The organism is Providencia burhodogranariea DSM 19968 (assembly GCF_000314855.2).
GTDB classification, from domain to species: domain Bacteria; phylum Pseudomonadota; class Gammaproteobacteria; order Enterobacterales; family Enterobacteriaceae; genus Providencia; species Providencia burhodogranariea.
In genome coordinates this window covers 875,902-933,572 of record NZ_KB233222.1, presented here as the reverse complement: position 1 = coordinate 933,572, position 57,671 = coordinate 875,902, and the positions used below count along the sequence as shown (strand labels likewise).

52 protein-coding genes and 1 tRNA gene (1 of these 53 running past the window's edge) are annotated in these 57,671 nt (G+C 38.6%); 23 read left to right on the top strand and 30 right to left on the bottom strand.

From position 1 onward, the window contains the following. Nucleotides 1-10: 10 nt before the first annotated feature. The 12 genes from holB to yceD form a co-directional block, all read right to left on the bottom strand. On the bottom strand, nt 11-1,003 hold the full coding sequence (gene holB, locus OOA_RS03905; RefSeq protein WP_008910821.1) for a DNA polymerase III subunit delta': 993 nt from the start codon (nt 1,001-1,003) through the stop codon (nt 11-13). 9 nt (nt 1,004-1,012) lie between these two features. After that, nucleotides 1,013-1,639 (bottom strand): dTMP kinase, encoded by a 627-nt coding sequence (tmk, locus tag OOA_RS03900; protein ID WP_008910820.1) that lies wholly within the window; start codon nt 1,637-1,639, stop codon nt 1,013-1,015. A 1-nt stretch (nt 1,640) separates the two neighbouring features. Then, nucleotides 1,641-2,669, bottom strand: a complete 1,029-nt coding sequence (mltG, locus tag OOA_RS03895; protein WP_008910819.1) for an endolytic transglycosylase MltG — start codon at nt 2,667-2,669, stop codon at nt 1,641-1,643. A gap of 18 nt (nt 2,670-2,687) precedes the next feature. Further along, complete coding sequence (gene pabC, locus OOA_RS03890) at nt 2,688-3,518, bottom strand: aminodeoxychorismate lyase (RefSeq protein WP_008910818.1); 831 nt, start codon at nt 3,516-3,518, stop codon at nt 2,688-2,690. Nucleotides 3,519-3,748: 230 nt separating this feature from the next. Further along, entirely contained in the window at nt 3,749-4,999 is a 1,251-nt protein-coding gene (fabF, locus tag OOA_RS03885; protein WP_008910817.1) for a beta-ketoacyl-ACP synthase II, read from the bottom strand. Between the two features lie 78 nt (nt 5,000-5,077). Beyond that, entirely contained in the window at nt 5,078-5,314 is a 237-nt protein-coding gene (acpP, locus tag OOA_RS03880; RefSeq protein WP_008910816.1) for an acyl carrier protein, read from the bottom strand. Nucleotides 5,315-5,469: 155 nt separating this feature from the next. Further along, entirely contained in the window at nt 5,470-6,204 is a 735-nt protein-coding gene (fabG, locus tag OOA_RS03875; protein ID WP_008910815.1) for a 3-oxoacyl-ACP reductase FabG, read from the bottom strand. 7 nt (nt 6,205-6,211) lie between these two features. After that, the gene (fabD, locus tag OOA_RS03870) at nt 6,212-7,144 is read right to left on the bottom strand and encodes an ACP S-malonyltransferase (RefSeq protein WP_008910814.1); all 933 of its coding nucleotides are present in this window, start codon (nt 7,142-7,144) and stop codon (nt 6,212-6,214) included. An 18-nt stretch (nt 7,145-7,162) separates the two neighbouring features. Continuing rightward, complete coding sequence (locus OOA_RS03865; protein ID WP_008910813.1) at nt 7,163-8,113, bottom strand: beta-ketoacyl-ACP synthase III; 951 nt, start codon at nt 8,111-8,113, stop codon at nt 7,163-7,165. A 3-nt stretch (nt 8,114-8,116) separates the two neighbouring features. Next, the gene (gene plsX / locus OOA_RS03860) at nt 8,117-9,157 is read right to left on the bottom strand and encodes a phosphate acyltransferase PlsX (protein WP_008910812.1); all 1,041 of its coding nucleotides are present in this window, start codon (nt 9,155-9,157) and stop codon (nt 8,117-8,119) included. Between the two features lie 23 nt (nt 9,158-9,180). Further along, on the bottom strand, nt 9,181-9,351 hold the full coding sequence (rpmF, locus tag OOA_RS03855) for a 50S ribosomal protein L32 (protein ID WP_004253223.1): 171 nt from the start codon (nt 9,349-9,351) through the stop codon (nt 9,181-9,183). A 12-nt stretch (nt 9,352-9,363) separates the two neighbouring features. Then, nucleotides 9,364-9,888: a 23S rRNA accumulation protein YceD gene (gene yceD / locus OOA_RS03850; protein WP_008910811.1), complete on the bottom strand. Its 525-nt coding sequence runs from the start codon at nt 9,886-9,888 to the stop codon at nt 9,364-9,366. A 142-nt stretch (nt 9,889-10,030) separates the two neighbouring features. Here yceD and OOA_RS03845 point away from each other — a divergent pair, with 142 nt between their 5' ends. Then, nucleotides 10,031-10,615, top strand: a complete 585-nt coding sequence (locus tag OOA_RS03845) for a Maf family protein (protein ID WP_008910810.1) — start codon at nt 10,031-10,033, stop codon at nt 10,613-10,615. A 124-nt stretch (nt 10,616-10,739) separates the two neighbouring features. Here the strand turns inward: OOA_RS03845 and rluC are convergent, their stop codons facing one another. Continuing rightward, the gene (gene rluC, locus OOA_RS03840) at nt 10,740-11,699 is read right to left on the bottom strand and encodes a 23S rRNA pseudouridine(955/2504/2580) synthase RluC (RefSeq protein ID WP_008910809.1); all 960 of its coding nucleotides are present in this window, start codon (nt 11,697-11,699) and stop codon (nt 10,740-10,742) included. A gap of 543 nt (nt 11,700-12,242) precedes the next feature. Between rluC and rne the strand changes: the two genes are divergently transcribed. Then, complete coding sequence (gene rne, locus OOA_RS03835; RefSeq protein ID WP_040690777.1) at nt 12,243-15,521, top strand: ribonuclease E; 3,279 nt, start codon at nt 12,243-12,245, stop codon at nt 15,519-15,521. Between the two features lie 213 nt (nt 15,522-15,734). Continuing rightward, a complete protein-coding gene (locus OOA_RS03830) occupies nt 15,735-16,361 on the top strand; it encodes an NAD(P)H-binding protein (protein WP_008910807.1) in 627 nt (208 codons plus the stop codon). 39 nt (nt 16,362-16,400) lie between these two features. On the opposite strand, the gene tmaR is transcribed toward OOA_RS03830, so the two are convergent. The 3 genes from tmaR to OOA_RS03815 all read right to left on the bottom strand — a co-directional run bounded on the left by tmaR (nt 16,401) and on the right by OOA_RS03815 (nt 19,347). Then, nucleotides 16,401-16,733: a PTS system regulator TmaR gene (gene tmaR / locus OOA_RS03825; protein ID WP_008910806.1), complete on the bottom strand. Its 333-nt coding sequence runs from the start codon at nt 16,731-16,733 to the stop codon at nt 16,401-16,403. A 502-nt stretch (nt 16,734-17,235) separates the two neighbouring features. Beyond that, entirely contained in the window at nt 17,236-18,501 is a 1,266-nt protein-coding gene (locus OOA_RS03820; protein WP_008910805.1) for an MFS transporter, read from the bottom strand. Nucleotides 18,502-19,152: 651 nt separating this feature from the next. Beyond that, nucleotides 19,153-19,347, bottom strand: coding sequence for a hypothetical protein (locus tag OOA_RS03815; protein ID WP_008910804.1), 195 nt, complete (start codon nt 19,345-19,347; stop codon nt 19,153-19,155). Between the two features lie 352 nt (nt 19,348-19,699). Here OOA_RS03815 and OOA_RS20590 point away from each other — a divergent pair, with 352 nt between their 5' ends. Both OOA_RS20590 and sbcB read left to right on the top strand, forming a co-directional pair. Continuing rightward, the gene (locus OOA_RS20590; protein ID WP_158467570.1) at nt 19,700-19,870 is read left to right on the top strand and encodes a hypothetical protein; all 171 of its coding nucleotides are present in this window, start codon (nt 19,700-19,702) and stop codon (nt 19,868-19,870) included. Further along, nucleotides 19,857-21,284: an exodeoxyribonuclease I gene (gene sbcB, locus OOA_RS03810; protein WP_008910803.1), complete on the top strand. Its 1,428-nt coding sequence runs from the start codon at nt 19,857-19,859 to the stop codon at nt 21,282-21,284. Before OOA_RS20590 ends, sbcB begins: the two co-directional genes overlap by 14 nt. 141 nt (nt 21,285-21,425) lie before the next feature. Here the strand turns inward: sbcB and dld are convergent, their stop codons facing one another. The 8 genes from dld to yieE all read right to left on the bottom strand — a co-directional run bounded on the left by dld (nt 21,426) and on the right by yieE (nt 33,391). Continuing rightward, nucleotides 21,426-23,165: a D-lactate dehydrogenase gene (gene dld, locus OOA_RS03805; protein WP_008910802.1), complete on the bottom strand. Its 1,740-nt coding sequence runs from the start codon at nt 23,163-23,165 to the stop codon at nt 21,426-21,428. 612 nt (nt 23,166-23,777) lie between these two features. Then, nucleotides 23,778-25,160, bottom strand: a complete 1,383-nt coding sequence (locus tag OOA_RS03800; RefSeq protein WP_008910801.1) for an APC family permease — start codon at nt 25,158-25,160, stop codon at nt 23,778-23,780. Further along, a complete protein-coding gene (locus OOA_RS03795; RefSeq protein ID WP_008910800.1) occupies nt 25,150-25,365 on the bottom strand; it encodes a hypothetical protein in 216 nt (71 codons plus the stop codon). Before OOA_RS03795 ends, OOA_RS03800 begins: the two co-directional genes overlap by 11 nt. Nucleotides 25,366-25,751: 386 nt before the next feature. Continuing rightward, nucleotides 25,752-27,725 (bottom strand): ligand-gated channel protein, encoded by a 1,974-nt coding sequence (locus tag OOA_RS03790; RefSeq protein ID WP_008910799.1) that lies wholly within the window; start codon nt 27,723-27,725, stop codon nt 25,752-25,754. 518 nt (nt 27,726-28,243) lie between these two features. Beyond that, nucleotides 28,244-29,032: an ABC transporter ATP-binding protein gene (locus tag OOA_RS03785; RefSeq protein ID WP_008910798.1), complete on the bottom strand. Its 789-nt coding sequence runs from the start codon at nt 29,030-29,032 to the stop codon at nt 28,244-28,246. Then, entirely contained in the window at nt 29,029-30,123 is a 1,095-nt protein-coding gene (locus OOA_RS03780; RefSeq protein WP_008910797.1) for a FecCD family ABC transporter permease, read from the bottom strand. The genes OOA_RS03785 and OOA_RS03780 overlap by 4 nt, the downstream gene beginning before the upstream one ends. 677 nt (nt 30,124-30,800) lie before the next feature. Then, on the bottom strand, nt 30,801-32,291 hold the full coding sequence (locus OOA_RS03775; RefSeq protein WP_008910796.1) for an amino acid permease: 1,491 nt from the start codon (nt 32,289-32,291) through the stop codon (nt 30,801-30,803). A 236-nt stretch (nt 32,292-32,527) separates the two neighbouring features. Then, nucleotides 32,528-33,391: a DNA-binding transcriptional regulator YeiE gene (gene yieE, locus OOA_RS03770; RefSeq protein ID WP_008910795.1), complete on the bottom strand. Its 864-nt coding sequence runs from the start codon at nt 33,389-33,391 to the stop codon at nt 32,528-32,530. Nucleotides 33,392-33,584: 193 nt separating this feature from the next. Between yieE and OOA_RS03765 the strand changes: the two genes are divergently transcribed. Together OOA_RS03765 and nfo are read left to right on the top strand one after the other, a co-directional pair. Then, nucleotides 33,585-34,664: a YeiH family protein gene (locus OOA_RS03765; RefSeq protein ID WP_008910794.1), complete on the top strand. Its 1,080-nt coding sequence runs from the start codon at nt 33,585-33,587 to the stop codon at nt 34,662-34,664. A 122-nt stretch (nt 34,665-34,786) separates the two neighbouring features. Next, nucleotides 34,787-35,629: a deoxyribonuclease IV gene (nfo, locus tag OOA_RS03760; RefSeq protein WP_008910793.1), complete on the top strand. Its 843-nt coding sequence runs from the start codon at nt 34,787-34,789 to the stop codon at nt 35,627-35,629. A gap of 38 nt (nt 35,630-35,667) precedes the next feature. On the opposite strand, the gene fruK is transcribed toward nfo, so the two are convergent. Continuing rightward, nucleotides 35,668-36,603 (bottom strand): 1-phosphofructokinase, encoded by a 936-nt coding sequence (gene fruK, locus OOA_RS03755; protein ID WP_008910792.1) that lies wholly within the window; start codon nt 36,601-36,603, stop codon nt 35,668-35,670. A 300-nt stretch (nt 36,604-36,903) separates the two neighbouring features. Here fruK and OOA_RS03750 point away from each other — a divergent pair, with 300 nt between their 5' ends. From OOA_RS03750 to mepS, 5 genes are all read left to right on the top strand, one after another. Next, complete coding sequence (locus OOA_RS03750; protein WP_008910791.1) at nt 36,904-37,341, top strand: nucleotide triphosphate diphosphatase NUDT15; 438 nt, start codon at nt 36,904-36,906, stop codon at nt 37,339-37,341. A 166-nt stretch (nt 37,342-37,507) separates the two neighbouring features. Continuing rightward, the gene (gene mtr / locus OOA_RS03745) at nt 37,508-38,752 is read left to right on the top strand and encodes a tryptophan permease (protein WP_008910790.1); all 1,245 of its coding nucleotides are present in this window, start codon (nt 37,508-37,510) and stop codon (nt 38,750-38,752) included. Nucleotides 38,753-38,880: 128 nt separating this feature from the next. Then, the gene (gene yeiP, locus OOA_RS03740; RefSeq protein ID WP_008910789.1) at nt 38,881-39,453 is read left to right on the top strand and encodes an elongation factor P-like protein YeiP; all 573 of its coding nucleotides are present in this window, start codon (nt 38,881-38,883) and stop codon (nt 39,451-39,453) included. 797 nt (nt 39,454-40,250) lie between these two features. Continuing rightward, complete coding sequence (locus OOA_RS03735; protein ID WP_008910788.1) at nt 40,251-40,868, top strand: YrbL family protein; 618 nt, start codon at nt 40,251-40,253, stop codon at nt 40,866-40,868. Between the two features lie 585 nt (nt 40,869-41,453). Beyond that, nucleotides 41,454-42,038, top strand: coding sequence for a bifunctional murein DD-endopeptidase/murein LD-carboxypeptidase (gene mepS, locus OOA_RS03730; protein WP_008910787.1), 585 nt, complete (start codon nt 41,454-41,456; stop codon nt 42,036-42,038). Between the two features lie 103 nt (nt 42,039-42,141). Here the strand turns inward: mepS and OOA_RS03725 are convergent, their stop codons facing one another. From OOA_RS03725 to rsuA, 3 genes are all read right to left on the bottom strand, one after another. Further along, nucleotides 42,142-42,483, bottom strand: a complete 342-nt coding sequence (locus OOA_RS03725) for a YejG family protein (protein ID WP_008910786.1) — start codon at nt 42,481-42,483, stop codon at nt 42,142-42,144. Between the two features lie 683 nt (nt 42,484-43,166). Then, the gene (locus tag OOA_RS03720) at nt 43,167-44,354 is read right to left on the bottom strand and encodes a Bcr/CflA family multidrug efflux MFS transporter (RefSeq protein WP_008910785.1); all 1,188 of its coding nucleotides are present in this window, start codon (nt 44,352-44,354) and stop codon (nt 43,167-43,169) included. A 26-nt stretch (nt 44,355-44,380) separates the two neighbouring features. Then, entirely contained in the window at nt 44,381-45,085 is a 705-nt protein-coding gene (gene rsuA, locus OOA_RS03715; protein ID WP_008910784.1) for a 16S rRNA pseudouridine(516) synthase RsuA, read from the bottom strand. 227 nt (nt 45,086-45,312) lie between these two features. Between rsuA and radD the strand changes: the two genes are divergently transcribed. Beyond that, a complete protein-coding gene (radD, locus tag OOA_RS03710) occupies nt 45,313-47,073 on the top strand; it encodes a DNA repair helicase RadD (RefSeq protein ID WP_008910783.1) in 1,761 nt (586 codons plus the stop codon). 565 nt (nt 47,074-47,638) lie between these two features. Beyond that, on the top strand, nt 47,639-47,920 hold the full coding sequence (rplY, locus tag OOA_RS03705; protein ID WP_008910782.1) for a 50S ribosomal protein L25: 282 nt from the start codon (nt 47,639-47,641) through the stop codon (nt 47,918-47,920). Between the two features lie 87 nt (nt 47,921-48,007). Here rplY and yejK read toward each other — a convergent pair whose 3' ends face one another. Next, nucleotides 48,008-49,009, bottom strand: a complete 1,002-nt coding sequence (gene yejK, locus OOA_RS03700; protein WP_008910781.1) for a nucleoid-associated protein YejK — start codon at nt 49,007-49,009, stop codon at nt 48,008-48,010. 232 nt (nt 49,010-49,241) lie between these two features. Here yejK and OOA_RS03695 point away from each other — a divergent pair, with 232 nt between their 5' ends. The 5 genes from OOA_RS03695 to OOA_RS03675 all read left to right on the top strand — a co-directional run bounded on the left by OOA_RS03695 (nt 49,242) and on the right by OOA_RS03675 (nt 53,014). After that, nucleotides 49,242-49,469 (top strand): YejL family protein, encoded by a 228-nt coding sequence (locus tag OOA_RS03695; protein WP_008910780.1) that lies wholly within the window; start codon nt 49,242-49,244, stop codon nt 49,467-49,469. A 21-nt stretch (nt 49,470-49,490) separates the two neighbouring features. Then, nucleotides 49,491-51,209, top strand: coding sequence for an LPS biosynthesis-modulating metalloenzyme YejM (yejM, locus tag OOA_RS03690; RefSeq protein WP_008910779.1), 1,719 nt, complete (start codon nt 49,491-49,493; stop codon nt 51,207-51,209). 73 nt (nt 51,210-51,282) lie between these two features. Beyond that, a tRNA-Pro gene (locus OOA_RS03685) sits at nt 51,283-51,359 on the top strand. A gap of 392 nt (nt 51,360-51,751) precedes the next feature. Next, a complete protein-coding gene (locus OOA_RS03680; protein WP_008910778.1) occupies nt 51,752-52,429 on the top strand; it encodes a DUF1345 domain-containing protein in 678 nt (225 codons plus the stop codon). 24 nt (nt 52,430-52,453) lie between these two features. Next, entirely contained in the window at nt 52,454-53,014 is a 561-nt protein-coding gene (locus OOA_RS03675) for a DedA family protein (protein ID WP_008910777.1), read from the top strand. A gap of 127 nt (nt 53,015-53,141) precedes the next feature. On the opposite strand, the gene OOA_RS03670 is transcribed toward OOA_RS03675, so the two are convergent. Further along, nucleotides 53,142-53,675 (bottom strand): GNAT family N-acetyltransferase, encoded by a 534-nt coding sequence (locus OOA_RS03670; RefSeq protein WP_008910776.1) that lies wholly within the window; start codon nt 53,673-53,675, stop codon nt 53,142-53,144. Nucleotides 53,676-53,935: 260 nt separating this feature from the next. On the opposite strand from OOA_RS03670, the gene OOA_RS03665 reads away from it, so the two are divergent. The 4 genes from OOA_RS03665 to OOA_RS03645 form a co-directional block, all read left to right on the top strand. Then, nucleotides 53,936-54,196 carry a DinI-like family protein gene (locus OOA_RS03665; protein WP_008910775.1) on the top strand — a complete coding sequence of 87 codons (261 nt, stop codon included), beginning with the start codon at nt 53,936-53,938 and terminating at the stop codon, nt 54,194-54,196. A gap of 686 nt (nt 54,197-54,882) precedes the next feature. After that, nucleotides 54,883-55,560 (top strand): response regulator, encoded by a 678-nt coding sequence (locus OOA_RS03655; protein WP_008910773.1) that lies wholly within the window; start codon nt 54,883-54,885, stop codon nt 55,558-55,560. After that, entirely contained in the window at nt 55,550-56,911 is a 1,362-nt protein-coding gene (locus OOA_RS03650; RefSeq protein ID WP_040690773.1) for a sensor histidine kinase, read from the top strand. The genes OOA_RS03655 and OOA_RS03650 overlap by 11 nt, the downstream gene beginning before the upstream one ends. 218 nt (nt 56,912-57,129) lie before the next feature. Beyond that, nucleotides 57,130-57,671: the 5' portion of a cysteine hydrolase family protein gene (locus tag OOA_RS03645; protein WP_008910771.1), read on the top strand. 40 nt of this gene lie beyond the right edge of the window; only the first 542 of its 582 coding nucleotides appear in the window; its start codon is at nt 57,130-57,132; its stop codon lies beyond the right edge, outside the window.

Sequence of the window (57,671 nt, the reverse complement as noted above, 5' to 3'; positions counted from 1 at the left end):
TCACTCTTTTTCATAATGTTGGAATAGCAATTAATGCTTCCCATTGTAATAACTGATTTGTCAAAAGTAATTCTTGATTAAGCGCTGGCACTGTCATTAATTGATAGCGACAGTTTTTCCAAGCCTCATAGACATCAAACAGTTGAGAATTTGTCATTCGAGAAGCTAACACGCTCACGAGTGGCAACTGATCTTGATTTAAACAAAATTGCGACGCTTGCTGTTGTAATTTCATGCTATCAGCTAACAACCCGAGTAACCATCCAATATGTTCAATGGCTTTATCACTGTTAATTGCAGGTAATAAAGACAACATGTTGCCATGATGAATGGCTTGTGCGAGTCCTTGGCACAATACAGCCCGTTGTTGCCAATGCTCAGGTTGTAATAGTGACATAGCCGCAACCGGAGCACCTTGACACAATTTTAAGGCTGTTACTGCATCATTATAATTCACATTTGGAATCTGTTTTTGCAACCAATACAACGCCGTTTGTGATTCAGGTGGTGATAAATATGTATAAAGACAACGGCTACGAAGAGTCGCTAATAAGTTCTCTCTTTTTTCACACCCTAATAAAAAGTAAGTACCCTTTGTTGGTTCTTCCAGGGTTTTTAATAACGCATTCGCCGCTGCATCCGTTAAGGCTTCAGTTCGTGGAATATACACAACCTTAGCGCCGTTTTGTTGTGCATGACTACTCAGGGTGTCTGTCAGTTTCCTCACCGACTCAACACTAACTGATGTTTTTCCTTTTTCAGGCTCTAGTACATGGTAATCAGGATGAGTTCCCGCCAGCATTAAGCGACAGCTATGGCATTCACCACAACTTTTTAAGCCATCTGTTTTTTGACATATCAACCAGCGACTTATGCCATAACATAATGCCTCAGCACCATTACCCTGTAATGAATGTAACAACAAAGCGTGGTGCCCACGGCCTTGCTGATAAGACATTATCAATTGCCGATAAGTTTCATTCAACCAAGGGTACCAATTCATTGTTCCACCTTACTTAGTCAACCATTGTTGTAGGGTTTGACGAATATCTTGTTGCACCTTCTCAATATTTTGGCTGGCATCAATCGTTAAAATCGTTTCATCTGCGCTAGCTAATTCTAAATAGCGAGCCCGAGTCCGTTCAAAAAATACGAATGACTCCTTTTCAATGCGATCTAACTCACCACGTGCACGTGCACGTTGCAGCCCAAGTTCAGGAGTGATGTCTAGGTATAACGTTAATGCAGGTTTAAATTCACCGAGGACCAAATCACGTAATGATTGCATTAATTGACGGTCAATACCTCGACCACCACCTTGATATGCTTGTGATGAAAGGTCGTGCCTATCACCGACAACCCATTTACCTGCATCTAGTGCTGGCTTAATGATGGTTTCAACCAGTTGAACACGTGCAGCATACAGCATCAATAACTCAGCTTTATCTGTTACTTTTTCACCCGTAATGTCTTGCTTAATAAGCTCACGCAATTTTTCTGCCAATGGCGTACCGCCAGGCTCTCGCGTAAAGACAATGTCTTGTATTCCTGTTTGGTTCAAGGTTTCAACAACTGTATTAATTGCAGTCGTTTTGCCTGCCCCTTCTAATCCTTCAATGACGATATAGGCGTTTTTCATTTTACTTATCATTTTGTTTTTCAATTTGTCGATACACTTTAACTGCACGGTTATGGTCATTAAGGTTGCGACTGAATGTGTGCCCACCCGTTCCATCCGCGACAAAAAATATATAGTCTGTTTTGGCTGGATGTGCAGCAGCCTTGATTGAGGCGAGACTTGGCATAGCAATCGGGGTTGGTGGTAAACCATCGATACGATAAGTATTGTACGGCGTATAGTTATCTAAATCACTTCGATAAATTTTACCGCGATATTTATCACCCAAGCCATAAATAACAGTAGGATCAGTTTGTAACCGCATATTCTTTTTCAGTCGATTAACAAATACCGATGCTACTTGTGTTCTTTCATTGTCAATTGCGGTCTCTTTTTCAATAATTGAAGCCATAATCAACATTTCATAAGGATTTTTGTAAGGGAGTTCTTTATCACGTCCAATCCAAATTTCATCAACACTCTTTTTCATTTGCTGATGCGCACGTTTTAAAATATCAATATCTTGAGTACCTGCTGTATACAAATAAGTATCAGGATACAACCAGCCTTCAAGTTGCCCATTCCCCTCAAAACCAATCAGTGCGTATAATTCTGTCTGCGTTTTATCTTGCGCCTCATGCTTTAAATAAGGTGCATCACGTAAAATATTTGTCCAATCAGATAAGCGATTACCTTCAACAAACCGAATTGAAAATTGAGCTTCCTTACCACTTGAGATAAGTGCGAGCATTTGCTCAATATTCATATCTGGCTGTAAACGATAGGTTCCCGCCTTCATTTTCGCGAGCTCAGGACGAAACTTGAGCAACCATTGAAACTCATTACCTTGATTGATAATGTCGTCATCAACTAATAAGGTTTCAAGCGCAACACGACCCGTTCCTGCTGGGACAGTGAAAATTTTTTCTTGTGTTAAATTAAGCGGCGCTTTCGCATAATTTAGTACTTGTTGATACATAAAATAAGCAACAGAACCCAAAATGAGTGCAACAGCAATGACTGCGACGGAAATTTTTTTAACAAGTTTCATTCATCAACCATTCAATAACTAAATTTGGCAACGTAAGAAGAGATATTCAAATAATTCTCGTGATAGATAATGCCATAGTGGCTTGTTTTCATCTATTCGAATACTTGCTACAGGCAAGATTGGCATTAATGTATTACAAATAAGCACTTCATCACAGCACCCCAACACTTCAGGAAAACGTTCAACTTCTTGTAGGTCATACGGACTTGCCAATAAATGAGCCAAAATCTTTTGCCTCATTAACCCATTAACCCCCGAAAAAGCCAAACTCGGTGTAAATACTGTTTCACCTTTACGCCAGAAGATATTAGCACTACAGCATTCGATTAAAATACCATCTGTATCAACAACTAAAGCTTCATCGAAATCAGCTTCATCAATTTCTTGACGGATTAATATTTGCTCTAAGCGATTAAGATGTTTCATCCCCGCTAAATATGGATTTTTACTGATTGGAATTCTACTCAAAATGAGCTTCACACCTAATTGTTGCAAGGCTTGATAATGCTGCGGGAATGATGCTACAGAAATAATCACTGTCGGTTGATTAAATCCTACAGAGCTATAACCTCGCCCTCCTGTACCACGGCTGATGATCACTTTACAGACAAATTCGTCTTCTATCTGTTGCTGGCAAATTGCATGAACTTGCGCTTCAAGTGCCTGCCAATCAGGTTGTGGCAATTTAAGGCGAGCGCTATCCTGCACGAGACGTGCTATATGCGAATCCATCATTTTTGGCTGATGATTAAACACATGAATGGTGGTAAAGCAACCATCTCCAAATTGCACGGCGCGATCCGACACATCAATGCTGTTGCATACAACCCCATTAACCCAATATGACATTGAAATTTCTTAAAATAATAACTGATAAATCAGTCAGTAACAGGATGTTGTCTATCATAAACCAAAGTGGGTATGACTGCAAAAATGGCTATAAAAAATAAAAGCCCCAGTATTTAAAAAAACACTGAGGCTAAACCCTTCATACCGGAGATGATAACTATGCTAAACGTAGCGAACCGCTTAGCGACAATACTCATGCTCATAAATGTCAGGGGAAAAACTAAAACTTCTTATTCTTGATTATAACGACGGAAAATCAATGAGCCGTTAGTACCACCAAAACCAAATGAATTACATAAAGCGTACTCCATGTTCTCCACTTTTCTAGCTTCACCTGGTACAAAGTCAAGTTTGCACGCTTCATCTGGATTTTCCAGATTAATCGTTGGCGGAACGATTTGGTCGCACAAAGATAATACCGTAAAGATAGACTCAATCGCCCCTGCTGCCCCCAAGAGATGCCCAGTCATTGATTTTGTAGAGCTAACTAATACGTCAGTATCTTCGCCAAATACAGAAATAACCGCTTTCGCTTCAGCCAGGTCGCCTGTTGGTGTTGAAGTACCGTGAGCATTAATATAACCAATGTCACTCGCTTTGATACCTGCATCATTCAATGCATTAACCATCGCAAGTGCAGCACCTTCGCCATTTTCAGGCGGTGATGTCATATGGTAAGCATCACTACTCATACCAAAACCAACAATTTCCGCATAAATCTTCGCACCGCGCGCTTTTGCGTGCTCATACTCTTCAATAATGATAATACCTGCACCATCACCCAGAACAAAACCATCACGGTCTTTATCCCAAGGACGACTAGCAGCTTTAGGATCATCATTACGAGTAGAAAGCGCTCGTGCTGCACCGAAACCTGCAACCCCTAATGGCGTTGATGCTTTCTCTGTACCACCGGCTAGCATTACATCTGCGTCGCCATAAGCTATCATCCGAGCAGCATGACCAATATTATGAACACCCGATGTACAAGCAGTCGCAATAGAAATGCTAGGACCACGGAAACCGTACATGATGCTCAAATGACCTGCGGCCATGTTAATGATCGTTGAAGGAACGAAGAATGGGCTAACTTTTCGCGGGCCACCATGTTGTAATGCTTCACAGTTCTCTTGAATTAAGCCTAGACCACCAATACCAGAACCAATAGCCGCACCAATTCGAGTAGCATTGGCTTCTGTTACTTCCAATCCAGAATCTTTGAGGGCTTGAAAGCCTGCAGCAATGCCGTACTGGATAAATGGATCCATTTTTCGTGCTTCTTTGCGGGAAATACCATAATCTTCGTAATTGAAATCTTTTACTACGCCAGCAAATTTAGTTGCGTGGTTGGTAGTATCAAAATGTTCGATGAGGCTGATACCACTCTGTCCGTCACAAACAGCTTTCCATGATGATTCAACTGTGTTGCCGACAGGAGATAACATGCCCAGTCCGGTTACGACTACACGACGCTTAGACACGTAAATCCTCCAAGGAGGGAATAAGTTACAAAAAGAACATAGGCGGTCGAATGACCGCCTAGATAAGTTTTAAAGCAATTACTTAGATGCGTTCTCGACGTAGTCAATCGCAGCCTGAACTGTTGTGATCTTTTCAGCTTCTTCGTCAGGGATTTCGATATCGAACTCTTCTTCCAGAGCCATAACCAGCTCTACTGTGTCAAGAGAATCAGCGCCCAAGTCATCAACAAATGAAGCTGCTGTTACAACTTCTTCCTCTTTAACACCCAGTTGTTCAACGATGATTTTCTTAACGCGTTCTTCGATAGTGCTCATACTATTAAAATTCCTATCAAAACTCGCTTTCGCGATGGTTTTCGTAGTTTATAAAATACAGGAAAAGATACAACCCAATCCCGGCTGTTGAAACCATTATTTTGCATCATTTTGCGTTAATTAACACTAATAATGCAAATGGTTCCATCATTTCTTTAGATCATGTACATGCCGCCATTGACATGTAATGTTTCACCCGTGATGTAGCCAGCTTCATCAGAAGCTAGGAATGCTACAGCACTGGCAATTTCTTGCGCATCACCCAGCCTATCAGCAGGAACTTGAGATAAAATGCCTGCACGCTGTTCATCTGTCAATGCTTTGGTCATATCAGTTTCAATAAAACCAGGAGCAACGACATTGACGGTGATACCACGGGAAGCAACTTCACGTGCTAATGATTTACTAAAACCAATCAGCCCAGCTTTCGCCGCCGCATAGTTTGCCTGACCCGCATTTCCCATCACACCCACAACGGATCCGATGGAAATAATACGACCACAACGTTTTTTCATCATGGCACGCAATACGGCTTTAGATAAACGGTAAACGGATGAAAGGTTGGTGTCAATAATATCTTGCCACTCATCTTCTTTCATACGCATCAAAAGGTTATCACGAGTGATACCTGCATTGTTTACCAGTATATCAATTTCGCCAAATTGTTGACGAATATTATTCAAGGTTTCATCAATTGATGCTGGGTCTGTCACATTCAGTGCAAAACCTTTACCTTTTCCATCTAAGTAAGCAGAGATCGCTTCTGCACCTGTTTCGCTTGTTGCTGTACCAATAACGGTAGCACCGCGCGCAATTAATGTTAAAGCAATCGCTTTACCAATACCGCGACTTGCGCCTGTTACTAGTGCAATTTTTCCTTCAAAGCTCATATCGCCCTCAGAGGTTTTCTAACGCAGTGGCTAATGATACAGGATCATTGGCTGCGAAGGCAGTTAAATTAGAGACAATACGCTTGGTAAGACCAGTTAACACTTTACCCGGACCAACTTCAACAAGCTGTTCAACACCTTGACCTGCTATCAATTCGACTGTTTCAGTCCAACGTACTGGATTATACAATTGACGGACCAAAGCATCACGAATATTTTCAGCGGATTGTTCAATTTTAACATCAACGTTGTTAATAACCGGGAGTTTTGGTTCATTAAACTCAATTTCTTGCAGTGCAAGCGCTAATTTTTCTGCTGCTGGCTTCATTAATGCACAATGAGACGGCACACTTACCGATAAAGGTAATGCTCGTTTTGCACCAGCTTCTTTGCAAGCCGCGCCTGCACGTTCAACTGCATCTTTTTCACCTGCAATAACAACTTGACCCGGTGAGTTAAAGTTTACAGGAGAAACAACCTGCCCTTGTGCAGCATCCTGACATGCCTTTTCAATCGATTCATTATCTAAACCGATAATAGCATACATAGCACCAGTACCAGCCGGTACAGCTTCTTGCATTAACTTACCGCGTAACTCAACTAGTTTTATCGCAGCTTTAAAATCTATAACCCCTGCACAAACTAGCGCAGAGTACTCGCCAAGGCTATGTCCTGCCATTATTGTTGGCATTGGACCTTTTTGAGCATTCCAAACACGGAAAATTGCTACTGAAGCGGCTAATAAAGCCGGCTGAGTTTGCCATGTTTTGTTTAATTCTTCTTCTGGCCCATTTTGAACAAGTGCCCAAAGGTCATAACCTAATGCTTCAGATGCCTCAGCGAATGTTTGTTCTACTAGCTGGCTTTCAGCCGCTAAAGCAGACAACATACCAAGAGACTGAGATCCCTGACCGGGAAAAACCATAGCAAATTGTGTCATGTCTATTTTCTCAGTAAATTAAAAACGAACTAGTGCAGAGCCCCAAGTGAACCCGCCACCGAATGCTTCTAATAACACTAAATGACCACGTTGAATTCGCCCATCACGCACTGCTTCATCAAATGCTGTTGGAACTGATGCAGCAGAAGTATTGCCGTGTCTATCTAACGTGATCACAACTTTTTCCAGTGGCATGTCAAGTTTTTTCGCCGTTGCCGAAATAATTCTTAAGTTTGCTTGATGAGGAACTAACCAATCGAGCTCTTCTTTCTCAATACCACTTTCAGTAAGCGTTTCATCAACAAGATGCGCGAGTTCACGTACAGCAACTTTAAACACTTCATTGCCAGTCATGGTTAGATATGCTTCATCTTCTGAGTTACGAGCACGATTTGGTAGTGTTAGTAGTTCGCCATAACGACCATCAGCATGAAGACGGGTCGATAAAATACCTGGCTCTTCCGATGCACCTACAACTATCGCACCTGCTGCATCACCGAACAGAATAATCGTTCCACGGTCGTTCGGATCTAATGTTTTTGATAATGCATCCGCTCCAATTACTAATGCTTTTTTAGTCATACCCGTTTTAACAAACTGGTCTACGATACTAACAGCATAAGTAAAACCGGCACACGCCGCAGCAATATCAAATGCAGCACAATCATTGATGCCTAGCATTTGTTGAATTTGGCATGCTGCGCTTGGGAAAGCATGAGTCGACGATGTTGTTGCAACAACAATCAAACCAATCTCACTGCTATCAATTTGCGCCATTTCTAATGCTTTTTGTGCAGCACGAAAGCCCATTGTTGCTACGCTTTCATCTTCACCTGCAATTCTTCTTTCATGAATACCCGTGCGAGTCACTATCCACTCATCAGAAGTATCAACCATTTTTTCCAGATCAGCATTCGTTCGAGTTTTCGCTGGCAAATAGCTGCCTGTGCCTAATATTTTGCTATACATAGGTTATTGACCACTCCTGGGTAATACGATATTCAACCGAGCTGCTATTCTGTCAGGAACTTGTCTATCTACGGATTGGATTGCTCGCTCAATGGCTGCTTTAAAAGCACCTTCATTAGCTGCACCGTGACTTTTTATGACGATACCTTTTAATCCTAACAGAGTCGCACCGTTATACTGGTCGGGGTTCAACTCCCCAAAACGCTTCATTAGACGTTTTTTAAGCCATTTTTTAACCAATTGGATAATCCAGCTGGTTTTTTTACTTTTTTCTTCTGTTGACTTTAACAATGAAAGGATAACACGTATCACCCCTTCCATTGTTTTTAACGTGACGTTACCTGCGAAGCCGTCACACACTAAAACATCTGTTTTGCCTGTCAGCAATTCATTACCTTCAACATAACCGATATAGTTTATTGCCGCGGTTTCTTTGAGCACTGCGGCGGCTTCGCGGATATTATCAAGCCCTTTACTCTCTTCCTCACCAATATTAAGTAAGGCAACCTTCGGTGATTTAATATTAGCGACTTCTTCAGCAACAACTGAACCCATCACTGCAAACTGAACTAACATCTCACTACTACAATTGACATTAGCACCTAAATCTAGCACAACTGTTTGACCTTTTTGCAGGTTTGGCAAAATTGTCATTAATGCAGGACGCTCTATACCTTCTATAGATTTTAGCATCAATTTAGCTAATCCCATCAGAGCACCAGTATTGCCAGCACTTACGCACGCTTGTGCCTGCCCAGTCTTCACTAACTCTAACGCCGTTCGCATGGATGTTCCTTTACTTTGTCGGATGGCTGTTGATGGTTTAACATCATTCGCTATCACATTTTCAGCAGGAATAATTTCGACACGCGAAGTAAGCTCAGCACTTTGTTGTGCAAGCAGAGGTTGAATGGCGTCAGGTTGACCGACTAGCAGCAATTTGAGCGATGGATTAGATGCCAGAGCCTGCAATGCTGCAGGCACTGTGACGCGGGGACCAACATCCCCGCCCATAGCATCTAACGCGATGGTTAGATTAGCCAAGGTATCAACTTGTAAATCAAGAATTACTTGTTGATAACCTTACGGCCACGGTAATAACCGTCTGCAGTCACATGGTGACGCAGGTGGGTTTCACCTGAGGTTTTGTCTACAGAAACTAGGGTAGCAGTCAGTGCATCATGTGAGCGACGCATACCGCGTTTTGAACGAGTTGGTTTATTCTGTTGTACGGCCATTGACCTTACTCCTTAAGTACTTTTCTTTAAACTGGCTAATACGGCAAATGGATTTGGTTTTGCTGCCTCAGGAGGTAGTTCGCCAAAAACCATGTCCGCTTCGGACACTTCACAGTGTTCAGAATCATGAACCGGAACAACTGGTAAAGAAAGAATTATTTCATCTTCTATCAATCCCAGCAAATCTATTTCACCAAATTCATCAAATTGAACTGGTTCATAGCCTTCCGGTAATGCTTCGGCCTTTTCGTCATCGACGACAGGACTAAAACAATACGATACGTAGGTATGATGTTTGAAGTCTTTTCTGCAACGCTGACATTGTAGCGTGACATCCACTTGGGCATGCCCTTTTACAACGGTCAGACGTTGTTTATCGATTTCAAATGCTAATTCGCATTCAACATCACTGTCTACACTGACTACTGATTCAGCAATACGTGTTACTTGCTCAGGTGTATAACTCCCGACATAGTCGAGGTTTTTCTGAGCGGCACGCTGCGCATCGATAGTCAGGGGTAATTTTACCTTTTGCATAAGGCGCGCATATTAACTTTGTAATGAACTATAGTCAAAGAAAAAGGCGGGGTAAACTCGCCTTTTCACCAAAAAATCGCCTGTTAAGCGGTAGATAGTTTAAAATGAGTTCATCCTTTTGGCTACGAATTTCGAGAAAAAAATGAAATCGCTTATTTTGGCATCAACCTCATCATACCGACAGCAGCTATTAAAGAAACTCAGTTTACCTTTTTTAGCAGTTGCACCTGATGTTGACGAAACTCCCGTGTTAAATGAATCTGCAGAAGCATTAGTGACTCGCTTAGCCTATGCTAAAGCCCATGCTATCAGAGAACGCTATAATCAAAATTTAATTATTGGATCAGACCAAGTCTGTGTCATTGATGGGCAAATTGTTGGTAAACCTCTCACCTTTGATAATGCATTTAAACAACTTAAGTGTGCTTCGGGGCACAAAGTCACTTTCTATACTGGGTTGTGTTTACTTGACTCAACAACCGGTCAATACAACCTGCAATGTGAATTATTCAATGTTTATTTTCGTTCATTAAGTGATAAAGAGATAGAAACATATCTACGTAAGGAAGAACCTTATCAATGTGCAGGAAGTTTTAAATCGGAAGGATTGGGGATCGCCCTATTTGATAAACTAGAAGGCCGCGACCCAAATACATTAATTGGCTTACCACTTATTTTGCTGTTAGATATGCTACGCAACCACGACTATAACCCTTTGAGTAATTGAGTTTATTCGCATACATCAGGTTGCATAACACCTATTATAGACTTGATAACATCACTTAACGACTCAATAGTACAATTGAGAATTAAATGAATAGCCGGCAAGCGGGTATCTTGCCGGATTATCACTATGATTGTGCTTTACGCGAACGTAAAATTTTCAAACAGTGATTAAGATCTTCATGTAATGGGGCTTGTATACGCATCTCTTCACCACTCTTAGGATGGGTGAATTTTAATGAACTCGCATGCAAGAATAACCTTTTTAACCCCGTTCCTGCCAATTGGCTATCAAATTGCTTATCGCCATAACGATTGTCAAATGCAATTGGATGCCCAGCATGAAGAGTATGTACGCGAATTTGATGCGTACGCCCTGTTACCGGACTGGCTTTGACTAGTGTCGCATTATCAAAGCGCTCTTCAACTTTAAAGCGAGTTTCTGACGGTTTACCTTCACTATTCACCCGTACGATACGTTCGCCGCTTTGTAAAATATTTTTCAAAAGTGGAGCCTGAACCACTTTAGTATGAGATTGCCAATTGCCTCGCACCAAAGCCATATAATCTTTTTGCATTTGTTTAAGACGCAATTGCTCATGTAAGGCTCTGAGTGCTGAACGTTTTTTAGCGACCAGTAAAATGCCTGATGTATCCCTATCAAGGCGATGAACTAATTCTAAGAAACGCGCTTCTGGGCGCAATGCACGCAACCCTTCAATCACACCAAAACTTAACCCGCTTCCACCATGTACAGCGGTGCCCGATGGTTTATTAATCACTAAAATTGAATCATCTTCATAAAGGATACAATCAGCTAACGCTGCAACTTTATCCAATTTTGCTGAAACTGGGGCCTCTTCACGTTCCGCGACTCTCACAGGTGGTACTCGAACCTGATCGCCTGCTGCAAGCTTATATTCAGGCTTGATACGCCCTTTATTGACCCTGACCTCACCCTTACGGATAATGCGATAGATCATGCTTTTGGGAACACCCTTTAACTTTGCGAGCAGGAAGTTATCGATGCGTTGCCCGGCTTCGTCATCGCTAATATCGATAAACTGAACTTGATTTTGTATTTTCATTCGGGAATGTGCTAACTCTGATTGATTAAATTACGACCTTATTTGCGAGTTATATCATACCGACTCCACAAATTTTTTTATCTTTTTTTTTATTTGGTTAAAGAATAGCTTGTTAGTCATATTTATAAATAAAATTTTAATTTAACTCACGTATCAACTTGCTATAATGACGCTGGCAATGGGATAATGCACATTGCCATCATGTTTGATAAAACGATAATTGGCATAATATAGAAATTTGCTATTTGATTGAGTAACGATGCTGCAATGGCGTAAGACATCTAACAATATCAAATAATTAGCGAGCAACGAATATTAGCTTTTTGGGTTAGGAACTTCCGTTTATTATACTAATGACGGCTTTCTGATTAAGAACGCTGAATTTTTAATCTAAAAATCAGGTTCACCGAATATTGCGCGTCTCTATACGAACGACTGCCGGGAGGCAGGCGGTTTTGTAAAAATCACGAGGCCATCGGTTTACAATAGCTCCCTATTTCGCTGCTCTTTATTGAAAGTAAAAAATAATGAGTAAGTAACAATATGAAAAGAATGTTAATAAACGCAACTCAACAGGAAGAGTTGCGTGTTGCCCTAGTTGATGGGCAACGCCTCTATGATTTGGATATTGAAAGCCCAGGTCATGAGCAAAAAAAGGCGAATATTTACAAAGGTAAAATCACTCGCATTGAACCAAGTCTCGAAGCTGCTTTTGTTGATTATGGTGCTGAAAGACACGGTTTCCTTCCTATCAAAGAAATCGCTCGCGAATACTTCCCAAGTAATTATCACTCCCAAGGCCGCCCGAACATCAAAGATGTATTAAAGGAAGGTCAAGAAGTTATTGTTCAAGTTGATAAAGAAGAACGCGGCAATAAAGGTGCTGCATTAACTACTTTTATTAGCTTAGCGGGAAGTTATTTAGTTTTAATGCCAAATAATCCACGCGCAGGGGGAATTTCCCGTCGTATTGAAGGTGAAGATCGCACTGAGCTAAAAGAAGCGCTCTCTTCACTCGAAATCCCTGATGGTATGGGCTTAATTGTTCGTACCGCAGGTGTAGGTAAATCAGCAGATTCTTTACAACAAGATTTACTGTATCGCCTACGCCATTGGGATGCGATTAAAAAAGCGGCTGAAAACCGTCCTGCTCCATTCTTAATTCACCAAGAAAGTAACGTCATTGTCCGCGCATTCCGTGATTACCTGCGTCCTGACATTGGTGAAATTCTTATCGATAACCCGAAAGTTGTCGAAATGGCAAGAAATCACATCGAGGCCATCGGTCGTGGTGATTTCGCAAGCAAAATTAAACACTATAGTGGCGACGTTCCCCTGTTTAGCCATTATCAAATCGAATCACAAATCGAATCTGCATTCCAACGTGAAGTTCGTCTTCCGTCTGGTGGTGCGTTAGTTATCGATACCACGGAAGCGTTAACCGCTATCGATATCAACTCCTCACGTTCAACACGTGGTGGTGATATCGAAGAAACTGCATTCAACACCAACCTTGAAGCAGCAGATGAAATTGCTCGTCAATTACGTCTTCGCGACCTTGGTGGCCTGATTGTTATCGACTTTATTGATATGACACCGGTTAGGCATCAACGTGAAGTTGAAAACCGCTTACGTGAAGCTGTCCGCCAAGATCGCGCTCGTATTCAAATTGCACGTATATCTCGCTTTGGTTTATTAGAGATGTCACGTCAGCGTTTGAGCCCATCGTTAGGTGAATCAAGCCATCACGTGTGCCCACGTTGTTCAGGTACAGGAACGATTCGTGATAATGAATCACTCTCTCTTTCAGTCCTCCGTCTCATTGAAGAAGAAGCACTAAAAGAGAATACTCATGAAGTTCATGCCATTGTGCCTGTTCAGATTGCGTCTTACCTGCTTAACGAAAAACGTAATGCTGTCACCGAGATTGAAACTCGTCAACGCAATGTTCGTGTTGTTATCGTTCCAAACGATCAGATGCAAACCCCTCATTTCCATGTTATTCGTATCCGTAAAGGCGAAGAAGTTAATACTCTGAGCTATAATTTAGCCCAGTATCATGAAACTGAAACGCTGACTAACATTGATGAGACAACATCTGAGCGTAAAGCACCAGAACAACCTGCTATTTCTGCTTTTGCCCTACAAGATCCGGTTGAACCTGCTCCAACGGCTAAACCTAAAGAAAGTAATATCACTCCTGAAACACCTAAGCCGAGTGTCAAAGCTGCCCCTGAGCCAGGTTTATTCAGTAAAATTGCTGCTTTCTTTAAAAAGCTATTTGGTGAGGAAGAGGAAAAAGTTGTTGAGAAGCCTGTCGAAAGGAGCCGTCCAACTAACGGTAATGACAGACGTCGTAACAATGACCGCCGTAATAACAATCGCCGCAATAATAATAATCGCCGTGATCGTGATGAAAATAACGAAAATCGTGATAACCGCGATAATCGTTCAAATCGTAACGCACAGTCTGACGATACAAATAATCGTAAGCCTCGCAACACGAAAACGGTCAATCAACAAGATGAGCCTGTAGCAGAAACGACTAACACTGAAACACCGCAAGTACAACGCCGTGATCAGCGTGCTGAACGTCGCCGTCGTCAAGATGAAAAACGCCAGCAACAAGTTGCAAAAGCTCAGCCAGAAGTCGTTGAAACAGTAGATACCGCCGCTATCGAGAAAGAAGACACGCAACCGCGAGTAGTCGCTCAACGTCGTCAACGTCGTCAATTGACACAGAAAATTCGTGTCACCGACGCTACCGATGTAGTGGCACAAAATGACATCGCTATCACGACTGAACATACGCCTGAGAATACAGCTAAGTCTATTGCTGCATTACCAGCACCAACGCATGTTGAAGTAAAAGATAGTGGGTCGACTGATGCTAATAGCGATAACCTACAAACGGCTTACACCAATGATGAAGATAAACAAGATTCAATCATTCCACGTCGTTCACGCCGCTCACCACGTCATTTACGTGTTAGTGGTCAACGTCGCCGCCGTTACCGTGATGAGCGTCATTTAACTAAATCTCCAATGCCTCTGTTCGCCGCTGTAGCATCTCCTGAGCTTGCATCGGGTAAAGTGTGTATAAGCTATCCGATTATTCACACTCAACAAGATTCAATGGCTATCATCACCAATGAAGAAATGCTTGAGCAACAAGATGGATTTAACAGAGCATCGCTAGAAATTGCGAATATGACCACGTCACAACCTGTTGAAATAGTTGATAAAACACAAGAAACCATTATTGCTAAAACAGAAGCGATAGAGCCAAAAGAAGCAGTAGTTGATATTGTTGCGGAAAATTCAGATGAGCAATCTGCAACTATAGAACCTGTTATTGCGCCACAAGCTGAACCTGTTGCTGCCGCTCAAGTTGAACAACCTGTACAACAACCTGAAGTTATCGTTCAAGAAAATGTACAACCACAGCCTAATGCTGAGGTTAAAGTTGTTAGTGAAGAAATTGCTGTTGAAAACGCTAAAGCAGAGCAACTAGCTGAAGACGCGAAAGACGAACAATCTCAAGCTATTATTACTGAAGAGCCTAAAGTTGAAGCTGAGGCTATAGCAGTAGCTGAATCAGTACCAGTGGTTACCCAATTAGTCACTGAGGTAATTAAAGCAACTCGTCATTCTTATTCTCCAATGACTAAGGCTCCAGCTCCAGAAGTTGTTAAATCAACATTTGAAATCAAAGTTTACCAACGCGAAACCTCAAGTTTTGTTGGTAAAGGTGGTGCCGGTGGACATGTTGCAACAAACAAAGCAACATCTGAAATGGCAAAACCTGCTAGTTTTGAATAATTAGCTAACTAATGATGATAAGCCCTGCAATTGCAGGGCTTTTTTTATGGTTACAAAAATGGTTAGTACAATAAAAACAGATAGCTTTATTCTCAATCTGAGTGACAATGAATAAAATGCAACTTAAGTAGTTCGTTACTAATTTGTTAGGTCACGTGAAAACCATCATTATTTACATCTATTAACTCAACACATAACCTATAGGAATTTAAAATGGCTCATTGGATAATTTTCGGTGCGACTAAGGGAATTGGCCACATGCTTGCAAAAATTGGTTTGGATCAGGGCCAAAAAGTGTCGGCGTTAGCCCGTAACCAAGATGATGCGAAACGGTTATCTGATAAAGGCATTCAAGCCTTTATGGGTGACGCGACAGATATGCACTCTCTTGAGGCTATTTTTGGAACAGTCACTAAAGATACTGTTATCTTCACTACTATAGGTGGTGGGCAAGCCGATTTTTATGGGAACTACAACATTATTAGACAAGCGGAGCAACATCAGGCATCACGCTTGTTATTTGTAACATCAATAGGTTGTGGTGATAGTTGGTCTACTCTTTCGACTAGAGCAAAAGCATTGTTTGGAAAATCAGTTCGCCAAAAATCGATGGCAGAATCTTATCTACAAACGAGTGAAATAAATTACACTATCATCAGACCCGGTGGATTAATGAATAGCGCCGCAACACACAATGCTAAATTATTAACCAATGAGGCTCACGGTGTGGTTAGCCGGGAAGATGTTGCGCTTGTTTTAGCTAGCCTTGTTGAAGAGCAAAGCAGTTTTAGACAGGTATTCGCTGTTATTGACCCCGACCTAAAACCTAATTGGGGCTAATCTCAATAATGAGCCGAGTTAAACTCGGCTCCAATATAATTACTTAACGTCTTTCTTGTTTAAATCGCCCATCTCTTTCAGTTTACTTGAGATTTCACGACGCTCTTTAGAAAGTTCTGCATTTTTGATGATATAGTCATCGACACGATCGTCATAATCGCCACGCATGTTTGCAATAATGGCTTGAATTTCCTCGATAGACATACCAGGCTTGATATAATCACTCAAGTTATCGAGTAATAAAACACGTTTCTGGTTATCACGAATTTTCTTTTCATTGTCGGTAATTTCACGACGAATTTTATTTTTACGACGAAACATACGCACAAATTCCAGGACATTTTGGAAAGATTGCTTGTTAGCGTTGTCCATGTTTAAGAGCCCTCTATTAGAAAAACAAAACGCATTGATTCCTGTACTGCAAATATTTCAAATTGCATCGAAGCAGTATACGCCGATATCTAGATAAGCTTTAAGCTTAAGTGATTCGAGTGGCTAAGTGCTGCAATACATTCACAGCTTGTACCATGCAACTTGAAGTATGACAGATATACACAATACCTTCTAACACCATTATGTTACAAGTCGATTTCGCATATTCATTGATTTAATAATGCCGAAAAATATATTTTTTATTTGCCTAGTTAATCTTTCTAGTTTATTTATTCTCAATGAGTTGGATGCATATTAGCATCAAGGAGAGCTATATCGATGGTACAGATTAGAGAGACTTGAATGACCTATATGCAAACTCTATGCTCGATGCACGCCGAGCATAAAATTTCTAATACGAATTGCCCTTAACAACCCCGTGCAGACAACTCGAATTATCTTACCAAGAACCATAGAGAAAAACTTACACAATGGCACATGATTAAGCTTTTTGAGCCAATGTTTGTGTGTCAATGTCTTGTGATATACCGTGATCGCCAGATCCCATTTTATCGCTGCGTAAACAGAAGGCAGATAAGATTGTGGTGATAACAACAAAAGCGCCCATGATTAAATACGTATCTGCAAAACCGATTTTATCGTAACCCCAGCCAGCTAGAGGTGATAATATGCTAGCAACAACCGAAGTAATAAAGCTAAATCCGACCAAGTAGAGTGTTGAAGATAAACGTTTATCAAAATGACGACTGTTATATTTAAAGATAGCGATAAGCAAAATAGGTAATTCGACCGCATGGAGTAATTTCATCGCTGAAATTAGAATGGGTCCTTCAACTAAACCAGAACCTATAATTCTCAATCCCATCACACTACTGGCAAATAGCAGGCCATTTTTAGCGCCAATACGATTAACAATATAAGGTGCTAAGAACATTCCACCCGCTTCCAAAAAGACTTGTAGTGAATTGAGATAACCGTACATCTCATTACCTGTTTGTTCATTTTGGAATTGGTGAGCAAAATAAACCATAAACTGTTGATCATAAACACTATAAATACAGGTTCCCAATACAAATAGTATTAATGCCCAGAAACGTGGAAGGGAAAATAAGTGCAATGCGTCATTAATGGTAATTGAAGAGGGTTTTCCATACTCTAAGCTATTAAAAGCATTCGTTTTACCCGTTTTTAATCTCAATAAAATGACTAAGAAAATAATGCCTGAAATGGTCGCCATTATGAAATTATAGTTTGGGTTAATATTGATATTACGTCCAGCAAAGAATGTTGCAGCCGCCCATCCTAGTGACCCCCACATTCTCGCCTTACCATATTCAAAATCACGCAAGCGGCTAACACGTTCAGTATATGATTCAAGTACTCCGATCCCTGCGTGAAATGTCATCCCAATAAACAAACCACCTAGGATGCTACCAACCACAATATTCCATTGTAATAACTTGCCAAAGACCATAAAAAATGGCCCTGACGAGATCAACAAAATTGCGATAAATAATAATAGGTTTTTACGAAGACCTAATTTGTCTTGTAAAAAACCATAAAGTGGTTGAGCACAAAGTGCAACAATTGATATGCAGGAGAAAATAACGCCTGTATCCGTCCCTTCTAACCCGACATATTTTCGCAGCCAGATCGCAACCACTGAAAATGTCGATGACCAGGTAAAAAAGAAAAAAAACAGCAATGCACTCAGCGAGGCATAATATTTTTTCGATTCACTATTCATAATTTTCCGCCTACAAAACCTTCTAATTGCCAAAATGTTAAGGTTAACATTAATGATAAACTAGCAATTTGTACTTGAAGTGTGATGTTACGCACATATGTTAACGTTAACAAGTTAGTGTTATGATCAAGATCACTAAAGTGTTTATTTTTAATCATGTTCTACCACTATGAATGTTTATATTTCAACCAATCTTTCTCGTTAGAATGATTTTCTACCCTCGCTATAATATTTTAATTGGTTAAAACTTATTTTGGTTGAATCTAATTATAGTGATGTTGATTTAATGTGTTTACACAATTAGTTACAGTACAATTAGTTACAGTAAAAATATGAATATCTGTATAAATAGATTACTCAAATTACGTGATTTATTGACGAAGTTTTATTAATTATTGGCAATTTTTTTGACTTGCAATAGCGTACGCTACATCTCACGTATTGCCAATAATGTCTGATGTTTGCAATGTACAGTACTTAAAAATATCCGTTTAAGAATAAAGATGTTCACTAACCCTTACATACAGTTCTCAACACTATTGTTTTTTGAAGATCGCTTTTTATTCGAGTTAAAACCCTTTACGTAAAGTAAAAAAGCAATAGCCGTTCAATCCATTGAGACAATAGCCCCCAAATGAGGGCCTGTATTCACTATATTCTGCTGTTCAAAAAAGTCACCGCATCATCAAGAATACTTTTACGTGCAGGATTTGTTTCCTTTGCTGCATCATTTTGCAACTTACTCGTAATAGTTTGTTTATTAACTTCATTACTCGCTAATAACCCCAATGTGACGCGCCCTATTTCGGATAAAATCAATCGCGTTCTTTCGTCATATGTATGCATAAAAACCCCTTTTTTATTAGTAACGTTATAAAGAGTAGAACAATCTAGCTACTTCTAGGTGGATTTTTACGCTGATTTACCAATTTTTAATCCAAAAAGTGATATTTAATAAATAAAACATCCCAAAAAAATCAATGTGATGCATTTCAATCATTAATAATTAGCTTGATTTAAATAAACGTAAATTGAATAGATATGTAAGTCGTTCACCATTAATACCGATGGATCATCGTTGTAAACTTTATACGGATAGACTTAATATCAAGAGGTATGAGGCTAAGACTTAAACCTTTATCGGCTGTTTGTTCAGGTTTTATTATGTATAGGGTATGATGGGAAACAAAAATATTTTGTGTCACGCAAAGTCACTTGGGGCATCGAGTTATCATTAAATGATTTTGATCCTCACCTGTCCTCAACTCATCCACTACTGTTGGATAGCCAACCACAAAATATTATTGATAAATCAAAACTGGAAGATAGCAACAAAGGCTTAACGGAGAATCACGTTGCAAGAAACTAAAAAGCAGCCCACATTTTTTATTCATGATTACGAAACTTTTGGTCAGCGTACTGCCCTTGACCGTCCTGCACAGTTCGCGGGCGTCAGAACAGACTTAGACTTTAATATCATTGAAGAACCTGAAGTTTTTTATTGTGCGCCTTCAGATGACTACTTACCACAACCTGAAGCGGTTATGATTACAGGTATTACACCTCAAATTGCTTTAGCTCAAGGCGTGAATGAAGCCGAATTTGCTAAACGCATTCATCATGCATTTAGTCAGCCAAATACCTGCATTATGGGCTACAACAATATCCGTTTTGATGACGAAGTCACTCGTAATATTTTCTATCGCAATTTTTATGATCCTTATGCCTATAGTTGGCAACAAGGTAATTCTCGTTGGGACTTACTCGATGCGTTACGTGCTTGTTTTGCGCTTCGCCCTGAAGGTATAAATTGGCCTGAGAATGATGACGGCCTGCCTAGTATGCGTCTAGAGCACCTCACTAAAGCGAATGGTGTTACCCATGAAAACGCGCATGATGCAATGTCTGATGTTTTAGCGACCATTAGTATGGCTAAATTACTTAAAGCTGCTCAACCTAGAATGTTTGATTATTTCTATCAATTGAGAAATAAAAATAAAGTTAACCAATTGATTGATATCGTCGATATGACACCTCTTGTGCATGTCTCGGGTATGTTTGGAGCCTTACGCTCTTATGTCAGTCTTGTCGCCCCTTTAGCATGGCATCCTGATAACCGTAACGCCGTAATTATGTGTGATCTAGCGGCCGATATATCACCACTGATTAACTTATCAGCCCAAACATTACGTGAACGCTTATATACTCCAAAAGCTGAATTAGGTGATGAATTACCGGTGCCGATTAAGTTGGTGCATATCAATAAATGCCCTATCCTCGCCCCTGAAAAAACACTTCGAACCGAAGATGCTGAACGTACTGGTGTTGACCGTGATATGTGTTTGCGTAATTTAGAAATTCTTCGTCAGCATCCAGATATTCGAAATAAGGTCATTGAGGTTTTTGCTGAAACCGCACCTTTCGTTGAATTGGATGATGTTGATACAAAAATTTACAGTGGTTTTTTCAGTAATTCAGATCGTTCAACAATGGATATTATTAGGGAAACGCCCGTACAAAATCTACCCGCGCTTGATTTAGCTTTCGAAGATCCGCGTATGAAAGAGCTATTTTTTCGCTATAAAGCACGTAATTTCCCAACAATACTGTCCTATGAAGAACAACAACGTTGGTTACAGCACCGCAGAGATTACTTTACTGAAAGCCGTTTAATTGAATATATGCAAAAAATTGAGTCGTTGATGGTAGAACATCAAAACGATACCGAGCGCTGTAAGCAATTAAAAGCGCTGGTGAATTATGCTGCTGAATTAGCAAGCTGATACGGATTGGGCAGAAAAATCTGCCCAAATCTACTTGTTATAGTTCAAATTGCATGATTGTTGAGTCATCGCCTTTATCTATACACGCTTCTGAACTTCCCTTATCACTTACCATGCAAATCAAATTATTTATAATATAAATTAGTGCTCATGATTATGGTTACAACCACAATCGCCTTCCCAATTTTTACGTTTGGTTGTTTTCCCAAGCCCTGGATTCATGGTGTTTGTTGGGTCAGCCTGCTTATAGAAAGATTTTAATTGAGGCTGCGCTTTATAGATATGCCCAACATTGTGCTCTGCTGGATATTGCGCACCACGTTCATCTAATAGCTCTAACATTTTTTCTTTCAGCTCTTTTGGATCGACACCTTTTTTAAGTATATAGTCTTGATGCATCACATGGCACATGAAGTGACCACAATACAGCTTATGGACTAACAATTTTTCAATTTCTGGTGGCAATTTTTCGAACCAGTCGCGATCGTTACGACGTAGAGCGATATCAAGTGCTAATACATCTTCGACATCTTTACTATGCACCGCATGGTAACGAATAGCCGCGCCGGCAGCAGCAAAACGATGCAAGAATGCTTTGGCTCCTTCTTCAGGTGTACATTCGAAATAACCACCATCGGCCGTCTCAAAGAAATGTTTTAACCAAACTTTTGCTTCTTCAATTCCATCACCTGCCATTTTCAGCATTAAATGATGTTCATACTTATCACGAAATTGTTTCATCCTAGGTGGCAAATGTGATGGCCATAGTTTACTCGCCATCTGTAATGTACGATCGACAAGGTTAGATGGGAGCAATGGCATTTTATTCAACACTGCGTCGATACGACCTTTAATAGTGAAAAATAGTGGCATTTTATCTGTGCCAAATTTATCAATCATTAAAAAGGTATCTTTGCCATACAGTTCTGCAACGTCAAAACAACCTCGGTGCATATATTCACCAGCAACCGGCAAATTTTTAAACTCACTTAATATATGACGACGAATATCTTCGAGCACATCAGGGTTATTCGAACCTATATAGAATACTTGCGAAGAGGTATCTGCAGGAAAGGTGTCAAGACGAACAGCAAATACGGCTAACTTACCTGCGCAGCCTGATGCTTCAAATAAGCGACGTTCATCTGCGTTAAAGCGTGATGGAGTATCAGCATTGATATCACGAACTCGTTGAGCATATTCATGATCTGATGCTAATTTCTCGCTATGTTCAATGTCTTCAGTACTATAACGTCGATTTTGTAGGTTCGTTAAAATTTCTTCTGGCGCAGTACCCAAATTGATACCTAAATGGTTTACAAGCTCAGCCTTACCCTCTTCATTGACTCGCCCATAAAGTGCTAGCTCTGTATAAGCAGGCCCTCTGCGCACTAAAGAACCACCTGAACTATTACAAATACCACCGACAACAGAAGCACCAATACATGATGAACCAATTAATGAATGAGGCTCTCGACCTAATGGTTTTAATAGTTTTTCGAGGTCATATAGCGTACTGCCCGGCATGGCAACAACTTGATTAAATTCAGGTAATACTTGAATTTGGTTTAATCTTAGTGTGCTAATAATCACAATATCACGATCGTAGTCATACCCACTTGGTGTAGAACCTTCGGTGAGCCCTGTATTTGCAGCTTGCATTAAAACAATTTTATCGGCTTCAACACAGGCTTTAAAAACATACCACTGCTCTAATAATGTGGTAGGAAACACAACTGCAATCGCATCGCCCATTCCAGAACGAAATCCTTTACGATAGCGTTCTGTCTTATGAGGCTCAGTCAAGAGATTCTTTTTACCAACAATGTTGGTGAGTGTGAGTAATAATCGTTGATTCTCAGGGCTGTTTACAGCATTCATTTCTACGCCTTCCTATCCAGAATAATTATACCTTGCATACTTCGAGTTGTATGGCAGTGTTATATAAATAGAATGCTATATCCAGCAGCCTGAATCCTTCAAACTGAACGTTCAAAGGCCTTTTTCATCAGAATAGCGTCACTGGTCACCTACACAATTCGAACTATTTGGGGCGCCTCGATTAATTGTGAATTAATTGTAATCTATAACCATAACACATTGTAGATAGTTTTGGATTCGCCTTTATAATGGTTTAAGTTAGCGCTGAATAATCGAGGGGATCAATTGGCTTAAACATCATCACACAACGAAAAAATATCGTTTATCTTCCAACGACAATTTTCAATATTATTGATATTTATTCTGTTGTGACATGTCACGTTTTTCATTTTTTCAATATCTGAATTAGGCTATAAATCACCACCTCAGCACTCTCCCCGCCTAGAAATGTCGTCCCACTTCAATATTAGGCGCATAAATGATAATTAAATAATTATTTAAATTGATATAGAAATATGGGTAATGTTTATCAAGGACGAATATAAAACGAATTGTTTAGATCTGGCAAAAAAAACAGCGCTCGAAAGCGCTGTTTATATTCAATGAATTGAATTAATTATCACTCATTTGAGGCATAGGCCTACGGAACATTCGGGTTAAGGCTGCCATATAAATCAGACCTACAGCAGTCCAAATCAAGCCATATACCATCGAATCTTCTTCAATATTAATCCATAATACGCACACCGTTAGTGTACCAATTACAGGTAAAATCAAATAATTGAAAATATTTTTAATTCCGTGTATACGTCGCTCACGAATAAAGAATTGGCTAATCACTGATATGTTGACAAAGGTAAACGCAATCAATGCACCAAAGTTAATTAATGCTGTCGCGAAATCCATTTCAAACCATATCGCACCAAGAGCAAGTATCCCCACTAATAAGACGTTATAAGCAGGTGTACGCCACTTTGGACTCACGTAGCCAAAGACTTTTTCAGGAAACACACCATCACGTCCCATAACGTACATTAAACGAGCACTACCTGCGTGAGCAGCCATACCTGATGCCAACACAGTAACACATGAGAATACGAGAATAATCGACTGGAAGAATGCTCCAGCAACAAATCTCATAATGTCTGGCTGTGTCTCATTTATATTTTTAAAACGAGAAACATCTGGAAAATACTGCTGCAAGAAGAATGATACCGTGATAAAAATAACGCCACCAATTAGTGCAGTTAAGAAAATTGCACGTGGGATCACTTTACCCGCATTCGGTGTTTCTTCCGATAGCGAGCTTAATCCATCAAAGCCTAAGAATGAGAAACATAAAATGGTTGCCCCAGCAATAAGTGGGATCATTTCTGTTTTTTCATCGGCAAATGGCCTGAATGTCCATACTTCACCAGAACCTTCACCATTTGTGACGCCATGGATAACTAGCCCTGTAAATACGACCATCACCCCAATTTGGATAATAGCAATCACTGTGCTTAGGTTAGCGATAACATTGATACCGCGTAAATTCGCGGCCGTCATTACGATGACAAGCCCCACAACGAAAATAGCAGGCTCAACAGTTGGGAAAATATCCTGTAGATAAATTTTCGCCAATAAAATATTAATCATTGGCATAAATATGTAGGACAATAGTGATGTCCAACCTACTAGAAAGCCAATATGTGGGCTCATTGATTTTTGAGCATAAGTATACGCTGAACCGGCTGATGGGAAGCGCTTCACCAATTTGCCGTAGCTCAGTGCAGTAAATAATATCGCAGCAAGTGCAATAATATAGGAAGTCGGAACATGACCATTGGTTTTATCTGACACCATACCGAAAGTATCGAATATGGTCATTGGCTGAATATAAGCTAAACCAATCATAACGACTTGCAACAGTGTTAATGTTTTTGCAAGTTGTACACGGTTGTTAGCACCAGTTTGGTTGCTACCAATGGATAATGGTATTGAATTATTTTGCATGACAAAGCCCTCCCATAACTTTCGATTGAGTATTATTTAACCTACTCAATCGATAGTTACTGGGAAGACTTTGCATCTGCCTATAGGCAGAAAAGAAAGATGAAAGGTTGAATGGTAAATTTTTGACGCAGACAGCTGCCCCGTAGTCATCAATGCGGCAGCCTCGGCCACCAGGCCCTGCTGCGAATGCGAAAAAGTAACCCATGAAAGCATTCCTCAAATCGGTAACATTATGTATATGCTACTCGTAAAAATATAATTTATCTATCCGGCCTATTATCCGGCCCCACGAAAATGAACTAACTTAAAAAGCAAAAAAAAACCGATACCGGAAATTGAGGTATCAGTTATTTTTTAGTCCGCGCATTTTGCACTCCAAGTACTGAAATAGCAATAGTTATTGTGAAAAAACTGGCAATATTTGATGAGAATTTTTTATCTATTTACGGATTTTGCTTTGAAAGCTAATAACTTATTTATCACGGTAAACTTTAGCGATCAAAGATAATTTTTTTGCGCTTTTTCTTAGTAAATAATAAGGCTCTTTTGTTTTTAACAAAAGAGCCTTAAGCAATAGTTTAACGAGTTTGATTAGAAGTTATAGTTGATACCGAAGTTGTAGCGACGGCCTTCTAATTCAGCGCCGTAGTTGGCTTGATCGATGCGACGATCTAAGATGTTATAAACACCACCAACAATATTCGCATTCTTACTTAACTTATAACTAGCACCTAAATCAAATAATGCATATGATGGTGTACCATTATTCATTACCTCGCCACGCCCTTGGAAATCAGAGGTTTTGCCACGGAAATTCATGCGAGTCCATGTTTGCAAATCTTCTGTTGTATCCCATGTTAACGTTGTATTAGCCATATGCTTAGGTTGTTTATTCAGAGGCTTACCTTTATTTACACCGCTTTTTTGTTCTGTATCCGTATATGTATAGTTAGCCGCAAACTCTAAATCATCCAGTATGCCCCAGTTAAACGTTAACTCAACGCCTCGCATACTTGCTTTATCAACATTCTGTCTATCACTGATAAAGTTGTACGGATCTTTACCATTATCACCAACACCATCCTGTGCTACGGTACAGTTTCTCACGTTAGCATTGGTGTTAGAACAACGAGTAACCTCTGTTATTTTATCTTTAAAATCAGTATTATAAATAGTAATTCCAGCAGTGATGTTATTTTGATTATTCCAAATCACACCAATTTCTTCGGTAACACTTTTTTCAGGTTTTAAGTCTGGGTTACCATAAATAACCGCATTTCCTCTGCTACCACCAGTTGCTTGGCCCCATGCTGCTGTTGATTGACGTAAATCAGGTGCTCGGTAACCTGTTGATATACCACCTTTAATTGTCCATTGATCATCAGCGTGCCAGACACCATATAAACGAGGTGTCCAATGAGTTCCATAGTTCTCGTCTTTATCCATACGAATGCCACCAGTTAATGCGAAATCACTCGTCATTAACCATTCATCTTCTGCAAATAATGCCCAGCTCCAACGATCTAATTTACTAAGCGGAAATTTATTATCTCCAGCCTCTAATTTTTCTTTACGATACTGTCCACCTAGACTTAGGCTATGATCACCTAATAAGAAAACACTTTGATTACGGAAAATTGTATCTTCTGCTTTCATTTTACGACCCGGATTCTTTGATTCATCATACTGAAGATAAGTATCCGTTGTTCCAAAATCATAAAGACCTGTATGAGTAATAGCAGAATGCGTCATTTCATACTTATTAAAACCACTATTACTATTTGTCGTATAACCTTTACGAGAATCTCTATGTTGATTATCTTTTTTGAAATCAACATCAATTGTATTTTTATCGTCCGGAGTCCAAGAAACGGTACCTCCACCACTGGTCATTATTTGTCGATTGAATCCACCAACATATTTATCTTCACCTCTATGTGAATACTGACCATTTAGTTTCACTCCGAGTAAACCATCAATTAATGGACCTGAAGTATAAAAACTACCTTGCCCAGTATTACCTGAGTTTTGACGCTCTGTGATAGTGCCATCTGCACGAAGACTTGTTGTCCATTCTTGCTGAACGCGACGAGTAATAATATTGATAACCCCACCCATTGCATCAGAACCATAAAGCGATGACATCGGGCCTCTTACCACTTCAATACGTTCGATTGCAGGTAATGGCGGTAACCAACCTTGCTCAATACCAGAGCCATCACTGTTTGGCCGAGTACTACGTGTATCAACTCGCTTACCATCGATTAAGATCATAGTATACTTGGCATCCATACCACGAATACTTATATCCGAACTGCTACCACCACCAGTAACAAGAACACCAGGAACATCTTTAAGTGCATCTGTCACATCACGGTAGGCTTTATTTTCAAGTTGTTCACGAGTGACAACTGAGATAGATGCAGGGGCATCTTCAATTTTTTGTTGGAAACCTGTCGCAGTGGTAACCATAATGGTATCTTTACTACTGTCTGCAAATGCAGGTGCTGCAGCCATAGATGCAATAATGCTTAATGCAATTTTTCTTTTATTAAAAACAACCATTCCCAATTCTCCGAGAGATATTTTTCATTTAATTGTGTAATGTGACATAAGCTCAATATTTGGATTTATACCCGCGATAATTCAAGCTACTGTAAAAATTATAGGCAAACGAGTACTCACCCCGAATCAATGAAATTATTATATTCATCAGGTTATGTTTGCTTATTACTTACATCTAACTTGAGTTATTTTGGTTCTATAACCCTATTAGTACTGTTGCTATTATTATTATTCTGTAGACAAATATTCCCTGTATTTTTCAAATTATAACGATGTTAGCTTCATATAAAGTAATATGGATATATACAATAGCATGCTGATTCATACCAATATTATCAGTTTTGAAATCGCTATAATTTGATTTTTTAAATCAATAATTATCTATAGGAAATTTATGATATATAACCATTGGTTTAAATTTCCTATAATTAATTTTGGCTAGAAAATATCATATTGCTATATTTTTCAATTAACCGCGCCCAGAGATAAAAATGAACGCGGCTTTTAACTCGTTAAGATCAGCTCGCAAACTTTTCCACTAACCCATCAATCAGTACTTGTGGCACACCTTGAGAACAACGCTCAATACGGCCTCTGACACCATAAACATCAGCTAGACTACTCGGAGTAATCACCTCTTCCGGTGCACCTTGCGCGATTAACTTACCTTTCTTTAGCATTAATACGTGTTCCGCATGCCTCAGAGCAATATTAATATCATGAACCACCACAACAGTAATAATATTTCTACGCTTAGTCTCTTTCGCAACCAGATCCATAACATGGTATTGATAATTTAGATCTAATGCACTTAATGGCTCATCTAATAATAATAAATTAGGTTGACGTATTAATGATTGAGCTAAACCTACCAATTGTTTTTGACCACCTGATAATTGATCTAAATAACTTAATGCTAAATGTTCAATACCTAATTGATGCAATAAGTGCATTACCTCATCTTTACTATTTTCATTACTGAGCCCACCCGATGCTCTTTGAGCAACAATCACAGATTCTAATACATACAGATGAACACCCGCAGGTAAACTTTGCGGTAAATACACAACATTTTGAGCACGTTGTGCAAAATTTTGCTGAGTTAAATCTTGCCCATCTAATAACAATTGTCCCGTTGCTTTATTTAAACCAGCCAAAGAGCGTAATAAAGTTGATTTGCCACTTCCATTTGGTCCCAGTAATACAGTAATTTTACCACGAGGTAATGTTTCAGTTTTCAGGTTTTCGATCACAGGGTGTTTCGGATAACCTGCATTAAAATGATTAATAATCAGGCCATCTGTCATGATACGTTACCTCTGTGACGCAAAATAATACTTAAGAAAAACGGTACACCAACCAGCGATGTCACAATACCGACAGGAATAATCACGCCCGGTATAATATTTTTAGATGCAATTGATGCCATCGATAATACTAATGCGCCAATCAATGCACTCGCGGGTAAGTAGAAACGATGATCTTCACCAAACATTAATCGTGCAATATGTGGAGCAACTAAACCGATGAAGGCTATTGGCCCGACAAATGCGACCGCTAATGCAGATAAGATACTAATACGCAGCAGCGTTGTTAGCCGTAAACGGCGTACATCAATACCAAAGCTAATTGCACGGTCTTCACCGAGCCTTAATGCTGTCAATTTCCAAGAGCTCATCATTGCAATTGGGAAAACAAGGAAGAAGACTAATGTCATCACCCCCAGTTTGATCCACGTTGCTTTAGACAAACTTCCCATAGTCCAAAATACAAGCCCTTGAAGCGTATCTTCAGTTGCAATGAACTGCATCATCGAAACTAATGCGTTAAACGTAAATACTAGTGCAATACCAAATAAAACAACGCCCGACGTCGCAACTCGCGTCCAACGAGTAACGGCATCAAGCATAAGTGCCGCCATTAGAGCAAAAATAAAAGCATTAGCAGAGATCACCCACTGATCTGGTACCCCCGGTATTGCTATACCAGAAACAATTGCTAATGCTGCACCAAAAGCAGCAGCACTTGATACACCAAGTGTAAATGGACTCGCTAGCGGGTTATTCAATATGGTTTGCATTTCAGCCCCAGCAAGGCCAAGAGACATCCCAATGACTACAGCCATTAATGCATAAGGAAGCCGGATATCCCATACAATAACTCGAGTACCTGCTTCAACAGATTCTGGCGATATTAAAGTCTGCCATAATTTTTGCAGCGATAACCCTGATGGGCCTAACGTGAAATCAATAACCAACGACAATACAATGGCGCCAATTATGACCGCTATCCATGTAATTCTTCGACGTAACATTTGTTGATAATGCTGCTTAACATCATTATCGTTCTCTTTAATTGCCTGTTCTACAGTTGACATTGGATCGGTAGTCGTACTCATTGTTAAAATTACCTACTAAATTTGCTTCTCACTGACCCAGTATACACCTGTTGGTTCAACTGCTAAAAATTCGTTATACAATTCAGCCAATGTTTTTTGTAGTTCAAGCCCTAAAAATAGCTCTAGATAGAATGATTTAACAAGTACTCACCATTCAAAACACCGTACTAGTACTGAATTTATCCGCTTTGCTAACGATTTCGATATCAATTTCACATCAAATATCTTAGCCTTCTTTTAATGCCAATAACAATAAAGCAAATAAGAATACTTATCAATGCGATTGCCAATTTAATTAAAGGTAAGCATCAAATTGTGATCGCACCCGAACTTTTGTTAATTAATTCAAAATAATTAACGCCTTTATTCGTAAGTGCTATTTAGAGAAAAAGAACATGATATGAGAAATAATAGATAAAAATAACAAGCATAGCCCAGTGACACGCCTTAGCTTAAACACCAATTAAGCTATTGTTTTTAAATGATTTCATTCCATAGCGCGTAAGATTTATCTTATTTTTAATAATACAATACCGTTTAATATGCCACCTAAAACAGGCATGTAGAGGATAAAAATTAGGCTTTCAGATTGAAACTTGGCAATTTTGGAATTGTAGAATTTTGAGGCGGGATTTTATACGAATAAAGCCCTCTAACCAAAGAGGGCTTTATTTAAACTATTTATTTAAACTGTCATTGTAAGAAGGAAAATCCATATCTTTATAACGAATAATGGAGGTTTTCTTGATAATTTTATAACCAAACCAAATTGCTAAAAATAGTGGAATACCGATATAAGTGGCAATAGCGCCAACCCAATCAATTCTATCTTCTAAGAAAGCTTGGTAGTTTTGCCCTAATGTAATAATTAAACATAGGATGAAAGCAAAAATAGGCCCAATAGGGAAGAAACCTGAGCGATAAGGAAGATCGTTTAAGTCCTTACCTTGTGCCATGTAACCTTTACGGAAACGATAATGACTAATCGCGATACCTAACCAAGCAATAAAACCTGTCATACCAGAAGTATTAAGCAACCATAAATAAACAGTTTGGTTACCAAACATCGAACTTAGAAAACACAGCCCGGCAATCACTGTTGTTGCAAGCAATGCGTTACGTGGAACACCACCCTTCGATAGACGAGCAAAAATACGTGGAGCTTTACCTTCCCGAGCTAAAGTGTACAACATGCGTGTTGATGCATACATGCCTGAGTTACCGGCTGATAACACAGCAGTTAAGATAACGGCATTCATTACCGCAGCTGCAGATAGTAGACCCGCATTTTCAAAAACGAGTGTGAAAGGGCTAACACTAATATCGCCAACGTCATTACGTAACAAATTAGGATCAGTATAAGGAATAATCAGACTAATAATTAAGATTGCAAAGATATAGAACAATAGAATACGCCAAAATACTTTACGTACTGCCTTAGGAATGTTCTTCGCTGGATCTTGTGATTCACCGGCTGCGATACCGATGAGCTCAGTACCTTGGAATGAGAAACCGACTATCATAGCAACACCTATCATTGCAGCGAAACCGCCTGCAAATGGCGCATCACCAACTGTCCAGTTATGCCACCCTGCGTTTTCAGCGCCATCCATGATACCAAATATCATTAGAACGCCCACGGCGATAAAAATAACAACCGTAACGACTTTAATTAAAGAGAACCAATATTCTGCTTCACCAAACCCTTTTACTGAAATGTAATTAAGCAGAAAAATAATTGCTAAGAATATCGCACTCCAGATCCAGCCCGGCGTATCTGGAAACCAATACATCATGACCAGCTGTGCAGCAACTAAGTCTACTGCTATTGTTACAGCCCAGTTATACCAATAGTTCCAACCTAGCGCGAAACCAAATCCTTCATCAACGTATTTTGAACCATACGTTGAAAAAGAGCCTGATACTGGCATATAAGCCGCAAGCTCTCCCAAACTAGTCATTAAGAAATAAACCATTAAACCAATAATGGCATAAGAAAGAAGCGCCCCACCGGGGCCAGCTTGTGCGACTGTTGCACCTGATGCAACAAAAAGACCAGTACCAATCGAACCGCCAATTGCAATCATTGCAAGATGACGAGCTTTTAGTTCTCGACGTAATCTTTGTGGGCCACCATGTTGCGTCTCAGTGGTATGTTGTTCTGACATTTATTCCCTACATTTCTTTTATTTAACCAATATTATAAGAATTCTAGCAAAATATCCTGTCAGAACTAAGTAACTCTTGGCAGTTATAAGATACCTTCATAATCCAAACAAAATTATTAGCAAAACACTCGTTTGCATCGATTAAAACATGCAACCTTGCTTCTGTATCACCTTCATTTAAGGCATTATTTCTAATAAAGTCATTTAAGATATTTATAACTAAACGACTAACTTAATCACTTACAATATTCCAATAAGTTTTTGATTGCATTAGATAAATGCTTTTGCCGATGATAAATCAAATATAACGTACGCTGCAATTTAAGACCCTCAACTTGCAACTCAACCAGTGAACCATTTTTAAGCTGTTCATCGACCACTCGCCTTGATAAACAACTGATCCCCATACCAAAACGAACAGCATGTTTAATAGCTTCGGAATTACCTAACTCCATTAAAATATGAAAGCCAGGCAAATGTGCAAATAATAGTTGATCTAGCACCCCACGCGTACCGGAGCCTCTTTCACGCAACACCCATGGTGCATCATGTAATTCTTTCAATGTAAGGGGTTTACCTACGAAAGGACTATTTGGCGCAGCGAATATGACTAATTCATCTTTTAGCCATGCTTCTGTAACCAATTCAGGACTATGGCAGATCCCTTCAATTAAACCGACATCCGCACGAAACTCCATAACTGATTTAATGACTTCTTCTGTATTACTAATATTCAATTCAAGTGGGATGGAGGGATGGTCAAAACGATACCCTGCCAGCAGTTCTGGTAACATATAATTACCAATAGTAGTACTAGCAGATAACCTTACTGCACCCATCTCTTTTTTAAATAACTGTTCTACTTCTAGCGCCTGCTCCAGCAATGCCAACGCCTTAGGATACAGTAATCGACCATGCTCATTTGTGACAAGACGCTTACCTACTCGATCAAAAAGTTGTACACCAAGTTGCCCTTCAAGATCCGTCAATGATGCACTCACAGCTGATTGGGAAAGTGAAAGTAACTGAGAAGCTTGAGTCGTCGAGCCACTTTTAAGTACTTCAGTAAATACTTCGAGTTGCCTAAGTGTTATTCGCATACAGGTAGCTCCGACGTTGTTGGCATGCATTTGTAATAATATTGTTAATATTAATGATTTATGACTAAGTTACCAGAAGAAACTTTAAACCACTAATTTAGATTGGTTATACAAAAATAATCAATTTAAATTATCCATTCGTTTGATATATGCTTATTCTAAAACGTTCTAAGTAGTATAGAAAGGTAAGATTATGAGTAAGAGTAATTCATCACCATTAGTACATAACAGTAATCATCTCTTTCTTAAGCTAATTTCAGGCATTGCTTTAGCGGGAATTTTAACCGCTATTTCGATCTACCTTGGTGATAAACCATGGTTTATTGATGTTGGCTTAGGCGCACTCACACTCGCTATTTTATTAGGTATTATTGTCGGTAATACATTTTATCCCGTCGTAAGCCCTTATTGTGATGATGGCATAAAATTCGCAAAACACTATTTTTTACGTGCTGGTATTATTCTTTATGGTTTTCGGCTAACTTTTCAGCAAATTACAGATGTCGGTATGACAGGCATGTTAATTGATGTGTTAACTTTATCATCTACTTTTTTACTTGCGTTTTGGCTAGGCAAAAAAGTATTTAAATTAGATGACGAAACCACAATTTTAATTGGTGCCGGCAGTAGTATTTGTGGCGCAGCTGCCATCATGGCAGCTGAACCTGTCGTTAAAGCGCCAGCAAGCAAAGTTGCTGTCGCGGTGTCAACAGTCGTTATTTTTGGCACCATTGCTATTTTTATTTACCCATGGCTTTACCAACTTAATGCACATTATGGTTGGTTTACACTAACAGATAGTAATTTCGGTATTTATATTGGTTCCACCGTTCATGAAGTTGCTCAAGTTGTCGCTATCGGTCATACCATTGGTCCTGATGCTGAAAATACCGCAGTGATCAGTAAAATGATCCGTGTGATGATGCTTGCACCATTCTTAATTATTCTGTCTGCTTATTTAAGTCGACGCTCAACCATAACTAAAAACCAAAATACAGAAAAAAACAAAATCACCATTCCTTGGTTTGCCGTTATTTTCATACTCGTTGCCGTATTTAATTCATTGAGCTTATTACCCGAAATATTAGTTAAAATTATCATTACTTTAGATACTATTTTACTCGCAATGGCAATGGTTGCATTAGGTCTGACTACGCATGTTAGCGCTATTCGCCAAGCAGGGATTAAGCCCTTATTTATGGCTCTTATCCTCTTCTTCTGGTTGATTGTCGGTGGATTTATCATTAATGAATTAATTCAAGCTATGTTGTAATGAGTCCATATACAAAATAATTCAATACAATTATCATCATTGGCCGCCTTAGTTGCGGCCTTTTTTATCAATTTCATTTATTGGTACTTTGATGGCATACTTCCATAAAAAGGAGTCACATAATGAAATATATTGGAGCACACGTCAGCGCCTCTGGTGGTGTTGACCAAGCCGTTATTCGCGCTCATGAAATAAATGCCACTGCCTTTGCGTTATTCACTAAAAACCAACGTCAGTGGAAGGCCGCACCTTTAACGGAAGACGTTATTGAAAAATTCAAAGCCAATTGCCTACAGTATGGTTATGGAAAGCATCAAATTCTACCTCATGACAGCTATTTGATTAATCTTGGTCATCCTGAAATTGAAGCTCTGGAAAAATCACGTGTTGCATTTATTGATGAAATGCAACGCTGTGAACAGCTCGGTATTGACTTACTTAACTTTCACCCAGGAAGTCACCTCAAAAAAATTGAAGTCGATGATTGTCTTTCCCGTATTGCAGAATCTATCAATATTGCATTAAATGAAACTAAAGGTGTGATTGCTGTAATTGAAAATACCGCAGGGCAAGGAACAAACTTAGGCTTTCGTTTTGAACATTTAGCAAAAATCATTGAAGGAGTTGATGACAAAAGGCGAGTTGGTGTCTGTATTGATACCTGCCACGCTTTTGCTGCTGGCTATGATTTACGCACAGCAGAAAACTGTGAAGAAACCTTCAAACAATTTTCCGATATAGTTGGTTTTGAATATCTCAAGGGTATGCATTTAAATGATGCTAAAAGCGAATTCGCAAGTAGAGTCGACCGCCATCATAGTTTAGGCGAAGGCAATATTGGATATACTCCATTTAGCTATATTATGAAAGATTCACGCTTTGATGGTATTCCATTAATATTAGAAACTATTAATCCTGATATTTGGCCTCAAGAGATTGCTTGGTTAAAATCACAACAAGATTAATCAGCAAAAGGCGGTAATAACCGCCTTTACATTGGTATTTATAACGATTTCATTTCTATTTTCGCCATCATCTCAGCGAGTTTATTCCGATTTTTTACCCCAACATCAGGCTGTGAAACCGAAAGAGCTGAAATAGCTGTTGCCATACGCAATGTATGAGCACTCGATTCCCCACTGAGCAGCCCATATGCGAGACCGGCTACCATTGAATCCCCTGCACCTACAGTACTAATCACCTCACAATGAGGCGGTTTTGCTAGCCAAGAGCCAGATGCATTAACCCATAAGGCCCCTTCTTCACCTAATGAAATCACTACATGAGAAATACCTTTATCACGCAATTCATGTGCGGCTTCGATGACATCTTTTAAATCAGGCAATTTGCGACCAACCCACATTTCTAATTCATGCCGATTTGGTTTTACCAGCCAAGGTGATGCCTTTAAACCTGCTTTAAGCGCTTCACGGCTACTATCAAAAATAATACATGGACACAATTGACGTAAGCGGCTCATCCATCGAGTGAATTCTTCAGGTTCAACCCCATTTGGTAGACTGCCACTCACCACGACCATATCAAAATGACCTAACCAATTAAGTGATTCTGTTGAGAAGCGATTCCAGTCTTCTTTACTTACATCAAAACCCGAAAAATTAAAATCTGTAGATTCACCATTATTTTCGGTTAGTTTAACGTTGATTCTCGTGCGACCCGGCACCATACAGAAGCGGTTCGCCATTCCGTTATCACTGAAAAAATGTTGAAATTCATCTTGGTTGTCTTTTCCCATGAAGCCACTTACTGTGATATCGATTCCAAGGTCTCGCAATACTTTCGCGACGTTAACACCTTTGCCTCCTGCATTAAGGCTAGCAGTCGTCACTAAGTTGACTTCACCGATTTCGATTGAAGAGCACAGCCCGACAAGATCATAGGCAGGATTTAATGTAATTGTAGCGACCCGGCGAGTCATAACCTCGAATCTCCCTTTATCATTATGGTCATATATACAAAAAATAGTTCGAATTGCATGCCATAAAGCTACCGCCATATCACAATGACTATAGAGAATACTGTGATTCAGCGCGCGCAGTCCCAAATTGGCAATACATATCATGCAACTTGAATTATGACGCGTATACAAGATATTTACCGCATAGTTATACCATTAAAACACAACTGATTCAGTGATATTTGCAGTTTTCCCTGATTGTTTTTCAGCGATAAACTGGCAAAATAACGGAGCTTAAAAAAAAGTAACAAGGAAATAATTATGTCTATTATTGATAGTGTTGTTGTTGGCGTTGGTGTCATCATCACGAATAAACAAGGCCAAATTCTAATGGGAAAACGCTGCAGTAAACACGCTCCATATTGGTCAATCTTTGGTGGGCACGTCGATGCTGGTGAATCATTTGAAGCATGTGCAATCCGTGAAATCAAAGAAGAAGTTGGTATTGATATCCTTTCTCCGAAAGTGTTTGGCATCAGTAATAATGTGAATACATATCGCCAAGAAGGTAAGCATTCGGTCTCTATTTGTATGCACACTGAATATAATGGCGATATTGAACCGCAAATTATGGAAAAAGATAAATGTGCAAGCATCATGTGGGTATCACCAACTGAGTTACCCGAACCACACTTTGAAGCAAGCCGCAATGCTATCGACCTCTGGCTAACACAACAATTTTATCATCATCCTGCTTAATCCCACCTATATTGTACAAATAGCCCTTACACCATTTGTACAATAATTGCACAACCCTTTATAATTACTGTTTTTTTTATATTTTTGTCCGTTAATTGTTATTTACATTATCAAACCGCAAATGTATCATTGAGCTAGTACAAAGGGACGTTAATCAGGAGTTTTCATGTCTGTCGATGCAGTAAAACTACATAAAAAGCCTTCCATAATTGGTGGAGCTATGATCATTGCCGGCACAGCTGTTGGCGCAGGTATGTTTTCAATTCCCATGGTGACATCTGGTGTTTGGTTTACAGGCTCTGTTGTCCTTTTAATCTACACATTTGCCTGTATGCTTCTATCCGGGTTAATGATATTAGAAGCCAATATGAACTACCCCGCAGGAGCCAGTTTCCATACTGTCGTTAAAGATTTATTAGGGCCTGTTTGGAATTCAATTAATAGCTTATCTATTACATTTGTCCTTTATATTCTAACTTACGCTTATATTTCAGCTGGTAGCTCTATTATCACTGGCAATTTGGCTAGCTATATTCAAATACCACAAGCCGTTGCGGGATTACTTTCTGCACTTTTAATTGCTTTTTTTGTTTGGTTATCAACCCGGGCAGTTGACCGTTTAAGCACTATTTTAATTGGCGGAATGGTGATTACCTTTATTATGTCGATTGGCGGCATGGTAACAACAGCATCACCATCGATACTATTTAATCAAGTAGAACAAGGTGATACACACTACTTACCTTACGCTCTTGCCGCACTCCCGTACCTTTTAACTTCTTTTGGGTATCACGGCAATGTTCCAGGCCTTGTAAAATATTATAATAAAGACAGTCGTTCTGTAGCTCGTAGCTTAATGTACGGTGCAATTATTACCGTAGTGATTTACATCTTATGGCAGTATGCGATCCAAGGAAATATTCCACGCTCGGCTTTCGTACAAATTCGTGAAGATGGCAATAATATTGATGCATTGCTTAATCAAATGAACTTATCGACCACCAGCAGCTTTATTTCGCAATTTTTGACACTGTTCTCTTATATGGCATTGGCAAGCTCATTCTTAGGTGTTTCTCTAGGCTTATTTGATTTTATTGCTGACTTTTTCAAGTTTAAAGATAGTGGACAAGACCGTTTCAAATCAGCATTAATCACGTTCTTACCACCAACTGTATTAGCGTTAATTTTCCCAAATGGTTTTATCTATGCTATCGGTTTTGCAGGTCTTGCAGCAACTATTTGGGCGGTTATCGTTCCTGCTCTTATGGCAAAAGCTAGCCGTAAACGCTTCCCAAACAATAGCTATAAAGCCCCAGGTGGTATCGGAATTATTCTATTTGTTATTCTATTCGGTATCATTAACGCAGTAGCACACATACTCTCCTTATTAGGTTTTTTACCCGTTTATTAATTCATGCTCCCCAGTCTAATTAGCTGGGGAGATTTTTTTACTTAAATATGCACTTAGCATCTTGCCTAATTACCTATCTACGAGTAATTTTGTCGCACTATTTTTGATGACGATAAAGAAGGTTGTTTATGGCAAAGGCCAATGAAATCAAACGTGGGTTTGCGATCAATTACAATGGCAAACTGCTACTGGTTAAAGATATTGATATTCAAGCTCCGAGTGCTCGTGGCGCGAGTACTTTATATAAAATGCGATTTACAGATATTAAAACGGGTCAGAAAGTTGAAGAACGTTTTAAAGGCGATGATATTTTAGAAACTATCTCTTTAACTCGTCGCGGAGTCAGCTTCTCTTATAGTGATGGGGATGAGTATATCTTTATGGATAATGAAGATTACACACCTTATTTATTTAAGCATGCTGATATCGTAGAAGAGCTTCTGTTCATTCCAGAAGAAGGCTTACCTGGTATGCAGGTTTTAACAATGGATGGCCAAGTACTTGCTCTTGAACTACCGCAAACTGTTGATATGGTAATTGTAGAAACGACTCCAGCTATTAAAGGGGCTTCAGCGAGTGCACGTACCAAACCCGCGACTATGGCAACTGGCTTGACAGTACAAGTACCCGAATATTTAACAAGTGGTGAAAAAATTCGTATTCATATCCCTGAGCGTCGCTATATGGGGCGCTGCGATTAATTATTGTTATTAACCTATGGGCATATGCCCATAGGGCATTTAGTGTTTACTCGTCATTTATCTGCCCTAACCTCCATGTACTATATATGTATTTTCTTTTGCTAGGGGCTGTTGAACTTTGAAGGTCAATTTTCATTCGAATTACACGTCTTTAGTTAAGATAAAAAGAAGCAAAGCGAGTGGTTCGCCGCCTAGTGAACTAGATAATAGTCGCTCAACACAGCGAAAAATCACGTTTAATTAAACCCGAAGGGCGCTTTTCATTTACGGTTTAGGCTTTTTGGTGATGTTTTTTTAGGCACCTAAGTACGTGATATAATTATATTGCTGTTATTTAAACCGATTGGTACGGTAAAAATCAGCAGCAAAGATAAACAGCCCTTAGGGCTGCATCTGAAAATAAATAACCGCAACAGCCAATCACTCTAAAAACGGGTTTTACTTACTACTCTCTCATATAATATATTCGAGTAAAACCAAATCACCATCTACGCCAAATTACTTATAACCTAAATGTATTTTCTTTCTATTACATATGATATCAGCTTAATTCACGAATATTGCAACCCTATTTTTGAGTGTATTTTAAAACCTAGAGATGTATTTTTATATTTAATATCTATCAACTATTTTTAGTACATTTAAAATATATTTTTTAAGGGTAATATTGACACAATCACACTTTTTGCAACCTAATTTATAACTTATCAATTAAAATTAGAGTTGTTATTTTATATCTAAATAATTTTAGATTAATTAAATTTCTCTCTTATTCACAAATAATAGTACTTTCTGATATGAAAATTATACTGACTAAACATCTTGAGCTTACTCCTTCCTTATTAATTGCTAGCGGACGTCAACGTGCCTGCTACCAGCATCCTGAATATGATAATTTGTGTATAAAGATACATCATGCTGATAGAGGTGACCGTGAGACACTCCGTGAAGTCAAATACTACAACCGTCTGTATAGAAGCAAATCACCTGTAACAACAATTTCCCATTATTACGGAACTCAAGAAACTAACTTGGGTCTTGGATACGTATTCCAACTTATAAAAGATAAAAGTGGTACTGTTTCAAAAACACTAGATTATTATTTAAAAAATAATAACTCTTTTTTGGAGCATCAAAAAAACATAAGATTTGCATACAATGCATTTAAAAACGATACATTTAAAGAGTCAATTGTGACGATGACATTAAAAACTTATAATATTGTCTATCAATTAGGCTATAAACCTCATGGTCAATTTTTTATTATTGATAATTTAGGCTGTGCTAATTTTATTCCTATCGATTATTTTTCTTCAAAAATAGCTCAAGCCACCCTGAAGCGACGATTTGCTGATTTTGAACAACGTGTATTTAGGGAATATCATATAAAACTCACGAATAAGCAATCGAGCTAATAAATGTTATGTTGCATTGGTTTCATAGCAACGCAAGTTGTATTTCATACAGTTTTATTTTTGCTGCTGATCCCTACATACACTTAAACTTCTTTACAATAAACAATCGTAATACTAATTATTACAAAATTAAGTCAGCCTCAACGATAATAAAGTGTGATCAAGATCACTTTATTTGCTGTGTATTTAATATCAACAACAACTAGAATCTATCTTATTAACAAAAAACACCCAGAAAGTGCGTTACATTAGTACTTAATATAATGTTTTGTAAATTATAGCCTGAATAACTCGCCATTTCAGTTCTGTTTATGTATGCTCTTTATGTTTGGTTAAATGAGTATGTGACTACCAAACTTTAACGATGGGTGTCTAACAGATGTTGTTGTGTTTGCATAACTACGTTATATCTTGTGAAACTCTCTATCTGGTTTAATCATATACACAATTTAATTGTTCTGTATTAAACAATTTCTGTGAAAAATCAACTACTGCATTTTTCAAAAATGCGTTTTTCACAGGGGTAAGTTTACGTTTATTGTGTGGAATAACACAGTACAAAAATGGCAAGGGAAATCATGAATAATGGCAACATCTGAAAAACTTAAGCGCAACCTACTGCGCATCTTACCCGCAATAGCGATTGCCGCGACACTTTCAGCTTGTACGGCCCCTAATTCTTCTAAAAATGCACAACGTACTACCCATTCTGAATCTCGCATGTTAAATGGTTCTTCCTCTGATTCTTTAGCTATGGCATCCCAAGATGAGTTTGAACAACTCGTTCAAAGTGTTGACACCAAGTCTAAAATCATGAATCAATATGCAAATTGGAAAGGTGTTAGCTATCGCCTTGGTGGAACAACTAAAAATGGCATTGATTGCTCAAGCTTTGTTCAGCGCACCTTTATTGAACAATTCGGTGTTGCCTTACCTCGTACCACATCAGAACAAGAATCTTCAGGCCAAGGTGTTAAACGCAATAGTTTAAAACCTGGTGATCTAGTTTTATTTAAAACAGGTCGTCGCATGAAACACGTTGGTATATATATCGGTGATGATAAATTTGTTCACGCTTCAACTAGTAGCGGTGTTATCGTTTCTGAACTGACAAATGATTATTGGAATAAAAGATATTACGCAGGACGCCGCGTTATCGATGGCTCATAATTAACAAGACAACTAATCCTTTGCCAATAAAAAAGCTTCCAAGTTTAAAACTGGAAGCTTTTTTATTGGGTTTGACCTAACAGAACAAATTTAATTCCGTCAATTAGGATGAATAAAAAACAGATTCAAGCTCAGCAATTGCAACTCCAGAGGCCTTTAAACGGCACATTGCAGCAAGCTCATCATTTGCATAAATAAAGAGGCAAATTTCTTTTTGCCATTCTAAAATCGCACTTTCAATTTGCATGTCTGATAACGACTCTGACAATTGCTTCATCGCAATGCAATCTGTCGCACAGTCATGACTGAGTAATTTCAGCCCCACAAGTTTATCGCTATTGAAATCATTGGTAGGCACGACTTCAACATCAGTCCCTATTTTCCCTGATAACCAGCGGTAACTTTGCGGCAGCCTGTGCACCACCGAAAGACCTGATTTTTCCACAACAAATTCCTATCGGTACTTAATCTATCATATTGTTCGAAGAATAAAGTTAACTTACTTAATTAATTAAATTTTTGAGGGTTAAGTACTATTAACTAGAATAATACTAACTCATAAATCTATATCACTCCCCATCCCCTAAATTAACCATTAGAGGTCAGTAAGCTTTGTCAAACTTCGTTCAAACCGAATTCGCTACAACCCAAAAAGGTAACGGGTTTGTTAAATATTCAAACCTAAATATAACATCAAATATAATTCATGTCGTTAAATTTTTGTGACACAAATCACTACATGCATATTCTTTTAATCGAACTATTAATTTTTTAATTTAATTTGAGTTTAAAATTCAAAAATAAGCCTAAATACTCATTATTTTTTAATATTATTAAACAGACATTAATAATACTCTCTGTGATTTTGAATCAAATTAATTAGTATTACCTTTTTTCAATTAATCAAAACAGACCCAGAAATATACATAAATTTAACAATCAATCATTGAAAGACAAAAAAATCAGCAAAAATCATATTGGGACTCTGATTTTACTGTCTAACACTTCGGTTTTGTCGAGTAGTTAATTTTTACTTAACACTATTACAATGAATATGATGCCTAACAGAAATGAATATAGCGACGATAGTTGTTTCTTCCTTGAAACTCACTATCGAAATGAAGAAGTTTATTTTTTGGCGCGCTTAGCCAAAAGAACAAATAACATAGAGCAGGCGACACAGGCGACCATAGAACTAACCATAGGCCATGCTGATTTAGCAGGGATCATTGACAGCAAGGTTCCAACCAATGCACCAATTGAAAACCGAATAGTGCCAGCAAGTGAGGAGACTGTACCTGCAATATGTGGATAGTTATCCAAAATAACGGCCATTGCATTTGAGGTAATCATTGCAATTCCACTCACATATATAGCAACCCCTAGCACTAGTGCCCAGAAACCTAGTCCCATAGCGGTAGTGGTTAACAACCAAATACCCATTGTAAACTGAACAATAATGCCCATATACAGCATCCGTTCAGCTCCAAAACGCCTAACATATCGCCCATTAAACGTAGTCATAATAAATAAGAAAATAATATTTATGCCAAAGAAATAGCCGAAATCTTGGGGAGAAACACCATTAAGTTCAATGTAAACGAAAGGCCCAGCGTTTAAAAACGAGAACATACCCGCAAATGAAAACGAACTCGCAAGAATATAGAAAAGAACCTGCTTAGCCCGAAATAGCGTTGCAAATTGCCTTAAGGTGGTGCCCAAATGAAATGGCTGACGTTTTTCAGCGGGTAATGTTTCTCGAATAAAGAAACTCACCAGAACAACAGCAATCACGGCGGCGATTGAGATACTCCAGAAAATCGCATGCCATGAAAACCAACGCATCATTTCCCCACCCAAAATCGGTGCAAGTAACGGTGCTACGGTCATCACAAGGACAACGAAAGACATACTCCGAGCAAATTCGTCTCGTGTAAACATATCTCTCATTAATGCGTTGATCACAACACTGGCTGATGCAGCAGCAAAACCATGTAAAAAACGAAACCAAATGAGAGAATCGATTGTTTCTGCAAGAGCGCAAGCAGCAGATGCAATAGCAAAGACGATCACTCCACCTAGAATAACTGGTTTACGTCCAATACTGTCAGCCATTGGGCCATAAAATAGCTGCCCTATCGCGAAACCAAAAATATAGCTATTCAGCGTCATCTGGATACGGCCTTCATCAACATTGAAGTATTGGCCCATAACCAGGAAGCTAGGTAGGTACATATCAATTGCTAAAGGCATTAGCATTGATAGTAGCCCCAAAATTAATATCAAACCTAAATAGGATGACCGCTGCTGTTGCACTCTTTAAACTCCTACATCTTTAATTATTAGCGTGGAACCGTAATACTATTGATTTCGTCTTTTGTTAATTCACGGTACTCACCAGGTGCGAGGTCAGTATCAAGCCAGATATCACCAATGCGCTCACGATGCAGCCCCGTCACATGATTTCCTACCGCGGCAAACATTCTTTTCACTTGGTGATATCGACCTTCACTAATCGTCAGTAACACCTCTTTTGGTGTAATGATCTCTAGCTGAGCTGGCTTAGTAGGGGATTTTTCACCATTTAACATCACTCCATCTTCAAAACGTTTAGCGACGTCATCGGCGATTTCGTTCTCTAGCTCTACCCGATAAGTTTTTTCGCAATGGTGCTTAGGTGATGTGATTCGATGTGACCACTGACCGTCATCGGTTAAAAGAACTAACCCTGTCGTATCAATATCAAGACGCCCTGCTGAATGTAATTTATCAGCGAGTGGCTCATCTATAAAAAAGAGAATCGTAGGGTGAGTCGGATCTTCTGTTGAGCAAATATAGCCCTCAGGTTTATGTAACATAAAATAACGTGGACCAGTTACATGCACTAATACATTACCTTCATAGGCTACTGATTTATCAGCGCTAACTTGTACGGAACCTGATTTTACGATTTCATCATCGATAGTGACTCTTCCAGCACGCAGTTCACGCGCCACAAGACTTCGGCTGATCCCTAAATGCTGGGACAAAAACTTATCCAGTCGCATAAATTCTCTTAACTTGATGGATTAGCAACTTGGTACACAGAGGTAGTCAAGTTGTTAGAAATAAAAATAGAAAGGTTATTGTGATTATGTTCACATCTTTTATTATATCAATAACTAATCACAAGTGATAGCGTCAGACTGTTAACTGGAGTTTTTAGGTCAACCGCTTGTGTTAACTTAAATTTCACATTTTACCCACTCACTATTACTAATTAATATTGAATAATATGCCCTTTGTTCTTCGTCCATACCAACAAGAAGCTGTCGATGCGACTATTCGCTATTTTCGCCAGCATAAAGAACCTGCTGTCATTGTTCTACCAACTGGTGCAGGTAAAAGTTTAGTTATTGCCGAACTTGCTCGACTGGCTCGAGGCCGCGTGCTTGTCCTTGCACACGTTAAAGAACTTGTAGAGCAAAACCACGCTAAATACCTTACTTATGGACTTGAAGCTGATATTTTTGCAGCAGGGTTAAACCGTAAAGAATCGCAAAGTAAAGTGGTGTTTGGTAGTGTGCAATCTATCGCACGTAATCTTGATAGTTTTAATGATAATTTTTCGCTCGTGATTATTGACGAATGCCATCGCATTAGTTTGAATGAAAAAAGCCAATATCAACAAATTATCAATAGACTGAGCCAATACAATCCAGCCTTGAAGATATTAGGACTTACTGCAACGCCCTATCGACTTGGCTCTGGGTGGATTTATCAATATCACTACCATGGTATGGTAAAAGGTGATGAAAAATGCTTTTTTCGTGAATGTATCTATGAGTTACCTTTGCATTACATGATCAAAAACCAGTTCCTAGTACCACCTGAACGTTTAGATATGCCAGTATTACAATATGATTTTAGCCAAGTTACTCTAAGCTCGGCAGGCATCTTCAATGAACATGAGTTAAACCTCTCCATTACAAAACAAAAACGCATCACGCCTGAAATTGTGGCTCAAATTATCGAGTACGCTTTACCACTACAAGGTTGCATGATTTTTGCTGCAACGGTCGAACATGCTAAAGAAATATTAGGCTACCTACCGACGCAAACAGCAGCGCTAATCACGGCTGATACCCCTGCTGCTGAACGCGAAGCAATAATTCAACGATTTAAAAATAAACAATTGCACTTTTTAGTCAACGTCTCTGTCCTTACCACTGGCTTTGATGCCCCGCATGTAGATGTTATCGCTATTTTACGCCCAACCGAATCTGTGAGCTTATATCAGCAAATTGTTGGACGAGGCTTACGTTTATCTCCTGGTAAAAACCAATGCCTTATTTTAGATTACGCAGGTAATCCCCACGACTTATTTCGCCCTGAGGTCGGTTCCAGCAAACCTAATTCAAATAGTGTTCCTGTTCAAATATTCTGCCCATTATGCCAATTCGCGAATACCTTTTGGGGGAAATGCACTGAAGACGGGCAAATCATTGAACACTACGGACGCCGTTGCCAAGGTTGGGAAGAGAATGATTTAGGCCAGAAACAGCAATGTGAGTTCCGTTTTCGCTTCAAGCAATGCTCTCACTGTGGAGCTGAAAATGATATTGCCGCACGACGCTGCCAAAAATGTGATGAAGTGCTATCAGATCCTGATGACATGTTAAAAGCTGCGCTCAAATTAAAAGATGCTTTAATTATACGTTGTGGTGGTATGGAGCTAACCACAGGCGCTGATCCAAAAGGTGAATGGTTAAAAATCAACTATTACGACGAAGATGGCACTTCAGTGTCAGAACGTTTTCGTCTTCATACCTCCACTCAACGTCGTGCTTTTGAACATCGTTTTTTGCGAGAACATAATCGCGCACCGGGTGTTCCTTTTGTCTGGTCAACTGCGAATGATATTATTGCTCAGCAAGCATTATTACGTTATCCACAATTTGTTGTCGCACGAAAAAAAGAAAATTTCTGGGAAATTCGACAAAAAATATTTGATTATCAAGGCCGTTTTCGTGTGGCAGACCAACTCTATACTTAAGATAATTTAGATGGTACATCAGTAATAGCCGACACCATCAAAATAGCCTTGGGCATTACAATAATGCGATTTGTCAGTATTATTTTTCACAATATAATTGAAATATAACAAATCTATTCCTAAGGGCTGTTGACCTTTGACGGTCAATCTTCATTCAAATCCAACGCTTTTTGAACAAACGAAGTAGCGCTTATCTCTTAGTGGGTTAGGTAAGAGCAGATCAATATGATTAAACATCGTTTTTAATCGAATCCCAAAATTACAACCCTTTCACCTCCTGAATTGAAATGAAATGAAATGAAATGATAAATATTTAATCATTTCAATACGTGACATAATTAAAATTATGTTGTTTCAATCAATTAATACAATGGAAATAGGCAGCAAAAACCAATAGCTCCTAGCAATCATGAGATTGTGATTGCCGTAGAGGTCATTTTTCGTTAAAATACTGCCCGCCTAGGTGTATCGCTTTAGCGAACTTATTACCACTTAGCCAAATATCGAACCTGCTGCTGGGTCGCCTGTAGCAGGATTTTATTTTTTCTTTTATAGAGAAATAGTAATGTTAACTATCAATGCAATTGCACGTAAAGAGCAGGGCAAGGGTGCGAGCCGCCGCCTGCGCAGAGAAAATAAGTTTCCAGCTATCGTTTACGGTGGCAATCAAGAAGCTGTCTCTGTTACTCTAAACCACGATGAAGTTATTAACCAAGAAGGTAAAGCAGAATTTTACGAAGTTCTGAATCTGGTTATCGATGGTAAAGAAACTCAAGTCAAAGTTCAGGCAGTTCAACGTCACCCGTTCAAACCAAAAGTGACGCACATTGACTTCCTGCGCGTTTAATTAAAGCCACAAGCCGAGCTTTAGTATTTTTCGGGACGCCGAGTAAATAACGCCGCAATTGCGGCGTTATTTATTTCTAACAATAAATTATTTTCCACTACGACGTTGAAGTTGATCACGTAAATTTGGTGGAGTGCCTCGGATCGTTAATGTGTCGGTCACTGAGTCCCAAAAAATTCGCTCCCCCATCAGCATTGCATCAAAACTGATAGTTATCCCACCCCCACTTCCAGAAAACTTAGTGAGCTGTTTTAGCGTTCCTCGATCAGCAGGAAAGCTTTCTGCTAATTGGTAGTCATTTTGACGAGCGAAGTCACCAAAAGTTTGTTCTTCAACCATTGGCAATTCTTTAGATAGCTCTTGAAGTTCAATTTCTTCACCAGATTGCATTTGCTCAGTGCAATAACTATGTACTTGTTGGCGATATGCTTGGCGCGTATTTTTGTCCATCTGCGCATTATCACAAAAATCATCCAATGCTTGCACTAAACCTTTGTTTTGTACTTTTGCATTTAAACCTTCGGACGCAGCTAAAAAATCCATAAAGAAATCAGAAACCTTACGCCCTACTCGACCTTTTAAGAACGTTAAATAACGCGTTGAATCCGGATTAGTTTCCCACTCGGTTAAGTCGATGCGCGCAACAATGTCAGCATGTGGAATATCTAAGTAATGCGTAGTATCTAAATCTAAGCTATCTGTGACAAACATACTGTCACAACTACTCAGTACTGCTATCAATAGGTATTCAACGGCAAGGTAGCGATATTGGCAAAATAATACGACTCCACCTTCAGCAAAAGGATATTTTGCCAATTCATCTTTTAAACGTACCGTCATCGCACGGCTGAATCCTAAAAATTCTTCTTCGCCTTTACGTAATAATTTTAATGCATCAGCCAGTTCACTCTCTTCGTTGAACTCACCGAAAGCTTTACTTTTAGCGCTGTAAACGCGATGTAATTCTGCCATCATGTCTTGTACAACGTTATCGGTTGATAATAAAGAATCACGTAACATCACTTCGAGTGTCTGTTCATCGCGTTTAATCAACTGATGTAAAGCTATCTGGGTAATTTCCAGACTCATTGTAGGCTCCTTGTTCAAGCAGAAATATTGTCGCGCGTATTCAAACACCGATAGTATCTATCTGCAACTTAAACTGTCATTTTTGCGTATTGCTGCTGAACTAATATTCATTCAAACAATCTCAATAGCTATTATTATCACGTAAACACAAATTTATTTAGAAGATAGAAGAAAAACATTACGCTATACGCTATCATAGGTGGGCTTTTACTTATTTAGGATGTCAGAATTTATGCCACAGTCGTCTCGCTATAGTGATGAAAAAGTTGAAACTTTGCTCGCTGAACTTGTCAGCGTGTTAGAAAAAAATCATACTCCCGTAGATCTTTCACTTATGGTGTTAGGCAATATGGTTACCAATCTACTAAATACATCTGTTGCTCCAGCACAGCGTAAAATGATTGCGGACTCTTTTGCCAATGCTTTGCTATCTTCTGTTAAAGAAGATCATTCTCACTAATAAATTAATGAAATAAACAGTATGGTCACCCATCAGCGCTACCGTGACAAAGTCTCTCAAATGATCAGTTGGGGGCACTGGTTTGCACTTTTCAATATACTACTTAGCCTTGTGCTCAGTAGTAGCTATCTGTTTATTTTTGATTGGCCCGACACGTTAGTCGGGCGCATTTTTGCCTTCGTCAGTTGGGTAGGCCATTTTAGTTTTGTGGTTTTTGCCTGCTACTTACTCATTGTTTTTCCACTGACCTTTATTGTCATGTCTCAGCGATTACTGAGGCTAATATGTGTTGCTCTTGCAACTGCGGGTACTACATTACTAATCTTTGATATCCGAGTGTTTAGTCAGTTTGGCCTTCACCTAACTCCCCAAGTTTGGGATCTTGTTATCAACCCTGATCAAGGTGAAATGGCACGTGAATGGCAATTAATGTTTATCTCCATCCCTATCATCTTTCTTGTGCAAATGTTATTTGCAACATGGAGTTGGCAAAAACTACGCAGCCTTAATCGTCAAAGCTTCGGTAAACCATTAGCTGGTGTATTCATTGTTTGCTTTATCATGTCACATTTGATGTATGCTTGGTCAGATGCGAATTTTTATCGCCCAATCACCATGCAGCGATACAATTATCCTCTATCACAGCCAATGACGGCCAGAAAGTTACTCGATAAATATGGTCTTTTAGATTTAACAGAACACCAAAATCGAGTATTCCAACAAGGAAGCCCAACGGCGTTAAAACTCCAATACCCATTGAAGCCTCTCAGCTACTATGACCAAGGTATGGGCTATAACTTGTTATTAGTCGTGGTCGATGATTTAGGTGATAAAGCACAACAAAATAGCATGTCATCCCTAGCAAGTTTTAAAGAGATGAGTACTGATTTTACTGACCATTACACGACAGGGCTGCGTAACGATACCGCATTATTTGGCTTGTTCTACGGTATTTCTGCTAGCTATTTTGATAACATTCTTAATGAACGCCATGCTTCCGTACTAATTGAAGCACTACAGCATCAAGGCTATCAATTTGGTTTATTCTCAACAGATGGTTTTAGTTCACCGCTATTCCGTCAAGCTATTTTAGCTGACTACTCTTTGCCTGCGAAAGCTGCAGATAGCGATGAACAAACGATTACTCAATGGCATTCGTGGTTGAACGGTTTGAAGAATGAGTCACCTTGGTTTTCTTTCTTGAATATTAAAGGTAAACCAGGTAGCAAGCAGACTAATGAACAAATAAATCAAATTATTAGTACACTTGCTAACGATGACCGTTTGAAAAACACTATTGTGATATTTACTGCCAATTATAACGGTGCTGATAAGTCTGAAACAGCCGACTGGTTTAGTGATAAACGTTTTGACCGTGAAAAGATGCAAGTTCCACTATTTATATACTGGCCAAATACACCAAGCCAGCAAATTAATAAATTAACGAGTCATCAAGATGTGCTCACGACTATCATGCAACGATTGCTTCATGTATCTAATTCACCCGATGATTATAGCCAAGGCGAGGATTTATTCAGCCCTGAACGCAAGTACCCGTGGGTGATTACGGGTGGTGATCATGATGTCGTTATTACAACTAAAGATGCAACACTGTATATGGACAGTAATGGTCAATTTAATATCTATGACTTACAAGGTAACGAAGTTAAAAATCAGAAACCTGACCTTGCGCAATTACTGAAAATATTCACAGAGCTTAAGCGCTTTAATGAAAACTAATGCTTAAAAATCAGTCAGTCATCTAGCCTTACTCTTGCTTTCATAGGTAAAATGAGTACTATGAATTGATATTCGGCATGTAGCGCAGCTTGGTAGCGCACCGTCATGGGGTGTCGGGGGTCGTAGGTTCAAATCCTATCATGCCGACCAATTTTTCGCAGAGAAACCAACCAGTTACGGTTGGTTTTTTTGTGTCTGAAATTTAAGCGGGGTAAAATGGGGGTAAAACTGGGGTAAAACCTATCCGTAATCCCCCTATTTTATCAATCCAAATTATGTACTTTTAGATAATGAATAGAGCCGTATTACCGCGGCTTTGTTGTGATAGGATTGCGGTTTAATTTCTGATGTTATTGAAGCACCTGTCCACTCCCCTTTAATTAAGACATACAAGTTTAGTTAATAAGTGAACAATACCTAAAATACTCTTTTATAACCTTCTTGATGAATTAGATGTACATCTAAAGATAATTGTTCTTCTATAGCTTATAAATATGTAAAAGGCATATACTAGTTAAGGTTATCTTTTAAAGGAATACACCATGCTACGTTATGCAATTCGTATCACTCATTTCCTCCGCCAAGCATTTCGTACTAGACCTCGCTTTATCATTTCTCTGTTCGTTGCATGTATAACATTCTTTGCCTTATTACCAACTCAGAACCCAATGATGAGTTTAATTCTTAGTTGGAATGCATTTGCATGGCTCTATTTACTTTTCCTATTTGGTCGCGTTATTAATCGTAATGCCAAAGATATCCACAAGCTCACAAAAATAGAAGATGAAAGTGCTCGAATGGTTATATTTTTTCTGATGTCGGGATGCTGTATGAGTCTACTCGTGCTATTTTTTGTTTTAGGTGGACATGGTGTTCTCCCCAAAAGCGATAAATTTTTCCCTTATATTCTAACTGCATCAACATTGATATCTTCATGGTTACTATTACCTACAGGTTTTACAATGCACTACGCACATCTATATTATAACAATCCAGAACAAGATAAGCCTTGGCTTCTCTTCCCAGATAAATTAACTGAACCAAGCTATTCTGATTTTATGTATTTTTCCTTTACCATCGCTGTCGCATCACAAACAGCAGATATAGCAGTTGCCTCAACGCTCATGCGACGTGCAGTAATGTTGCAATCTATTATTTCTTTTGTTTTTAATATCGCTATATTAGGGTTATGTATTAACATCTCAGCTAGTCTGTTTTAAATTACTCGAGATAAACTGCAATCTATGACAGAAGAACTAACCCGTTGGATTACTGAATACGGATACTGGGCAACATTTTTTGGCGCTATGCTAGAAGGAGAAACAGCTGCATTTCTTTCCGGTGTTGCGGCTCATAACCACTTATTATCTTACCCATTAGTGATATTTTTTGCAGCATTGGGAGGGATATTCAGTGACAATTTACTCTTTTTTGTTGGTTATATTGCCGGCGAACGTATTCTACCGCGATTTCGTCGTCATTCGGATAAAATTGCAAAAATACAACAAGCTATTCGCCAACGTGAAAACTTTATTATTATCGCTATCCGTTTCGCATACGGATTAAGAACTATTGGTCCAATCATCATTGGAGCCAGTAAAGTTAATCCATTCAAGTTTTTTATATTGAATATCGCCGGCGGGGCCTTATGGGGGATAGTAATTGTATCGCTCGGTTATTTTGCTAGTACGGCTATTCTGGCTTTACCATTTCATTCATATTTAACTTGGTTAATACTCATTATTCTCGCTGTGATCCTTTTTATATTTTTCCGCCGAAAAATGGTCTCATTGACTAAAAAATAACATCCATAGAACTATTTAATAGCTGACATGTCATTACCCTTATCGAATATTTATACTATCTTAGGGCAGTTGAAAATAGTCAAGACCATAGATTTTATAGCGATTTCCAGGCTGCCCTCACCTATTGTTAAAGTAAATCAGGGTGCATTACGATATTATTCAGTTTTTCATTAAATTGCAGGTAAGCTTGATGATTTATCTGTTCTGGAAAACTTAGTATTTCAAGGTGATGCGGCGCATACTCTGGATGGTAGCATGGATGCGTATGCTTATATTCATTTTGCTTAAAGCCACAATGTTGATAAAACCGCAACCGCTTTTGACTTACTTCATCAATAACAGGATCAATTTCTAAGATGATATTTTTAACTTGTTCACTGAATAGTTTTAATACTTTCTGTCCATAACCTTGCCCTCTTAATTCAGGTGAAACCGCAAGGTGCTCAACATAAAAGAAATCATCTATTTTCCAGCTACCAACGAAACCAACATAAACACCGTTATCAGAAAAATAGTATAAATAATAATCGTCATGACACAGTATACTTTGACGGCCTTGATAGCTTCTTTTTTCATACTCCGGAAATGCTGTGTCATAGAGGTGATTAATGTTATCTATTTCTACTACATCTTTGTCTGTTAATCTTTTTACTGTCAACATGGTACCTTAAACCCATCATAATTCTATTGAATGCCCTACTTAGCATACCTAATATCTATTCACTGACAACTTGTTTTTATTGCTCAATTCAATAATAAAAATCACTAACCTATTGTTTTTATTTTAATAAAAAATAGTGCTGCTTTTTCAGATTAATATTCCCTAATATTTTTTAAAAATATTATCATTATGATATTGACTTTATTCCTCTCTCAATCTAAAAATACTGTATATGAATACAGTGTTTGGTAGAGGTTATCATGTTACGCATTGAAATTTTATTTGATAAAAATGCTCCACAAAAACCAAGTGAGATGGTTATGCTTGCCCTCGAGTCTGAGATAGCACGTAAGCTCAGTCCACAATATCCTGACATGGTTACTCGTGTTGCTTTTAGTTCTGGTCAGCGTATTAATATTTCTGGCACTAAATTAGCGCAAGATAAAACACGAATTGAAGAACTATTGGAAGAAATTTGGATGGATGATGGTTGGATCCCAGAACAGGCCACTGAAGAATAACACAACCAAAATTAAAGGAATATTTGATTCGTTTAGCTCAGTATTCCTTTATTCATAAATAACGAGCGAATATCTTAACAAACTGAAATTTACTTCAGTTAACTGTATCAACATTAAGCATCAACTTTTCCTAATTTTTATAAGTAGATATAAAGCAAGCAGCTTTGCTGGGTAACGTGCATTTCCTCAAAAACACTATGGCACTATAATACAATATACGCAAAGGTAACCGACGCCTTTGTTTAAACACATTTATTGAAATATTCTACGGAATGCTATATAAATTTTTCCTAATAAAATTTTTAATCTGCTTTATCGGATTAATTCCTTTTTGGGATTCACATACCAACCTTTGATTAAAAATACATTTTTTAACATATAAACATGTCGCAATTTCATTTAATTCATTTTTTGAAAGATTCTTTTTTGTTGATTGATTAAAACTATTATTAGCCAATAGTAGTAAAATAATAATACTAAAACATAAAATTTCAATTTGTTGTGTTTTCATTTTTGTTATTCATGTAGCTTAATCTATATCAAAATAGTAGTCATATTAGTATTTCATACCTTAAAAATTGCTTAACCCAACCTTAAGAAATTATTAAATCTCGCGTAAAATATGTTTTAGTTATATTGTCGGGTAAAAATTACCTACCTATACTACGCGACAGAGAGGTAATGAAATGAATATTTTATTAGTCGAAGATGATCTTCAACTTGGAAAAGCATTATGCCGAGGTTTAGAACTTGCTGGTTTTAATCCACTTTGGGTTAGATTACTTTGTGATGCTAAACAGCAACTTAATTCACGTAATTTTGATTTAATGCTATTAGACTTAAGCTTGCCCGATGGTGACGGTGGTAACGAGTTAATTGCATGGCGGAACGCAGGCCAATCAATTCCAATTATCATTCTGACTGCTCGAAATCAGATGGATAATCTGGTCTCAAGTTTAGATGCTGGAGCTGATGATTTTTTGACAAAACCGTTTGCGATGCCTGAATTGATTTCACGAGTAAAAGCAGTGAATCGGCGTATGGCTGGTTTTTCATCCGAAATTTGGAAATTAGATAACCTGCAATTAAATCCGATTAACCATCAAATTTCTTTAAATGAACAATTACTGTTACTTTCAGGAAAAGAATATCAATTACTATATGAGTTAATGAAAAATGCCGATAACGTGGTACGCAAAGCTGATCTTGAGCAACGATTATTCGGTTTGGATGATAAAGTAGAAAGTAACTCACTTGAAGTCCACATTCATAATTTACGGCGCAAAATAGGTAAAGATCGCATCATAACTATTCGCGGCATTGGCTATTTACTAAAAAAAGATGCACAACCAAGTGAAAGTTAAATCCTTTTTTATTTATACTTTTTTTTTACAGATAAGCTCTGTCTTTTTATTATGGTTGTTACTTGTAGGATGGTTAAAGTTTTTTTACTTACCCGATGTAAATGATGATTTTAATCAGCAGCAAAAAATTGTTACTCAAGGTTTTGCTGATTCCTTAAATGTAGTTTCTGATAATCCAGAGTATTTCAAACGAATTGCTGCTTCGTTACAAAAAATGTATACGGATGCAATGGAAAATGGCTTAGATGTCTCTTATGAACCCGTTGTAATTGTTCGTAATAGCCAAGGTAATACTCTATATCGCAATAGTGATAAAGTTGAGATATCGCAGAATATTTCGTTTGATCAATTGAAAAACCAGTATCCTGATTGGCATTTTACTTCTGTATGGAATAATGAAGGCACTTTTGAAGTCATCCTTGCTGAATCATATTTGGATCGTATATCAATGATTGGTAGTCCAGCTGAAGGTACTGCTATTCCATTATTGTTTATTTTAGGGCTTATGTTGATTGCAATCATAATTACCGCCTACTTTAGCCTACGCCCTCTAAGACAAGCTGCAATGATTGTCTCAAGCCGCCAGCCAGGTAATTTAACGCCTATAGATGTAAAACAACAATATAAAGAGATTCGACCGATTATTAACGCTATCAATAACTTAATGGCCCGAGTTGAATCGGCTAATCAACGTGAAAAGCGTTTTATGGCAGATGCCGCACATGAATTAAGAACACCAATAGCCGCGGTTATTGCCCAACTTCATTTGTTAATGCAAATACAGAACGTCAAAGAGAAAGAGCAAATTGTGAAAGATATGCAAGAAACGCTTAATCGAGCAGCACCACTCTCTCATCAATTAATTGATTTAGCGCGATTAGAAGCAGAAGATTTCTCTATTAATAAACAACAAGTTGATTTACCAATATTAATCTCTCATATCACCTCATTGCATGTTCCTTACGCAATTAATCAAGATATAGATATTGAATTCCAAAGTGCAGACTCAGTATTAATCACTACAGATAAACTTCTATTAACAACAATTTTTACTAATATTTTGGAAAATTCGATCAAATATAGCGGTGATAGAGGCAAAATTAAAATAACTATTAAAGATTTAAATCCATATGGTGCCACTATTACAGTACAAGATAATGGCAGAGGGATCCCTCAAGAAAGTAGACAACATATTTTTTCACGTTTCTATCGTGTTCCCGGCACTACAGAAACAGGGAGTGGGCTTGGTCTTTCAATTGCTCATCATCTTGCGACAAAAATAGATTCAACTATTCGCGTAACCGATGGGCTTGAAAATAAAGGGATTGGCTTTATTATTGAATTACTTTAAAACTTATTTGTTTAGCGGCTTAATCGACAAAAATAATATTAACACGATACAGTTTTGGCATTATAGTCCGCTTTATCTCCACCAAAAAAGATCAAGTTGCATATTGCATATAGACAAAAACAGAGCTATTCCTATAAAAATGCTCAATGAGTGTTTTATCACTTCGATAGCTACAAATATGAAAAGTACTAATCCTCAACTTGTTTAAAGGAAAACCTATGTCTACAGCCTTAATTATTATTGATCTTATTGAAGATATCGTTGGTAAAAACAGCTTGTCAAAAAATACCCATCAACAAGCTTATGAACGTAATGTCATTAACAATTCAAATAAAGCCGCCGCTTTCGCTCGCGAGCATAAAATACCGGTTATATGGGTAAAAGTTGGATTTGCTGATGATTACCACGATATCCCCGCAGGCTCTCCAATGTTTCACAATATAAAAGAGCTTGGTGCACTCAAATTAAGTGGTACAGGTTGCAATTGGGTGAATGAACTTGATGTCCAATTTCACGATCTTGTGATGATTAAAAAAGGTGTCAGTGCATTTGCCGGAAATACGTTAAATCAATGGCTAGACGAAAATAAAATTAACCATGTGATTTTCGGTGGCGTTAGCTCCGTGATGACGATTCAAAGTAGTGTGCGTTTTGCTCACGATTTAGGCTATCAGGTAACCGTTATTGAGGATCTTTGTTCGGCAGATACATTAGAATTACACCAGCAAAGTATGCAAGCGCTACGGGGTATGGCAAAAAT

Coding starts and splice junctions, on each gene's coding strand:
- holB (WP_008910821.1), bottom strand. CDS start 1,003: ATGAATTGGTACCCTTGGTTGAATGAAACTTATCGGCAATTGATAATG.
- tmk (WP_008910820.1), bottom strand. CDS start 1,639: ATGAAAAACGCCTATATCGTCATTGAAGGATTAGAAGGGGCAGGCAAA.
- mltG (WP_008910819.1), bottom strand. CDS start 2,669: ATGAAACTTGTTAAAAAAATTTCCGTCGCAGTCATTGCTGTTGCACTC.
- pabC (WP_008910818.1), bottom strand. CDS start 3,518: ATGTCATATTGGGTTAATGGGGTTGTATGCAACAGCATTGATGTGTCG.
- acpP (WP_008910816.1), bottom strand. CDS start 5,314: ATGAGCACTATCGAAGAACGCGTTAAGAAAATCATCGTTGAACAACTG.
- fabG (WP_008910815.1), bottom strand. CDS start 6,204: ATGAGCTTTGAAGGAAAAATTGCACTAGTAACAGGCGCAAGTCGCGGT.
- fabD (WP_008910814.1), bottom strand. CDS start 7,144: ATGACACAATTTGCTATGGTTTTTCCCGGTCAGGGATCTCAGTCTCTT.
- OOA_RS03865 (WP_008910813.1), bottom strand. CDS start 8,113: ATGTATAGCAAAATATTAGGCACAGGCAGCTATTTGCCAGCGAAAACT.
- rpmF (WP_004253223.1), bottom strand. CDS start 9,351: ATGGCCGTACAACAGAATAAACCAACTCGTTCAAAACGCGGTATGCGT.
- yceD (WP_008910811.1), bottom strand. CDS start 9,888: ATGCAAAAGGTAAAATTACCCCTGACTATCGATGCGCAGCGTGCCGCT.
- OOA_RS03845 (WP_008910810.1), top strand. CDS start 10,031: ATGAAATCGCTTATTTTGGCATCAACCTCATCATACCGACAGCAGCTA.
- rluC (WP_008910809.1), bottom strand. CDS start 11,699: ATGAAAATACAAAATCAAGTTCAGTTTATCGATATTAGCGATGACGAA.
- rne (WP_040690777.1), top strand. CDS start 12,243: ATGAAAAGAATGTTAATAAACGCAACTCAACAGGAAGAGTTGCGTGTT.
- OOA_RS03830 (WP_008910807.1), top strand. CDS start 15,735: ATGGCTCATTGGATAATTTTCGGTGCGACTAAGGGAATTGGCCACATG.
- tmaR (WP_008910806.1), bottom strand. CDS start 16,733: ATGGACAACGCTAACAAGCAATCTTTCCAAAATGTCCTGGAATTTGTG.
- OOA_RS03820 (WP_008910805.1), bottom strand. CDS start 18,501: ATGAATAGTGAATCGAAAAAATATTATGCCTCGCTGAGTGCATTGCTG.
- OOA_RS03815 (WP_008910804.1), bottom strand. CDS start 19,347: ATGCATACATATGACGAAAGAACGCGATTGATTTTATCCGAAATAGGG.
- dld (WP_008910802.1), bottom strand. CDS start 23,165: ATGAATGCTGTAAACAGCCCTGAGAATCAACGATTATTACTCACACTC.
- OOA_RS03800 (WP_008910801.1), bottom strand. CDS start 25,160: ATGCAAAATAATTCAATACCATTATCCATTGGTAGCAACCAAACTGGT.
- OOA_RS03795 (WP_008910800.1), bottom strand. CDS start 25,365: ATGGGTTACTTTTTCGCATTCGCAGCAGGGCCTGGTGGCCGAGGCTGC.
- OOA_RS03790 (WP_008910799.1), bottom strand. CDS start 27,725: ATGGTTGTTTTTAATAAAAGAAAAATTGCATTAAGCATTATTGCATCT.
- OOA_RS03785 (WP_008910798.1), bottom strand. CDS start 29,032: ATGACAGATGGCCTGATTATTAATCATTTTAATGCAGGTTATCCGAAA.
- OOA_RS03780 (WP_008910797.1), bottom strand. CDS start 30,123: ATGAGTACGACTACCGATCCAATGTCAACTGTAGAACAGGCAATTAAA.
- OOA_RS03775 (WP_008910796.1), bottom strand. CDS start 32,291: ATGTCAGAACAACATACCACTGAGACGCAACATGGTGGCCCACAAAGA.
- yieE (WP_008910795.1), bottom strand. CDS start 33,391: ATGCGAATAACACTTAGGCAACTCGAAGTATTTACTGAAGTACTTAAA.
- OOA_RS03765 (WP_008910794.1), top strand. CDS start 33,585: ATGAGTAAGAGTAATTCATCACCATTAGTACATAACAGTAATCATCTC.
- nfo (WP_008910793.1), top strand. CDS start 34,787: ATGAAATATATTGGAGCACACGTCAGCGCCTCTGGTGGTGTTGACCAA.
- fruK (WP_008910792.1), bottom strand. CDS start 36,603: ATGACTCGCCGGGTCGCTACAATTACATTAAATCCTGCCTATGATCTT.
- OOA_RS03750 (WP_008910791.1), top strand. CDS start 36,904: ATGTCTATTATTGATAGTGTTGTTGTTGGCGTTGGTGTCATCATCACG.
- mtr (WP_008910790.1), top strand. CDS start 37,508: ATGTCTGTCGATGCAGTAAAACTACATAAAAAGCCTTCCATAATTGGT.
- yeiP (WP_008910789.1), top strand. CDS start 38,881: ATGGCAAAGGCCAATGAAATCAAACGTGGGTTTGCGATCAATTACAAT.
- OOA_RS03735 (WP_008910788.1), top strand. CDS start 40,251: ATGAAAATTATACTGACTAAACATCTTGAGCTTACTCCTTCCTTATTA.
- mepS (WP_008910787.1), top strand. CDS start 41,454: ATGGCAACATCTGAAAAACTTAAGCGCAACCTACTGCGCATCTTACCC.
- rsuA (WP_008910784.1), bottom strand. CDS start 45,085: ATGCGACTGGATAAGTTTTTGTCCCAGCATTTAGGGATCAGCCGAAGT.
- radD (WP_008910783.1), top strand. CDS start 45,313: ATGCCCTTTGTTCTTCGTCCATACCAACAAGAAGCTGTCGATGCGACT.
- rplY (WP_008910782.1), top strand. CDS start 47,639: ATGTTAACTATCAATGCAATTGCACGTAAAGAGCAGGGCAAGGGTGCG.
- yejK (WP_008910781.1), bottom strand. CDS start 49,009: ATGAGTCTGGAAATTACCCAGATAGCTTTACATCAGTTGATTAAACGC.
- OOA_RS03695 (WP_008910780.1), top strand. CDS start 49,242: ATGCCACAGTCGTCTCGCTATAGTGATGAAAAAGTTGAAACTTTGCTC.
- yejM (WP_008910779.1), top strand. CDS start 49,491: ATGGTCACCCATCAGCGCTACCGTGACAAAGTCTCTCAAATGATCAGT.
- OOA_RS03680 (WP_008910778.1), top strand. CDS start 51,752: ATGCTACGTTATGCAATTCGTATCACTCATTTCCTCCGCCAAGCATTT.
- OOA_RS03675 (WP_008910777.1), top strand. CDS start 52,454: ATGACAGAAGAACTAACCCGTTGGATTACTGAATACGGATACTGGGCA.
- OOA_RS03670 (WP_008910776.1), bottom strand. CDS start 53,675: ATGTTGACAGTAAAAAGATTAACAGACAAAGATGTAGTAGAAATAGAT.
- OOA_RS03665 (WP_008910775.1), top strand. CDS start 53,936: ATGTTACGCATTGAAATTTTATTTGATAAAAATGCTCCACAAAAACCA.
- OOA_RS03655 (WP_008910773.1), top strand. CDS start 54,883: ATGAATATTTTATTAGTCGAAGATGATCTTCAACTTGGAAAAGCATTA.